Raw genomic sequence first — 57,671 nt, forward strand, 5'->3', positions numbered from 1 at the left:
ATTAACTGTTACAGATGTGACGGCGCCAGTCACTCCAACGGTGAATGAAGTGACAAGTGAAGGCACACAAGTTACGGGAACAGGTGAAGCAGGCTCAACAATTACAGTTAAATTCCCAGATGGAAGTGTATTAACAGGTAAAGTAGATGATCAAGGAAACTATGTGATTGATTTACCAGTAGATAAGCAATTGAATGGTAACGAAGAGTTGGTCATCACATCAACAGATGGTGCGGGCAATGTGTCACCAGAAACAATATTAACGGTTAAAGATACGACAGCACCTGTAGCACCAACGGTGAATGAAGTGACAAGTGAAGGTACGCAAGTTACGGGAACAGGCGAACCAAATTCAACGATTACGGTTAAATTCCCAGATGGAAGTGTGGTAACGGGTACAGTCGATAATCAAGGAAATTATGTGATCGATTTACCATTAGATAAGCCATTGAATGGAAACGAAGAGTTAATTGTTACGGCTACTGACCGATCAGGAAATGTATCGTCAGAAACAAGATTAACAGTTAAAGATGCGACGGCACCTGTAGCCCCAACGGTGAATGAAGTGACAAGTGAAGGCATGAAAGTAACAGGAACAGGCGAACCAGGCTCAACAATCACAGTTAAATTCCCAGATGGAAGTGTATTAACAGATAAAATAGATAATCAAGGAAATTACGTGATCGATTTACCAGCTGATAAGCCATTGAATGGAAACGAAGAGTTAGTTATCACATCAACAGATGGATCAGGAAACGTATCGTCAGAAACGCGATTAACGGTTAAAGATACGACAGCACCTGTATCCCCAACGGTGAATGAGGTTACAAGCGAAGGTACACAAATTACGGGAACAGGTGAAGCAGGTTCAACAATTACAGTTAAATTCCCAGATGGAAGTACAGTAACAGGCACAGTCGATAATCAAGGAAATTACGTGATCTATTTACCATTAGATAAGCAATTGAATGGCAATGAAGATTTGGTTATCACATCAACAGATGGATCAGGTAATGTATCACCAGAAACAAGATTGACTGTTAAAGATACGACAGCACCTGTAGCCCCAACGGTGAATGAGGTGACCAGTGGAGACATGAAAGTAACAGGAACAGGCGAACCAGGCTCCACAATAACAGTGAAGTTCCCAGATGGAAGTACAGTTACAGGTACAGTAGATAATCAAGGAAATTACGTAATAGATTTACCATTAGATAAGCAGTTGAATGGTAACGAAGATTTGGTTATCACATCAACAGATGGATCAGGAAACGTATCTTTAGAAACAAGATTAACTATTAAAAATACAATCACACCAGTAGTGCCAACAGTGAGTGGAGTAACGACTGGATCTACGCAAATTACAGGTCAAGCTAAACCGAATTCGACAATTACAGTTAAGTTCCCGGATGGAACTGTCATAACAGGTAAGGCTGATAATCAAGGCAAATACGTAATTAATATACCTACTAATGTCAATGTAAAACCTGGGGATAAAATACAAGTGTCAGCGATTGATAAGAAAGGCAATACATCTAGAACAACAATTATCGTGAGTAGCAATAGTAATTCAACCTCTAACCAATCGAATGTTCACGATAATACTAGCAATAATTATGATTCAAGCAATAAATTAGGTTTGAATGGTAATAAAGCGAAAGATGGAAAACTATATGGAAATATAAATAGTAGCAACAAACTTTCGAATACTTCAATTAACGATAAAGCTGAAACAGCAGAAGGTTCGAAAGGCGATGTATTACAAATTAAAGATAAGAAAGGTATTATTTCAAATCTGAATAATGACAAAAATAAACTTGGTAACTCAGATAATAAAAAGGTAGATAAATTACCTGACACGGGTGAAAGTGAGAACCAAGCCAATGGATTATTAAGTTCATTATTAGCTATGTTTGGTGCGTTCTTATTAATTGGAAGACGTCGTAAAAATAAAGAAGATCACCAATAAAAATTAATATTATAATGAGAAAGATATTATAGTATTACAAAATCAATAAGACGGAATGCTCTTTAGATAGAGCTTCCGTCTTATTTTTACTATATAACTTATTAATGATATGCCATTTCTAAAAATATAGCTTAGGCGTATAATGGAATAATTACTAAGGAAGGGTGTGGGAAAATGCAAAAAGCTTATCGGCAACTCATATTAGGGATGATTTGTTTGTTTATTGTTATGGCAATTGGTCGTTTTGCATACACACCTATTATGCCATTTATGCAACAAACGGGACATATGGATAATCAGAGCGCAGGATTACTGGCAACTATTAATTACTTAGGTTATTTAATTGGAGCAATTATTCCTATATGGATAGTTGTATTTAGCAAGGTTACAGATTTGAAAGTTTACTTACTGATCAATATAGTTTCAACAATATTGATGGGACTGTTTGATAATTTTACATTGTGGATTATTTTTCGTTTAATTGCAGGTATCACAAGTGGAACCGTTTTTGTCTTAGCCTCAAATGTGGCCCTCGAAGCATTGAGAGCAGCGAACAAGGGTCGTATCTCAGGTATGCTTTATAGTGGTGTGGGTCTAGGCATTTTCACAAGTAGTATATTTATATTTTTATTTACTACAGAAAATAATTGGAAGACAACGTGGGTTTTACTTGGTGTTTTTGCTTTAGTTATGGGAAGTTTTGTAATTTTTGGTATGCGTCAAAATTCAAATATTGAAAATGAAACACAAAACTTAAATGAAAAAGAAGATAAACCAAAAATTAAGTTGAATAAAAAATTTATTTGGGGATTTTCAATAGCGTATTTTTGTGAAGGTGCGGGTTACATAATTACAGGAACATTCTTAGTAGCAATCGTTAAATCTATACCTGAGTTTGCAGATTATGCAGCGTTAAGTTGGATGTTTGTAGGGTTGGGAGCTATTCCATCTACGATTTTATGGTCTATGATGGCTGAAAAATTAGGACACGGTAAAGCAACTAATTTAGCATTTATTTTACAAATTATTGCCGTAATATTGCCTGTCTTTTCAGAAAGCATGACGAGTTTAGTGATAAGTTCTATTTTATTTGGTGCTACGTTTCTTGGTTTAACGACATTGTTTATGTCTAAAGCACAAACGTTAATGTTTCAAAGTAATAGTAAAATAAATTTAGTTGCTTCATTAACTGTTATTTACAGTTTGGGACAAATGATTGCACCAGCACTTTCTGGTGTATTAATTGGTGAATCAGGAAATTATAATGCAGCATTAATTTTTGCGGCGACTATACTTTGCGTTGGACTATTAAGCAGTATGTATAGTTATAGAGTCAGAAATTAAATGATATATTCAAAAGAGAAAACTGGTTTGAAGAAAAAAAGTTAGAAGAGTTATATACACGTGTAGAAGCACTCTATGCAGGCTTTTTAGCAGTCATAATACTTTTGTGTAAATTGACTTTTTGTGGTAATATCGTCATGGATAAAAATTCGAGATAATAATAGATAAGAAGGTTTAAATATATATGAAAGAAAATTTTTGGCGTGAATTACCGCGTCCATTTTTTGTTTTGGCACCAATGGAAGATGTTACAGATGTTGTTTTTCGTCATGTTGTCAGTGAAGCAGGCAGACCTGACGTTTTCTTCACTGAGTTTACAAATACAGAAAGCTTTTGCCACCCGGAAGGTGTACACAGTGTACGCGGACGCTTAACATTTACTGAAGATGAACAGCCTATTGTCGCTCATATTTGGGGAGATAAGCCAGATCACTTCCGTGAAATGAGTATCGGTATGGCAGAAATGGGCTTTAAAGGCATAGATTTAAATATGGGCTGTCCAGTGCCGAACGTTGCAACGAAAGGTAAAGGTTCAGGTCTAATTCAACGTCCTGAAACTGCAGCTGAAATTATTCAGGCAGCTAAAGCAGGAGGCCTGCCAGTAAGTGTTAAAACTCGACTTGGCTATTCTGATATTGATGAGTGGAGAGAATGGCTGACACATGTGTTCGAACAGGATATTGCGAACCTGTCGATTCACCTTCGGACGCGCAAAGAGATGAGTAAAGTAGATGCGCATTGGGAATTAATTGGAGAAATTAAAAAGGTTCGTGATGAAATTGCACCAGAGACATTGTTAACGATTAATGGAGATATACCGGATAGAAAAACAGGCCTTGAACTGGCAGAGAAGTATGGTATTGACGGTGTAATGATTGGACGTGGGATTTTCCAAAACCCGCATGCATTTGAAAAAGAACCGAGAGAACATACGAGTGAAGAGCTTTTAGGGCTGTTAAGACTTCATCTTGACCTATTCGATAAATATACAAAAGAAGAAACGCGTCAGTTTAAACCATTACGCAGATTCTTTAAAGTATACGTACGCGGTATCAAAGGAGCAAGTGAACTGAGACATCAGTTAATGAGCACAAGTACAACAGATGAGGTTCGGACACTCCTTGATGAATTTGAAGCACAAATGACACCTATGGAATAACATTCATAAACTTGGACGAAAATGCTGAAGAAGTATAAAGAAACGGCTTAAAAATCTTGATTTTAAGATTTTTAAGCCGTTTTTTGTTTGATTGTTAATGAAATAATGAATGCAATAAGCATGAAAGCTGTGATCATAAATACAACACCTGGCCATTGTATCAGCCCATAGAAGATACCTGCTAATGTACCACCAATAGATGAACCCATGTAATAAAATAATAAATATAAACTAGATGCTTGCGCTTTATGATGTTCAGCACGACTTGCAACTACACCACTTGCTATCGCGTGACCACTGAAAAATGCATAAACACTGAATGCTAATCCGAGTATTTTAAAAACTAAAAAAGGTAAAAGTGTAATCCAAATACCAACGATTAATAGTAAGATGCTAAATTTTAAGGCGTTTAATGTACCTAATTTAGTACGTAATTTTGCATTTAATATAGAAGATATCATACCAATTAAGAATAATAAATAAACAAAGCTAATAATACTGTCGTGCAATTGATAAGGTTTAGCTGCCAACACAAAGCCAATATAGTTAAAAGCAGCGATGTTACAGCCTAATAATAGAAATCCAATCATGAAAGGTTTTAGTAAACGAATGTTTTTCAAATGTTGACTATAGCTCAATACTAATGCTTTAACAGAAAAACGTTGCTTCTCAAAATGTCGAGATGCTGGTAGTAAGAAAGCAAATAATATTGCTGCGACAACACTAATAATTGCAATGGAGAATAAGCCGACTTGATAACCATAAATACTTGAAATAAATCCAGTGAATATTCTACCAAACGCACCACCAAAGGCATTGCCACTTATATAAATACCCATTGCCTCGGGTAAACTATGCGCAGAAATTTCTTCGCCGATATATGCCATGGCGATAGAGGGTAAGCCTGCTAAACAGATACCTTGTATAAGCCTAACAATTAAGAAGGTATTGAAATCTGTAATAAAGGGTTGCACTAGTGCTAATAATGACACCGAAATTACAGAAAAAATCATAATAGGTTTACGTCCAATTACTTCCGATATTGCACCAAAAACTAACATAGCAAAAGCTAATGTCAAGGTTGCTGCCGACAATGCCAAACTTGCAACGGTTTCACTCACATTAAATGATTGTGTGAAATGGGGGATCAATGGTTGAACGCTATATAGTATTGAAAAAATAGTGAATCCTGAAATGAAAAGCGCAACGATAATTTTAATATATGCTTTTGAACCTCTATTTACATAGCTGTTTTTCAAATCCTCCATTATGTGCCCCCTTCAATCTTAATATATCTATAGTATCATGTAACAAATAATATAAAAAAGGCATTAGTTCTTTTAAAAGGTGTAATGCTATAATTTTTATATCATTGAGAAGTGGTTATGTTTAAAATTTATACCAAGCATATTTTAATATATATTATAGATAGAATTTTCAAAATAATTACAGGTGTCTCAAATCAATTACCAAAAAATTAAAAATCAGTTTCTGCTATTCTCTTAATATAATTTCTTTGCTATTGTTAGCTAAGGAAAAATTTTGGGAGGATTTATTAATTATGAAAAAAATCGTTACAGCAACAATTGCTACATTGTCATTGGGAGCAGTGGGCATAGCACAGTCAGATGCAGAAGCATCAGAGAATAATCAATCAGGTACGCAATATTCAAGTAACCAATCTACAAATGATATCTTTGAATATGGTTATATTGATGAAGATAATAGTGGGAATTATCACCATACATTAGATGGAAACTGGGATCAATCAATGTTTGATCAACAACAATATTATTTCTATTTAATTGATGAAGAAGGGAATTACCATTATTACTATTTCCCTATGAATGATCAAGGCACAAACTCAACAAATACGAATGCAACAAATGCATATAATGATAACAACTATAGTGCTGATAAAAGTCATGAAGCTGTTCAACAGAGTGGCTACGATGTAAATGAAGCACCAGCGCAATCACAAGAAGTACCACAAAGTTCTAATAATGAAGTTTCTGCTCAAACTTCATCACAAGAACAAAGCACAACAACTAACGACAACGCATCTTATACACAAAATAACACATCATCAAACGAAAACTATGAAAGTAGTTATACACGCAATGACGGTAATGGTGTTGAAGATGTGAAACAAAATGCAACGTCAAATAACGTAGAGAACACAACAAATACACCTGCTACAGAATCAACAAACACAAATAGTTCTAATGAAGGACAAGCTACGCAACAAGAAGCGGCACCTTCATCAGAAGCTTCAAACAACAATAACAGCACAAGTTCATCAAATTGGTTAACAAGTAATAGTCAAATGCAACCATATGGTCAATATCATGGTGGCGGCGCACATTACGGTGTCGACTATGCAATGGATGAAAACACGCCAGTATATTCATTAGCAGATGGTACTGTTGTACAAAGTGGTTGGAGTAATTATGGTGGCGGAAACCAAGTTACAATCCAAGAACAAAATAGTGACAACTATCAATGGTATATGCACATGAATTCATTAAACGTTCAAAAAGGTGACCAAGTTAAAGAAGGACAACAAATCGGTGAATCAGGTAGCACTGGTAACTCTACTGCACCACATTTACACTTCCAACGCATGGAAGGCGGAATTGGTAACGGTTATTCAGTAGACCCAACTTCATACGTAAACTCAAAAGCATAAATTAAGATGATAAAATAAAACGTTCTTGAAATTCTGTTATAGAATTCAAGGGCGTTTTTTTATATTAATATGCAGAATTAACAAAGAATATTTGAAATATCTTTGAGACCATATCATACTTGCATTAAATTTAAATTGAAGAGGATGATGGTATGTTTACTGTTTATGGACATAGAGGTTTACCAAGTAAAGCGCCAGAAAATACACTCGCATCTTATAAAGAAGCTGGAAATACGCCTGGATTAAAATGGATTGAGTTAGATGTAGCGATTACCAAAGATGAACAGTTGATTTTAATTCATGATGATTTTTTAGATAGAACAACGAATATGGTAGGAGAAGTGACACAATTAAATTATGACGACATCAAAGATACATCAGCAGGTAGCTGGTTTGGAACAGAATTTGAAGCAGAAAAACTACCTACGTTTGATGAAGTAATTGAATTGGCAAATGCCTATGATATGAACTTGAATATTGAATTGAAGGGCGTTACAGGTCCGAATGGCACAGTACTGTCAGAAAGTATGATTAAACAAGTTGCAGATAAATTAAAAGATTTAGATGTGGAATTAAAAGTATTGATATCAAGCTTTAATTTGGTTTTAGTGAAATTAGCAGAGCAGTTCATGCCAGACTATGAGAGAGCTGTCATATTTAAATCTGCAGCTTTTGGTGATGATTGGAGAACGCTATTAGATTATTGTGGTTCGAAAATAGTGAATATTGAAGATGCTAAATTGACGCAAGCACGTGTTAAAAAAATTAAAAATGCTGGATATGTGTTAAATGTGTGGACAGTAAATAAGCAATTGCGTGCAAACCAATTAGCGAATTGGGGCGTCGATGGCATTTTTACAGACAAAGCAGATGAAATGATTCATTTAGAAAGGTTATAGAATCGTACTTGTGGGGTGGGCAGAGGAAATCAAATTTCGAATTTTGATTTCCTTCCGCCTCTTTTTTATCAATATGATTTAAAATAAGATGTCCTTTGTCTTAATTATACATTAAATAATATTATTATTATAGACTACTTCTTTATTGTTTAGCGGTTTATACTGGTGAATAGCTTAGAGGAAGAAGGAGTGTTGAACAATGGTAGAACAAAAAGAAGTGTTGGATCAAGGACCATTTTTTCATGGGACAAAGGTTGAATTACAAATAGGTGATTTACTACAAACTCAACGTATTTCTAATTATCAAAATCGTAAAATGAACCATATTTATTTTACTGGCGCTTTAGACACAGCTAAGTGGGGCGCCGAACTTGCGGCTGCGTTAGCTGACGAACCGGCACAAGAGCATATTTATATTATTGAACCCATGGGGGCATTTGAAAATGATCCTAATGTCACAGATAAAAAATTTCCTGGCAACCCTACTCGCTCATATCGCTCGACGGAACCTTTGAGAATTGTAGCAAAATTAGCTACATGGGAACGACACTCCAATGATGATATTGAACAAATGTTAAAAGGATTAGAACAATTACGGAAAGATGGATTAGACATTATTGAAGATTAATATACAACTGTAATGAAGATAAAGTAAAGCAGTCCATAATGAATAAAAGTGGGCTGCTTGTTATATAAAAAATTATTCCCAATGAGGTATTATCTGTCATATATTAGTGCTAAAATTTATTTGATAAACAAGATGAATAATATCGGTTTTCAAAGCAATATAAACAGATGTAACGCTTGGAGTTCGATAAAATAGTATAGTTACTATGTATGTAATATTCAAATATAAATAAAAAGGATTAATAAATGATATGTTTCGAAAATTTATAAGTGTAATACCGACTGCTATTTGTGGCTTAGCACTAGGTATTTCAGCGTTAAGTAATCTTTTATACATTATGGAACGAAATGTTTTAGCTACAATATTTTTAATTATTAGCGTTATTGTGGTGGGGTTATTTATACTAAAATGTATAAAATTTCCTAGAATTGTGTTGAAAGAATTATCTGATCGCAATATATGTGCAACTTTTCCTACGATAACCATGACATTTCTGACATTACTTTATATCTTATATCACCAACTCAATATTACCTGGGAAATCATAATTTGGTTGTGGTGGCTCGTTGTAATACTGCAGTTTGTTATTATTGGTTTGTTTATTTATTACCATATTTATTTACATAAAAATGAACACATCGTTCCGAGTACCAGTTGGTTTGTTACATTTGTGGGAATTGGCGTTATTTCAGAAACTGCTGAAGATTTTTCACCATTCTTTGGTGAATTGATTGTGTATATAGCGACGCTATGTTTTTTAATATTGATATGTATCGTACTGTTCAAAAAGACGTGGCGATTATATAACGAAAATCAATTTCCTATGACAATCATCATAGCAGCACCAGCTTCGCTTTGTTTAAATGGTTATTTATTAAGTGTAGAACATACACAACTGTTTTACATTATACCGATGTTGATTATCTCTCAACTCATATTTATATACTCATTAACATTTATACCGAAATTATATAAGTTGAATTTTAGATTTTCATTTTCAGCATTAACCTTTCCTTGGGTGACAACAGCAACATCACTATATAACTTACTTAAAATTGAAACTTTACCTTATAAAGTACAAAATGTGCTGTATTTTGTATCGATATTTGAAGTAATATTTGCAATCGTGACTGTGATTTACGTAATTTTAGGATATGCTTCATTTCTAAAGAAACGTACAATTGAAATAAAATAACCTAAATTAAAGAACAAACCTATCATCTAGTCAGCATAGTGGGAGTGGGTATACGAAATCAAAATTTAATTTCGTATACCCACTCCTTTTTAACTGCACTGAATTGAGTCGTTTTAACTGAAGGATTTGCTCGTTTCAAATAGAGCGTCTAGATGACTTGTAGTTAGTGCTGTATTTTGATTGAGTACTTTAACATCGTTATAAAGTGCTTCAAGCTCTTTAAAAGAACCTTGTGTTTGATTGATGAGTCCAATGTTCATAATTGTTTTTAATGCTATATTGGATAATCCTTTGAAATTTTTCAAAATAACAGACTGTGCTTTTGGTCTTATAGTATGGCCTTTGTGTTCTAATAATTGATGTAGTTCATTAAAAGCAGCTATCGTTTCTTTGGTTAACGTATGCGCGCTAGTATTTTGGTTTTGTTTTAGAATAAATAGCATGTTTAACGGTAATACTAAAGCAGCGTGTGACATCAACCAATCTTCAAAGTTCTGCTCATAAGTTAGTTTGATTTTTGCATTTTTAAATATTGAATTCAGTTTGACTGAAAAAGTAATTTCTCCATACATGTTACCTACTTTGAGTTCTCCAGCATTAAATCTTAAAATATTAGTATGACTTGCTTCTCTTGAACCACCAGTCATTAAAAAGCCGAAAGTGATATGCTTAGGGTGATTACTTTGTTGCGTTAATGTGTTTTGTAGTAATTTAGGGTTCATGTTATTTCCAATGAAAATAACGTTTTCACTTTTGTTTTGAGCTAGTGTTGGTACAACATTGTAAAAATCTGAATACTTCATAGTTACAAAAATAACATCATAAATATCATGTTCTGAAAGTGTACTTATCGTTGTTATAGGTTCATTTGTCGTCTTCCTTTGCAATGAATGCTTAAGTTTTAAACCTTTTTGATTCAACTGCTCTAAAGTTTTTCCACGTGCAAACATTGTAATGTCATTATCTTTGGTATTTAGTGCGTGAGCTAAAAATTGCCCCTGTACACCTGCACCATATATTAAAATTTTCATATCATTATCACTCCAGTTTAATTATTGAACAATTGTTTAATAACTTGAAGTTATCATTAATAAGATTTAAACTCAATGAACAATACAACCTTGTTGATGTTTAATGAACAAATATTAAAAATTGTTGATATTAAAAGGAGTTAAAATGGATAAACGAAAAGAAAAATCCCAAAAACTTATTATTCGTAGCTTTGTTGAACTGATTAGAGAAAAGGACTTTGATAAAATATCAATGAATGATATTGCTCAACGTGCCAATATAAATAGAGGTACCATTTATTTGAATTTTATAGATAAGTACGACATTTTAGACCATGCAATTGATTATATTTTGGGTGCAGCAGTGGATAAATGCAATCTTTATCTTGCAGAATCAGGAGATAATAAAGAAACGTTGCGTGAAGTCATGTACGTGATTGACGATCAGTACGATATTTTGAAAACTTTGGTTAAAAAATCAGATCTTAATATGCTTAAGCAAACATTATCAAAGAAAATGCGCGACACCATAAATAAACAAAACAGTGAAATTACTGCCCAGTTTTTATCCTCTGCTGTAGTAGGCGTTATTATATGGTGGATTGAAGAATCAAAACCATGTGATATAGATACTTTAGTAGGAGAGCTTTCCGGATTATTGGAGCCACATTTAAAGCACTTGTAGAGTTCGACTGAAGTGTTATCAATACATTAATTAGTAACCCCCGCTGATGCGCTAAAAATTATAAAAAAGGAATGTGAATAATGGAAGGTAATAATAATGATTATGAGAATTTGTTATTTTATTTTGCTTACAAAACGTTTATAAATACAGCAGATGAAATTATTGAAGCATATGGCTTAAATAGACAACATCATAGGTTCTTGTTTTTTATCGAAAAAGTACCTGGAATTACAATAAAAGATTTATTGAAAAGTTTAGAGATTTCTAAACAAGGCAGTCATGCAACGTTGAAAAAATTAAAAGATGAGGCATATATTACTGAACAACCCACTGAAGCGGATAAACGTATTAAAGCTTTGTACCCCACAGAAAAAGGAAAAAAATTAGTACAAGAACTTAATAAAACGCAAAATGATTTATTTCAAGATATACAGAAAAAAGTAGGCAATGATTGGTATGCGATAATGGAAGAATTTGCTTCTTATCGTACAGGATTCCAAGAAGTGAAATATTTAAAAGACGAGAATAAGAAAGACTAAATTATAAAAATCACTTTATGTCATTTAAATATTAAACAATTTCTAACTACAAATAATGTAATTAACTTGTTGAATTACTATTATGAAATAAAGAAGAGGATGATTATATGGTTAAGATAGCAATTGCAGGAGCAGGAGCAATGGGTGGTCGTGTTGGAACGCAAATTGCCCAAGCAGGATATGATGTAACTTTAATAGATTATTGGACAGAACACATTACGAATATTCAGCAACATGGCTTGAATATACAAACAGAAAAGGAAACATATCATATTAATATCAAAGCGCAGTTGCCAGAACAAATCGATGAACAATATGATTTGATTATCATTTTAACCAAAGCGATGGATACAGAAGCAATGATTGAGGCGTTGAATGAAGCTAATGCGATTAAAGAAACGACGGCGGTATTAACAATGATGAATGGCTTAGGACATGAAGAACGTTTTGCCAAAATTATACCGAAATCACAAATATTTTTAGCAGTCACGATGTGGACAGCAGGATTAAGAGGCCCTGGACAAATACTGTTAGAAGGTACAGGCACAATAGAACTGCAACGTGCAGACGGTGGCGAAGACTATCGTACAGAAGCGATTAATACAATTTTTAATAATGCAAAATTAAATTCTACGATCAGTGACAACGTCTTTGAATCTATATGGTCAAAAGCTACATTGAACAGTGTATTGAATCCATTATGTACGATTTTAGATAAAACAATAAACCAATTTTCACAATATGAACAAGCACGACAAATGGTTATTCCTATTATTGAAGAAATTGTAGCTGTAGCAAAAGCCCGTGGATTAGAACTCAATTTTGAAAATTTAATTAACAAAATTGAAGCTGCTTATCCAATTGAGTCACAAGGCTTACATTATCCATCGATGCATCAAGATTTATATAAAGGGCGTCTAACAGAAATAGATTATTTAAATGGACAAATTGTTACATACGGTAAAGCCTGTGGTGTGGCGACGCCGAATAATGAAATGCTGACACATATGATTCATCAGTTAGAATTAACATATAAAAAATAGTGAAAAATAAAGTCAACATCATTGACCTTTCATCTTAATTAAGTTAAGTTTGTAGTGTAATAGAGATGGATAAAAAAGGGGAAATGATGAATGAAAAAACGTATAGGACAATATTTAATGGACTGTATTAGTGCTGTTGGCGTTGATAAAGTATTTGGTGTGCCAGGTGACTTTAACCTTACTTTTCTAGATGATATTATTCGTCGTGATGACATAGAGTGGGTTGGTAACACAAATGAATTAAATGCTAGTTATGCGGCTGATGGCTATGCGCGCTTAAAAGGGATGAGTGCAATGGTAACAACATTTGGTGTAGGAGAACTCAGTGCTGTTAACGGTATTGCTGGCGCATATGCTGAACGTGTTCCGGTTATTCAAATTACCGGTGCGCCTACAAGAGCAGTAGAAAATGCAGGGAAATATGTCCATCATTCCTTAGGAGAAGGGAATTTTGATGACTATAGAAAAATGTATGAGCCGATTACAACGACACAAGCGTATCTTACGCCTGAAAATGCCCTAGTAGAAATACCTAGAGTAATTGAAGCAGCACTAACTGAAAAACGTCCAGTGCATATACATTTACCAATTGACGTAGCAAGCGTAGAAATTGAAGTAGACCAACCGTTTGAATTGCCGCAACATCAGGAGATGGATGTTGCTAAGTATGTGAACATGATTAAAGAAAAGTTACAAAGTGCAGATAAACCAGTCATAATTACCGGCCACGAGATTAATAGTTTTGATTTACATGAAAAGCTTGAGCAATTTGTGAATCGAACGCATATTCCTGTAGCACAACTATCACTAGGCAAAGGTGCTTTTAATGAGGAAAACCCATATTACATGGGTATTTATGATGGCTCACTAGCAGAAGAAGATATTAGAAATTACGTGGATCAAAGTGATGCAATTTTAAATATTGGAGCGAAATTAACAGATTCAGCAACTGCAGGATATTCATATCAATTTGATATTGATGATGTCGTAATGATTAATCATCGTCATTTCAAAATGAATGAAACGAAAGATATGGGAGTCGCACTGATCGATTTATTGGATGGCTTAAATACAATTAATTACGTTAATGACGCAACTTTCCCTCAATTTCAACGTCCTGAAGAAAATCAATACGATTTGAATGGAGATCCTTTATCTCAAGCAACTTATTTTAAAATGATGCAAGATTTTATTAAGCAAGATGACGTGATATTAGCTGAACAAGGCACATCATTCTTTGGTGCTTATGATTTAGCGTTATATAGTAACAATACATTTATAGGACAGCCTTTATGGGGTTCAATCGGCTATACACTACCAGCGACACTGGGCACACAAATGGCAAATACACAGCGCAGAAATTTATTGTTAATTGGAGACGGTTCGCTACAATTAACAGTACAAGAAATGTCTTCGATGATCAGAGCGCAAATCAAACCGATTATTTTTGTTATTAATAATGATGGTTATACAGTTGAACGTAAAATTCATGGAGAAAATGAGCCATACAATGATATTAAAATGTGGGATTATAAATTATTACCAACAGTCTTCGGTGGGAAAGATGAAGTCATCGTACACGATGTGACAACAAGTGAGACACTACAAAATACATTCCTCGAAATCGAGGCACAACCAGACATGATGCACCTAGTTGAAGTGAAGATGGCAGTACATGATGCACCACATAAATTAAATGCAATTGGCCAAGCATTTGCCAAACAAAATGGTTAAATTCACATAAAACCTAACAAGAAAGCATTGGACATGATACGGTCCAATGCTTTTTACATATTTTGAGATATTAATTCATTTTTACAAAGCAATCAAGTGATATAAAAAAGACAAACAAAGCTGTTTTATCTGCTCAGTTTGTCAGTATTTTAAATTAATCTTTTTCTATTGCTTTATAATCTACTTGATCATAGTTTGTTTCAAGTTTACGTAACTCGTCACGGGTTTCTTTTTTTAACCCTTCGCCGTAGTCCATCATTTTAACGATATCTTTAAAAGCTGCGTATGGAATCGCGAGTTCATCAATATCGTCGATTGTTACATGTAAATCAATATCCTCTGGACGATCTTCTTGTAATTTTAAGACAAAATCTGGCTCTGTCACAAATGGAGACGACATCCCTACCATATCTGCATGTTGTAAGGCATCGAGCGCACTTTCAGGTGAATTAATACCACCACTAGCAATGACAGGAATTCTACCATCAAGGTAATCATGGACGACAGCATTGACATATTGTCCTGTGTGCTTGCCGTCAGAACGGACTTTATTTTGATAAATTTGACGTCCCCAACTTGCGATTGCTAAATATTGCACATTCGCTGTATCTAATACCCAATCCAGATGTTCGTTGAATTCGTCTATTGTATAACCGACATCACTACCTCGTGTTTCCTCAGGTGTAGCGCGATAGCCTAAAATAAATTGTGGTGGTGCTTCTTTATCAATGACATTTTGTACAGCAGCTAGTATTTCCAACCCGATACGTGCACGATTTTCCAAATTTTGATTTCCATATTGATCTGTTCGTTGGTTAGAAAAAGTAGAGAAAAATGTTTGTATAAGTAAGCGTTGGGCAGCTGAAACTTCTACACCATCAAAACCAGCTTGTATAGCACGAGAAGTTGCCTCGGCATATTGACGCGTTACAGAGGTAATTTTATCTACAGACATAGCTAGAACGTCATGTTGAATAGGGACATTTAAAGACATAGGGCTTGGGCCATAAACTTGGCCATAATTTAAGATGGCTTGATTTGAAAATCGGCCTGCATGTGTCAGTTGTAAAATGGCTTTATTGCCATTTTTTTTCATTGCAGTTGCTAATTTTTTCAAACCAGGTATACAACTGTCATCAGTGATGCTAAAACCATATTCAAATAATTGACCATAAGGTTCAATATAGGCTGCACCTGTTACTTGTAGGGGCGCAGCGTGTGCCCGACGTTGTGCATAAAGTAGGTCTTGCTCGGTAATATGACCGTCTTGTGTTGAGGAATTCGTAGTCATAGGTGATAGCACAAAACGGTTATTGAAGACGACGCCATTGGGTAATGTTAATGGTTCGAATAATGCTTGATAATGAGTTTTCATAACTATAACCTCTATCTTCGTTGTAATATGTAATTTCAAATTAACACTAATAGGATATAGTGGTCAATTAAATAAAAATTATGGTGATTTTTTCAAGCAAAATGTAACAAAAATTTTCTATATCAGTTATCCTAGAGAGTGAGGGTAATTTAAAATGGGGACATGTTTTGCAGTAACGTGTGCAAAGCTTTGTACATGGAATTTAGCATAACGGAGTTACGATATACACTCAAGTGAAAGTGCTTACATGATAAGCCCAAATAAAGTATATAAGGTCAGTACCGGTGGAGGTGGTCACACACGTGGTTCAATTGAATATTTTAGACTATGCTGTGATAGATGAAGGCAAGTCAGCACAAGATGCCTTACAAGACACAGTACGCTTAGCACAATTAGCAGACAATCTTGGTTATAAGCGCTTTTGGATGACGGAACATCATAATGTACCAGCATTTGCATGTAGCAGCCCAGAATTATTGATGATGCAATTACTGGCAAAGACGAAGCAAATTCGACTCGGTTCAGGTGGAGTAATGTTACCGCATTACAGCCCGTTTAAAGTGGCAGAAAACTTTCGATTATTAGAAGCATTTTACCCTGGCCGTGTAGACTTAGGTATCGGTAATAATTCTGGTACACCCAGTGTAAAACAAGCTATGAATGAAACGAAAACACATTTCTTAGACTACGAGCAGTCTATTACGGATGTGCGACACTATCTAACGGAGCATGAACCAGAGCAACGTTTTAAACAAGTATTCGCACAACCTCGTGTGACGACGATGCCTCAAATGTGGCTGTTAAGTACGAGTGTATCATCAGCACAAATGGCAGGACGTCAAGGCATAGGCTACACACTAGGGACTTTTTTATTACCTAATGAAAAAGCAATTAAAAAAGCTGAAAGTAGTGTGCAAGCTTATAGAGAAGCCTTTAAACCTACGGCATTAAATATGAAGCCTACTGTTATGCTCACTACATTTGTTGCAGTTGCTGATACCGCATCAGAAGCCGAAGCACTGGCACAAGCGTTAGACGTATGGTTATTAGGTAAACAACAATTTGCCGAATTTGAGCACCTGCCTTCTATCGAAACTGCAAGATTGTATCAACGTTCTGAAAGAGATGAACGTTTGATTACTCAAAGCCGTGCTCGTATAATTGTAGGTACAAAAGAAAGTGCAAAAAAACAAATAGACACAATGATTCAAACATTTAATGCTGACGAAGTGATGGTTGTACCTTTGATCCCAGACATAGCGCAACGCTGTCGTACAATCGAATTACTCGCGCAAATATATTTATAACAAGTTGGAGAAAGGAAGATATTTTATGAAAAAATTAGCAAATTATTTATGGGTAGAAAAAGTTGGAGAACAGTATGTATACAGTATGACACCTGAATTACAAGATGATGTAGGAACAGTAGGTTATGTTGAATTTATGGGTGGAGACGATATTAAAGTCGACGACGAAATCGTTAGTATTGAAGCTTCTAAAACAGTATTAGACGTTCAATCACCATTAGCAGGTAAAATTGTTGCACGTAATACAAAAGCTGAAGATGAACCAACGCTTTTAAATTCTGAAAAAGCTGAAGAAAATTGGTTGGTTAAATTAGAAAATGTTGACGAAGCAGCATTTAATGCACTTCCTGAGGCATAAATTATGCAACAAACAGAACGTTTAGCGTATTTGATTGAGTATTTGTGGCAAGAGACACATGACGGTGCCATTGCAGACTTACCTGATACGGAAGCAGAACGTTTCGAAATGTTTCGAGGGTTAGTAAATGTAAGGCCAGCAACACCGATTGCAGCAGATTTTATTGAGATGCAAGATGCATTTTTAAAAAATTACAATGCGCAACAAGTTACGTCGCTAACATCATTAACCCCATATCTCAATAACGATATATATTTATGGCAAGGTGATATCACGCAGCTTGAGGTAGACGCCATTGTAAATGCGGCTAACAGTAAGCTGTTAGGCTGTTTTGAGCCGAATCATAACTGTATCGATAATATCATCCATACTAAAGCAGGCGTCCAGTTACGTTTAGCTTGTGCAGATTTAATAGATAAACAAGGTAGACGTGAAGGTGTTGGTAAAGCAAAAATTACCCCTGGTTATAACTTGCCTGCTCAATATGTCATTCATACAGTGGGACCACAAATTCGTAAGACACCGGTGTCACAAATGAACCGTGATTTACTTGCGCGCTCGTATCGAAGTTGTCTCGAACTTGCGGATCAGCAAAACTTATCAAGTATTGCTTTTTGTTGTATTTCAACAGGCGTATTTGGTTTCCCTCAAGATGAGGCAACACAGATAGCAATTTCGACTGTAATGCATTATAAACAAGAACATCATTCTGATATAAGTGTGATTTTTAATGTATTTACAGATAAAGATGCTGCATTGTATAAGGAAGGACTGAAACATTATGACTGAATCAACTTGGGATGTCTTAACTACAAATTATGATCGACAATCCGATATATTAGCAGATGCTTTAAATGAAGCGGAAGCAGTTGTAGTTGGGATAGGCGCGGGTATGTCAGCATCAGACGGGTTTACGTATATAGGTGAACGTTTCACACAAAATTTCCCGGATTTTATTAAAAAATACGGTTTCTTTGATATGTTACAAGCAAGTCTTCATACATTCGAAAGTTGGCAGGAGTATTGGGCATTTCAAAGTCGATTTGTTGCGCTGAATTATTTAGACCAACCTGTAGGCGCATCTTATACTGCGCTTAATCAAATTTTAAGTCATAAAGATTATCATATCATCACGACGAATGCAGATAATGCATTTGCAGTGGCAGATTTTGATTTGGATAAAGTTTTTCATATTCAAGGAGAGTACATCTTGTGGCAATGTAGTCAACATTGTCATGCGCAGACTTATCGTGATGATGCTGCAATACGTCAAATGATTGCAGAACAAGAGCATATGGAAGTGCCACGAGAACTCTTGCCGCATTGCCCTAAATGTGATGCGCCGATGGAAATTAATAAGCGAAAAGCACAGGTTGGTATGGTAGAGGATGCAGATTTTCATGCGCAGTTATCTCGCTACAATCAGTTCCTTGAGGCACATAAAGAAGATAAAGTATTATATCTAGAAATAGGTATCGGTTATACGACACCACAATATGTGAAACAACCTTTCCAACGCATGACACGACATAATCCAAATGCCTTATTTATGACAATGAATAAGAAAGCATATCGTATTCCAGAGAATATTCGAGATAGAACAATACATCTAACTGAAGATATTTCAACACTCATGATAGAAGCCAACAAAAAATTAACTATATAGGAGAACAATATGTATTTAATTGAACCTATTCGCAATGGCGAATATATAACAGATGGTGCAGTTGCATTAGCGATGCAAATTCACGTTAGCCAAAATATATTTTTAAATGAGGATATCTTATTTCCGTATATCTGTGATCCAAAAGTGGAGATAGGTCGTTTTCAAAATACTGCGGTAGAAATTAACCAAGATTATTTAGACGAACATGGTATTCAAGTCGTTCGTCGTGATACAGGTGGTGGCGCAGTTTATGTAGACAGTGGTGCAGTGAATATGTGTTGTATTTTAGAAAAAGACGATACAATTTATGGTAATTTCAAACGCTTTTACGAACCAGGTATACAGGCTTTACATCAACTGGGTGCAACAGAAGTTGTGCAAAGTGGACGTAATGATTTAGCCATTCACGATAAAAAAGTATCTGGGGCGGCAATGACTTTGATTAAGGGACGTATCTATGGTGGCTATTCTTTATTATTGGATGTAGATTATGAACCTATGGTTAAAGTATTGAAGCCGAATCGTAAAAAGATAGAATCCAAAGGTATTAAATCTGTAAGATCACGTGTAGGCAATATTCGTGAATATTTGGCACCAGAATATCAAAATGTAACGATCCATGAATTTAAAGATTTGATGGTTAAAGAGATTTTAGGCATTGATGATACGAATGACGCAAAGCGTTATGAATTAACTGATGCAGATTGGGAAGCCGTTGATGAAATGCTAGCCTCAAAATATAAAAATTGGGAATGGAATTTTGGTGGTTCCCCACGCTATGAATATAATAGAGACGCGAGATTAGCGGCAGGCACGATTGATGTCTCTCTTTCTGTAGAAAAAGGACGTATTTCAGCATGTCGTATTTATGGAGATTTCTTTGGGCAAGGCGACATTAAAGACGTTGAAGAACAACTCAAAGACGTACGTGTAGTCAAAGAGGATTTATTAAAGGCTTTAAGTGAAATAGACATTACATATTATTTCGGTAAAGCCACTGCAGAAGAATTAGTAGATGTAATATTAAGTTAATGATAATTGATTATCAAGGCTGGGACATAAATACATGTCTCAGCTTTAATTATTATATACAAGTTGGTCATCACGCCATTTCATGATTTTACAAATGAATATATTAAAAAGGAAAAGCAGTTTATTATGTTTTCTTTGATTTGAAAAATAGCTTAAGGGTAAAAGATGGAGAGATTCGAAATACAATTAGCTTTTACTTAAGGAGGTTGTAGCATGGATAAGCAACATATTAAAGAAGCGCTAGATAAGCATTCAGAAATAATTATCGAAACTATAGAACATGACCGCATTACTGTAAAGAAAATTGAAGATAACGACGATGCACAGTATTTACATGTATTGGAGCCTAAAGACCAAAAAGTAGAAATTGCTAAAATTACAGATCTCCAAGAAAATAACTTTAATCAATTATAATCAATATGTATAAAAGATATAATGCACCCCGCATCCTAATTAAAAGAATGCGGGGTGCATTAGTTTAGCTAATTAATTTAAATTTAGAGTACGTTTGCTGCACGTTGATCTGTAACAATGAGTAGTACATTACCTTGATCCATAAGTTCTTCATAATCTTGCGCATCACTTTCAGAAACGCCAAGAATTTGTAACTTATCTCTTAGTTGATCACCTTGTTTTGGTTCTTTTTCGCCAACATCGGAACGATTGTAATCAATGCCAGAGACTTCTGTATTTTTCACGATACGTTCTGTATGATCGGCATCATGAGATAGAACATAAATGTCTTTTGCATTAATTTTTTGATCTTTCAATGTGTTGATATTAATTTCAATATCTTCGTCATTTGAATAAGCTTTAACAATTGGTGTCATATACATACTCCTTTAATAATTGAATTATTTTATAATGCCACTATTTGTTTTTTCATTTTCATCGACCGTTTTAAGACGTTCATAACGATCATGTGCGATATAAAATTTAGTGTGTTTAAGAGAAAAGTCATATAGTTCTTCTCTTTTAATACCTTCAGGCATTTCAAATTCTGTTACGACTTTTTCTTCACTTTGATTTTCTACTTGTACGACTTGTTCAGGTTCAACATCTAATGTTTCTTTAGGATAAACCAAAGCAATTGTTGTTTTACTTTCTTTAACATCTTCTAAATTTTCTATTTGAAAAGCTTCGTTAATATAGTTTTCTACTCTTTTTTCGCGTTTACGTTTTCTTTTATTAACTGCAGCTTCCTTTTTATAATTTTTTCGGAAAATGAAATAGATAATTAAAACGATTACTATAAATATTAAAAAATAAAATATGGACACAAAAATGCCTCCTTTATTTAAAGAATATAAAAAATGATTTTATGTTATACCTTTATACTAATTGTATACCACTAGTGAGATTTTCAAAACAAAATACGAATTGTATCAAGGCTGTAGTTTTTGAATTGCATGATGAATTCAAATATAATGGTATATTGAATGGATTTTAAAATAGCTATCAATAATTTGATATTGCACCAAGTGATAATACATCATCATTTAGATTAAGTGAGAAGGAGAGACAAACATGAAATTAGGTATCGTAGGGGCGGGCAAGATTGTCAAAGAAGCATTACCAGTGATGGAAGAAATTTCAGACATTGAGTTTCATAGCATTGTTTCAACAGGAAGAAATCCAGAAAATGTAGAAAGTTTACAAAAACAATTTAATATTGAAGCAATTTTTACAGACTATAATCAGTTTCTTCAAGATGAAGATATGGATACGATTTATTTAGCTGTACCAAATCATCTGCACTTTGATTATGCACGCAAAGCAATTGAGCAACAGAAGCATGTAATATGTGAAAAACCATTTACTTTAACTAAAGAAGAATTAACAACATTAAAAGCATTGGCTAAAGCGCATAATGTTATTATTATCGAAGCTATTACTAACCTTTATTTGAGTAATTATGATGTATTGAAACAATCTGTGAGTGAAATAGGTACTTGTAAAATAGCCCAATTTAATTATTCACAGTACTCTTCAAGATATGATAATTTCAAAAAAGGCATCATTCAACCTGCTTTCGATCCTGAGAAGGGTGGAGGTGCACTCATGGATATCAATGTATACAATATCCATTTAGCAGTTGGGCTCTTCGGTATGCCTAAAGGTGTTGCTTATTTTGCTAACGTTAAAAACGATATTGATACATCTGGTATCTTAAATCTTGATTATGATGAAATGAAAGTTGTTTGTATTGGTGCAAAAGACTCTAGTTCTGACAATCAGTCGTACATACAAGGTGAAAATGCAACAATTCATATTAAAGGTCCAACAAATGAACTAAAAGCGTTTGATCTAACATTTAACCAAGGTGGTACGAAATCATATCAAGTTAATCAACAAAAACATCGTATGTACGAAGAATTTGTGAAGATGGTTCAGATTATTAATGATAAAAATTTCGATTTAGCAGAAGAAAAATTAGAACATAGTATTCAAGTTATTGAAGTACTTGAACTTGCATTAGATAGTGCAAATATTAAAGTAGGTCCTTCTCTAAAATAATTTAAGCAATAAAAAATCCAGTACTTCACTTAAGTGTGAGTGCTGGATTTTATGCTGTCTGTTGAGTTTTTGATGTTGGAGCAGTCTTTTGTGCATGCTTTCCGCGGGCACAGCCTCAGCCTGTAGTCTTCGGCGCGTGCTTTCCCCGCTGGAGTCAGCCCAAATCACTGCTTTGATTTAACAGCAAAATAACATGAATTATGTCTTCAATTACTAATAATTGAAGACTATAGTTAGTAATTGAATGCATGTTTGATTTTACGTGGTGTCCGTATAATTTTGGAGCAGTCTTTTGTGCACGCTTTCCGTGGGCACAGCCTCAGCCTGTAGTCTTTGGCTCGTGCTAGGTTATTTTATTCGTCTATTTTAATGTGGTTATAAACTTCATGCTGTATTTCATTGTAAACAGTTGAGAAAGACTTGCCAGATTGAATTGCTGCATTTTTTACATCTTCAAATTCTGGTTTCGCTTTGATAATTTTATTATGCATCATGCCTATTTTCACTAATATAGCACCATACTTTGTGTGAATTGTTTGAAACTGGCGATGGAGAATTTTGCGATTGACTGCATAACTTCTTACACCTAAAGAGGTTGTATTTTTAAGTATATAGTCTTCAAAGTATTGTGCGTCGTCAATTTTACTAATCACTGTAAGTTGTGTGGCGGGCCTACTTTTCTTCATCGTAATTGGAGTAAAGTAAGCATCTAACGCACCGTCATCCAGTACTTGTTCTATAAAGAAACCAAGCATCTCTGGTGTCATATCATCAATCTGGCACACTATCACTTGGACTTGTGTCGGCGTGTTTTCTTTTACTGTATATTGAATTGTTCGTAAAACATTGGGAAAATCGAAATCTTTTGTGCCACAACCATAACCGATTTGCTCCATGGTTACTGCAGGTAAAGGGCCGATTTCCGAAACCAATGCTTTAATAAAACCAGCGCCAGTCGGTGTTGTCAATTCACTGTTAACATCAAATGAAGCAAGCGGGATGCCTTTGAGTATTTCAGCAGTAGCTGGGGCAGGCACTGGATAGACACCGTGTGCGATATTGATTTTCCCGTTACCAGTTGGAATAGGCGAGGCATAGAGTTCATCTATAGCTAAATCTTCTAGTGCAAGACATCCGCCAATAATATCAATGATAGAGTCCATAGCACCAACTTCATGAAAGTGAACATCTTCAACAGACATACCGTGAATTTTAGCTTCTGCGTGTGCAATCACGTCAAATACCCTGAGGCTTCGATCCTTTACTCTGCTTGGCAAGCTACTCTCTTTGATCATCTTAAAGATATCTGATGCTTTTCTATGATGGTGCGCTTCTTCGAAATCAATGTTAAGTGACATGGCTTGAATGCCTTGTTTGTTTTGAGTTGAGAAGTCGAGTTTGAAATGATTGAGCGGTAATGTTTTTAATTGTGATTCAATAAAGGTGACATCCGCACCTAAATCTACAAGTGAAGACAATAACATATCTCCAGCAATACCAGCGTGACAATCAAGATAAATCGCTTTGGACATAATGTTTCACTCCGTTCTAAGCATTTTCGATCATTTTTATAATCATTGCGGCATTATAGCCACCGCCAAATCCATTATCAATGTTGAGCACACTCGTACCAGGTGCACAAGAATTAACCATAGATAATAGCGTGGTAACGCCATCTAAATTGGCGCCGTAACCAACGCTCGTAGGTATTGAAAAGACTGGGTGATCAACTAAACCGGCAACAACACTAGATAGCGCGCCCTCCATACCAGCGATAACTACGGACACCTTACTTTGACGAATTGTTTCGATATGTGCAAAAAGACGATGGATGCCTGAAACACCTACGTCATAAAAACGTTGTACTGAAATACCCATAACTTCAGCTGTAATAGCCGCTTCTTCGGCTACTGGCAGATCAGACGTACCGGCGCAAATAATCGCTGCAAAATGTTCCGTTTTATTAATTTTATTAACAGGTGTACAAACGATACGTGCTGTCTCATGGTATTCAAGTTGTGGATATTTAGCGATGATATCATCTGCTTTAATTTGATCAATTCTAGTAATTAAAATGACTTCATCATGCTTTATTAATGTGTGTACGATTTCGTCTAATTGCGTTACAGTTTTTCCTTCCCCAAATATAACTTCTGGAAAGCCTTGTCGTTTTGTTCTGTGTAAATCAATTTTTGCAAAACCTAATTCATCATAATGACTCAATTTATCTTTTGCTTCTGTAATGGAAAGCGCATTCTCTTTTACCGCTAGAAGTAATGACTCTATTGGGTCTTGGTTTTCAGTCATAGTTATGCCACCTTTATTTTGTTAAATCTCATCTTGTGTATTGATGACTTCATTCATGCTGCCTGTACGATAGCCCTCTAAATCAATAGTTACATAATCAAAACCAAGTTCTTTCAAGCGAAGTGTGATTTGATTTTTATATTGAAGCACTGCAGGGATAGCTGTGTCGTCTACTTCTATTCTTGCGATATTATTATGATAGCGTACTCTGACATGATTAATGTTTAAGCTTAAAATGAATTTTTCAGCTTCATTTACTTTGTTAACCTTTGTGAAATTTAAAGGTTCACCATAAGGAATTCGAGATGCCAAGCTACATAATGCAGGCTTATTCCATACAGGTAGATCATTGGATTTACTTAGTTCTCTAATTTCAGATTTATACAATTCAACTTCTTGTAGCACACTTCTAACACCGAATTCAGTTCTTGCTTTGAGCCCAGGTCTGAAGTCATCTAAATCATCCATAATCATGCCATCGAGAACATAGTCGAAATTGTAGTTTACTCTTAAGTCTTCAAGTTTTGAATATAATAAGCGTTTACTGTAATACCAACTGCTTGGTGTGTTTTCAACTATATTTGGATCTTTTAATTCTTCAATTTCAGTTTCTATCACATTGGCATTTAGTGATTCACCTAAACGAAGGGCTTGGTCAAATTCTTCATTTCTAAATAATTCGGATTTTACAATAACTGCTTTTACATTGTCAGTGCCGAGTACATCGATAGCTTTCTTTAATACAAAGCTACTATCTACACCTCCTGAAAAAGCGACGATTACACGATTCATATTTTTTAATACACGTTCTAATTGTTGTTCTTTAGTTAATACTTCAGTTAACATAATGATTCCTCCTAAATTATGATTCTACGTATGGGATAGTAAGTGGTCCGAGTGGCATAACACCTATCGTCATATCTTTTCCATATTTATCTTCTAATGCTTTAAGTGTCTCATTAATATTATGCACCGGATGCAACATGGCATCTTTGGTTTGTTGGTCACTGAGTTTAGAATATAAATAAACATCAGCGAAAGTTTGAATCACAGCCTGTTTTTGTACTTGCCATTGGTCAAGCATCGCGAAGTTAGGGTCACTGATCATGTCGACAAGCCCTTGAGGGGAGTCAGCCATTTTTAGTATCTCTGCATAATTGCCATGATTAGGGTAGCCATCGCTACATTCAGATAACATAATAATGCTGCCACCTTCTTTAACTACTTTATGTGCTGCACTCATGCCTTTAACTGTTTGATATAAGTTTTGATCTAAAGGGTAGCCTGAGTTAGAAGCAATCACGACATCAAAACGCTCATCACACTTGAACATCGCATGTGCTTTTGCATATTCACATCCTTTATCATGTGCTTCGTATAATTCACCGGCGAATACTTCGGTAATCGCTTTTTCTTTATTCAACGTGACGTTGAGCATAAAGTCTGGTTTACACATTGCATTGATTTCCCGGGTCATATTTTGCACAGGATTATCTTGCATATTGCCCCAAGTTGAACGTATATCGCCAATCATTTTAGCATTATGAAATGTCATAATTGTTTCTATGCCAGCAATGCCAGGCATAATCCCTTTAGGACCACCAGAGAAGCCAGCGAAGAAGTGAGGCTCGATAAAACCGGTGACAATTTTAAAGTCAGATTCAACATAATATTTGTTCAGGTAGACATCACAACCATATTGACTATGGCCAACTTTTTTAAGTGTATCCTTATCATTACAATGATTATGAACAATTTTCACTTTGCTTACTATGTCTTCACCAAGCATTTGTACAAGTTCTTCTCGTGTTTGGTCGCGATGTGTACCTGTACCATTGATAATTACAAAATTTTCTAAAGGCACGTGGGCTAATGTTTCTATTAGTAATGGTACAAGAATGTGATTAGGTGTTGGTCGTGTGATGTCACTAATAACAATAGATACAGTTTGGTCAGAACTCACCATGTCTTGCAATGGTTCGGAGCCAATTGGATTATTTAATGCTGTGCGTATCGCAGTTACATGGTCTTCAAGTGGCTCAATGTTTTTGGGTTCAATTAGTACACTTTGTTTCGGCAAGTCAACTTCAACGTTTGATTTGCCGTATAAAATCGTAGTTTTCAAAGTTAGTCCTCCTTCTTATTTAAAGCGCTTTCATAATCGGCCGTATTTGTGGCTTGTTTTATCTTAGAAAATGCTTTGTGATTGGTTTTGAAATGTTCTTGGGTGCCATCAATGCCTTTGCGCTTCTGGTATTTATCTACCATGATAACAGCAATTGGACATAAAATCGCCGTAGTAATAGCAGAAACTGAAATTTGAGCTGTCGCGATAGGTGCTACTTTTTCTATCATAGCAAATTCTCTTTGACTCAAATTACCACTAGCTAAAGCAGTTGAGGCAGCTGCGACAACCGCAGCAGGTGTGGAAACGGCGTTACCTGCAGTAGAAGATTCTGAAATAGGGCCTATGACACTTTTTTCTTTAAAGAGTTTGAAAGCAATGACGCCAGTCACAGTAGTACAGACAAATGTAAGCAATGCTAATGTGAGGCCACCAGATAATACTGAGAAATTAAAGAATTCGGCTAAATTCATTCCTGCTCCTAATGAAAAGGCGAAGAAGGGAATGAGTAATGATTCTCCCGGTCGTAAAAATTCTGCGATTTTAGGATCTAAGTTACCTAAAAGCATGCCTATTGCGAGTGGTAATAACACAGAAACGAAAGAAATGACTGGAAAATTTGTACCGATAAAGCCTAAAGAAATTAATGTAAGTAAAGGGCCATCATTGATAGCTAATATAGATAAACCACCAATATCAGAGCGGTTGCCATAGGCACTTGTTAGAGCAGCATACATACCGCTGTTACTATTGGTCATTGCTGCAATAATTGCGATTGTAGATAAACCAAATAACCCTGTCCATGGATCGAAAATAGCTCCAAGTAAAAGACCAACGCCTAAACCTGAAAAATATTTCGTTGATGTTAATATCATACCTTTTTTCAATGCTTTGCCACCAATTTTTAAGTTCATTTGGCTTCCCACACAAAAGATAAATAGTGCAATTAACACGAGTGCGCTATCTTTAAATAAATCCTGAGAAAATCCCCCAATTTGCAACATCTCATAATGTCCTTCTTCAGTCTTTGGAGCGCCTAAAAATTTTAAACCATTCGTAATAAAATTCAAATGTAATTGATCAATCGTGTTGATTGCAGCGCCTAATAATAACGGAACAACCATCAAGCCACCAGGTACTTTTTCAATCGTATCTTTAATTCTCATAACGAAACATCCCCTTAATTATGCTAGTGGTTATGGAAAAATGTTCTTATGATGTTCTTCGTTGTTTTTTTTATTAATTTTTCCGAATTTGCTATTGTTTCTGCTAGTGACAAAGGACCATCGGTTAAACTAAAAGCACTTACTACACCTACCTCATCAAATTGTTCTATGTCAATTTCAACAGAACCTCCAATAAAGATGACAGGGACATCAAATTGTTTCGCACATTTTGCGATGCCCATAGGTGTCTTACCATAAAAAGTTTGGAAATCAATTTTGCCTTCTCCAGTAATAACTAAATCTGCATTTGGTAAAAGCTGTTCTAATTGCGTATGTTTTATTACTACTTGAATACCATCTTCAAAATGACTAGGTAAAAATGCTTTAAAGGCGCCACCTAGTCCGCCAGCTGCACCAGCTCCTGGCAAATCATGAAGGCTAATATGCGTACTACCTTCTACAAGATTTGCCCAATGCGTGAGATTGGCATCAAGTTGTTTAATATTATCTTCTGTGGCACCTTTTTGTTTACCAAAAACATGTGAAGCGCCATCAGGACCTATTAAAGGATTTTGAACATCCGTCGCAATAATAAATTCACACTGTTTAATTCTAGCGTCAAAATGGGTTAAGTCTATTTGCTTAATATGTTGCAACGCACCTCCTCCAAAGGCGATAGCTTCGCCATTTTCATCTAATAATTTGACGCCTAATGCTTGCAACATACCAGCACCAGCATCATTTGTCGCAGAGCCGCCAATAGCTAAAATGAATTTTTTGTAACCTCTATTTAAGGCATTATAAATTAATTCACCTGTACCATAAGTCGTTGTTGTCATTGCATTTAAAGTATCGTCAGTTAAGTGTCTTAGTCCAGAAGCTTCCGCCATTTCAATCACGCATGTGTCATCATCGAGTACACCGTATTGCGCAGTTACATGATTTCCAAGAGGACCTGTTACTGAAACGGTATGAAAGCTTCCGTTAGTGGCATTCACTAGTGCTTCCATCGTACCTTCACCGCCATCACCAACGGGTAAAGCGTGTATGTCAGCTTGTGGATATGCTTCTGTAATGCTGTCTGCCATATATTTTGAGACTTGGGTTGCTGTCATACTCCCTTTAAATGAATCTGGTGCTAAAATGATTTTCACTTGAGGTTCCTCCTTTGTAAACGCTTTCTTTTGATTGTTATTTCATTGTATCGATTTTATTTTATTGAAAATAGAGTTAAACTATACAAATATAAAGCTATAATTTTGTATAAAAATGATAAGTGGTGAAATTATGAATATACTTACAGAAGAAATGGCAACATTAATTGTAGAAGAAACAGCTAAAAGAACACAGAGTAATATTAATATCATGAATTTTAACGGGGAAATCATAGCCTCATTTGATAAAAAACGTGTAGGGACAATTCATGAAGGCGCACGTAAAGTATTAGAACGAGAAGAGACAGTCATATTATCAAAGGAAGATAGTGCGACATTAGAAGGAACACAACCAGGCGTGAATTTACCGATTATTTTTCAAGATAACATCGTTGGTGTGATTGGTATAACAGGTGATCCTGAAAAACTTACACATGTATCGGATTTAGTGAAAATGTCTACGGAATTATTGCTATATCAAAATTATTTTACATATGAATTAGAAGGAAATATACGTAGTCAGGAGTTATTTATTGAAGAATTGCTGAAAAGTGAACCGTCTAAATCTTTTATTCAACATTTGGGCAATCAGCTTAATACGCATTTATTAACATTTGGCAAATGCATTATCATCAATATTGAAAAACAAATATTTTCTAGGAACAGCATCGTGCGTACATTAGCAAGTAAGATTGACCCTAGTTCTTTTGTCATTGCGTTTACAAATCATAACCGTATCGTAATTCTTGCTACTGATGAAGAACAGTGCGCATTAGATGTGAAAATAAATCGAATTCACCAAATGTTTAAAAGCTTACAATTGGAAGTGCATATGACCTCAAGCCTTATATTTACAAATTTAAACGATTTTAAAAAAGCGTATGAAGAATGTGAACTCGTATTTATGTTAAATGAGCAATCAGCACCACTCGTATCTTTTGAAGAAGTAGAAGAAAAAACGCTGTTATATCAAATAGACAGCGAAATTAGAGAAAGATTCAAAAAAAGAATATTAGGGGATTTAGATGAGCAAAGTATTGCAACATTGAAAATATTTTTTAACAACAATTTGAATATTTCTCAAACAGCAAAGCACTTATATATTCATAGAAATACGCTGTTATATAGATTAGAAAAATGTAAAACAGTTACAGGCTTGAACCCTAAAAAGTATTCTGAGGCATTGAAATTGCAAATTGCGATGTGGTGTTAAAGCGAGAATAGATAGGTGTGATTTGAAAAACAAATGATTATAAAATTTAGAATTTTGATATTTGTCATGATTGAATTTTCAAATTGTAACGGGTATAAAATATTAGAACTTCAATTTTTAGAAAATTATTAAAAACTACTTTACAAATTACACGAACGACAATATAATAAAATTAAGTTATTGCTAAATAATTCTATAAAATAAATAACGAAAATCTTTATAGATGCAAAACGTTTTGTTTTCAGTTTGAAATTTTGTTTGGAAATGGTGCCATTATTGAGTTGTTAAGTAATAACTCACATCAATGTGTCATTGGTGTATTTCGAGATGAAGGAGCGTGAACAAGATGTAAGCGAAATAAAAGTTATTGTTTAGAAAAGTATTTGCAAAGCACGAAGTTATAAAATAAGTATTACACTACAGAGGAAGTAGCACCTTATTTTCAACTTAAAAGTTGAGCATATTCAAAACTAATAATTTCCACCTTTGTTACTCGCGACATAATTCAATTGCAAGTATACCTCTTTATCACTTTATCAAATGATTATATATTAAATATTCACCTACTTTAAAGCAGACCTTTGTTCTGTAACATGTCATTTTGAATGATTGTAAATGCCACAAGTTATAAATGTTATATTGTTTATATAGCACAAATCTATCTATTTAACTCACTTAATCTTTTAACATTTATCAATGAATAGAACCAGTTTATATCAAATGAAAATATTAAATAGATTAACTGTGCGTTTTATGATTGATAGAAATATAACATTTCATTGATGGTGATATGAAAACTACCTATGAAGCGGGTACCTTATATTGTAGCATCATAGTTGCATAGTAAATTAAATGATATCTTACATTCAAATATGACGATAAACTGGTGAACATAAGAAGCTCCAAGCAATGCATTAATAATGATTGCTTGGGCTTTTTTTATGTTTTAAGCAGCTAGCATGCGTTTAGATTGGATGAATTTGTAATAAAGAAAAAATAAATATATTTTCCAAATTTTCAAATATTATAGTTGTTTTTTGGGTTTTAATATGACATACTCAATAACAATTAGTATAACGTATTTAAAAATAGGGGTGATTTAGTATGACAAAATATATTTATGCATTTGACGAAGGTCAAAAATCAATGAAAGATTTACTAGGTGGCAAAGGGGCCAATTTAGCTGAAATGAAACGCTTAGGGCTACCTGTTCCAGATGGTTTCACACTTACAACTGAAGCTTGTATTGAATACTTGAAACATGGTTCTAAAGTGCCTGAAGCATTATCAGAACAATTAAATAGTCAATTGGAAGCATTTTCTCAACGTACAGAAAAATCATTTTCATCTGAGGAGCAATTATTACTTGTTTCAGTACGTAGTGGAGCAAAAATATCTATGCCCGGTATGATGGATACAATTTTAAACTTAGGGCTAAATGATGATAATGTGAAAAAATTGGCAGCGAAAACAAATGATGCTCGTTTTGCTTATGACTGTTATCGTAGATTGTTACAAATGTTTGGTGAGGTTGTATATGGCATACCAATGAATGCATTTGATACATATTTTAATGCTTATAAAACGCAACATGATTATCAAAATGATGCTGATATTCCAGCAGAAGGGTTACAAGAAATTTGTGAACATTTTAAAGGTGTATATTTAGATGAAGTATACAAACCATTTCCACAAGCACCATTTGATCAACTAACAGAAGCAATTGAAGCAGTGTTCAAATCGTGGGATAACGACCGTGCTCGAGTTTATCGTGAATTAAATGAAATTCCACATGATATAGGTACTGCAGTTAATATTCAAGAAATGGTATTTGGCAATAGTGGCGAACGCAGTGGAACAGGTGTTGCGTTTACACGTAATCCTGTCACTGGAGAAGCGAAATTATTTGGAGAATATTTATTAAATGCACAAGGTGAAGATGTAGTAGCCGGTATACGTACACCTAAAGATATTGAATCGTTAAAAGATCAAATGCCACATGTACATCAACAATTTGTAGATGTATCGCAACGCTTAGAGACACATTATAAAGATATGCAAGATATAGAATTCACGATTGAGAATGAACAACTCTATATTTTACAAACGCGTAATGGTAAACGTACAGCAAATGCAGCAATTCACATTGCAGTAGATTTAGTTGAAGAAGGTGTAATTACAAAAGAAGAAGCTGTGATGAATGTCGAAGTAAAATCGATTGATCAATTATTGCATCCAAATTTTGATAAAACAGCACTCGAACACGCTTCAGTTATTTCTAAATTAGGATTGCCAGCCAGTCCGGGTGCAGCGAGTGGAAAAATTGTCTTTTCAGCAGAAACAGCTAAAATGCAATTTGAACAAGGTGAAAGGGTTATTTTAATGCGCCCTGAAACCTCCCCTGAAGACATTGAAGGTATGGTCGCAAGTGAAGCAATTGTAACGACGCATGGCGGAATGACTTCTCATGCAGCAGTTGTTGCACGTGGTATGGGTAAATGTTGTGTTACAGGTTGCTCAGATTTAGAAATTAATGTTGTCGATAAAGTTGTAAATTATCCTGGTGGCACATTGCATGAAGGCGATATGATATCTGTTGATGGCGCTCAAGGAGATATCTATGTCGGAGAAGTTGAAACAATGAAAGCAGAAAGAAGCGAGGCTTTCGAACAGTTTATGGAATGGTCTGATGGTGTAGCAAGATTAGATGTACGTATGAATGCGGAAACACCTCAAGATATTCAAGCTGGCTATCAATTTGGGTCAAAAGGCATTGGGCTTGTACGTACAGAGCATATGTTCTTTGGACCTGAACGTCTCGTTGAAATGCGCCGTTTCATTCTGTCAGATACACAAGATAAACGTATCGCAGCTTTAAATGAAATTAAACAATATCAAACAGCAGATTTTGAAGAAATATTAAAACTATCTGGAGAACGTCCGACAATTATTCGTTTGTTGGATCCACCACTACATGAATTTTTACCAAAATCAACGGAAGAAAAATCATCTGTTGCTGGGCAATTAAATGTATCAGTAAAAACATTAGAACAATATATAGAAAATTTAAACGAAGTGAATCCAATGCTCGGTCATAGAGGTTGTCGTTTAGCTATTACTTATCCTGAACTCTATGTGATGCAAGTAGAAGCGATTATGGAAAGTGCATTAAGATTAAAAGCACAAGGTATTGATTGCCAACCAGAAATCATGATACCGCTTGTTTCAACAGTTGCAGAATTTACGACATTAAAGACACAAATTACTGAACGTATTGAAGCATTACAGCAAGAAGCGGGAGAATCTGTAAATTACCTCATAGGTACAATGATTGAAACACCGCGTGCTTGTCTAATTGCAGGAGACTTAGCAAAAGAATGTGATTTCTTTAGCTTTGGTACGAATGATTTAACACAGTTAACATTTGGTTTTTCACGTGATGATGCTGGGAAATTTATTGGTGCATATTCTGAACAAGGCATCTTAGATATTGATCCTTTCCAAACATTAGATGTAGAAGGGGTAGGACAATTAGTTAAAGTAGCAACTGAACAAGCGAAAGCTGCAAATCCAACACTTAAGATTGGAGTGTGTGGTGAACTTGGCGGTGACCATAAATCAATACAATACTTTAATAATTTAGATATCGATTATGTCTCATGCTCTCCATATAGAGTACCAGGCGCATTGCTTTCTACTGCACAAAGTGAAGTTGAAGGTGGTCGATTACGTGTTTAATGATACACAGACACCACAACTCACTTTGTTCGTGGTATCAGATTCAATTGGTGAAACTGCACAACGCATGATTCATGCCACGTTAACTCAGTTTCCAGAAGTATCACAAATAGAGATTAAGAAGTTTCCATTTATTAAAAGTGAAACAGAATTAATCAATGTTTTGAAACGAGCAAAAGAACGTGGGGCAGTCGTCGTTACGACGTTAGTGAACCCAGAATTTAATATAGTAGGTCAAAAGTATGCACAAAATGAACAAATACCTTATGTCGACTATATGTCAGATTTAATAGGGATTATTCAGCAACTTACGAATTGTTCACCTAGTCATGAAAGTGGCGCTTTACGCAAACTGGATGAAAACTATTTTAAAAGAATTGAAGCGATGGAATACTCAGTGAAATACGATGATGGTAAACATTTTACTGATATCGGCGAAGCAGATGCGCTCATCGTTGGGGTTTCTCGAACATCAAAGACACCTTTGAGCATGTATTTAGCGAATAAAGGTTATAAAGTAGCGAATATTCCTTTAGTGCCAGAAGTTGATATACCAGATGAAGTCTTTAAATATAAGAAGTTGAAAGTATTTGGTCTAACTGCTAGTCCTAATTACATTTTGAATATTCGTAATGAACGTGTAAAAGTTTTAGGATTACATGGACCTACAAATTACAATAGTATTGAACGTATCAGACAAGAACTCGTATATGCGGAAGAAATTTTTGAAAAATTAAACGCGACGGTGATTAATACAGAATATAAATCTATTGAAGAATCTGCATTTTATATTGAAAAATTCTTGTAAAACTAAATTTCAAACGACATGAAAAAACTAAAGAACCACGTGCTCAATTATGAGTACGTGGTTCTTTAGTTTTATTTATCCATATAAGCACGTGTAACCTTTCTACGACCAAGGGTATAAACAAATAAACCAGCTATAATGCCACATCCAATAGAAATGAATAGGTTAATCAGCATATCGGATTTCTCAGGAACACCACTATGTATAATAAAGGGTAGAATATATTGATTAAAGTTTGCAATCAAGAACATCGTAACAGCAAAAATATAACTCCCATTACGCACTTTCTTCATTTCTTTTGTCCATGCTTTCTCTGAATAAGTATCTACTTCATCTATTTTTTTGTTTCTAATAACAATAATCATAATTAGAGATAATATCATAATTAAAGCAAAACCTAACATGCCTAAGATAGGTATGCGGTGTAAGTAAAAGTCTATCCATATATCTGCTATAGAAATAATCATGATGCCCCAAAATAGCCACATGAAATATTTGGCATATTCATTAAGTAATTGTTGTCTTTCATATTCATCAGTAAATCTGAAGTTAGGAATTAAACGAAGTAACTTGTTATTTTCCATCATACGTCTCCTTTTGATCAATAAGTTTTACACGTGAATCTTTAGCAATCGTGAATACTGCAATAACTATTACGGGGAAAAATGTGTTTAAGTCAGTTAGACGTTCCATATTTAATGCATTTCCTGCAAGCATTGGAGCAATGACTGAGTTAACGAGTAATATATAAGTGATTGCTACAATAAGAAATATAATTCTCTTGTTACGTGAATTTTTTAATGTTTGATGATACGTTTCTTTGTCAATTACTTCTATTGAAATAGCATCTGCTGCAAAATGACTCATAGACATCCTGCATGCCAATATAATTATAAATATGATACCGGCTATACTAAAAGGTGAAATAAATGAACGCTCAATATCAAAAAATATAGATAAGTAAAGTAAAGCTAAGAATATGTATAGTGAAATAATTGAAAGTTTGGCAAGCAATTTGTCAATTTCATGTCTTTGATATTCATCAGGATCGTTCATTGTTCCTGCAAAGCTTTGATAGAGGTTTTTATCTTTGTTATTCATTATTATCATCCTCCCAAAATAAGTCGTTTAAGGTGACACCTAACGCTTTAGCAATCTTTATACATAAATTAAGCGAGGGATTATATTTATCGTTTTCAATCATATTAATGGTTTGACGTGATACTTCTACTGAACGTGCAAGTGTGAGTTGTGAAATATCTTTAGCAGTACGAAAGCTTTTAACTTTATTCATAATAGATTTACTACCCTTCTTTAGTGTCAAATATATATTACATGTACAATATATCTGACATAAAAGTGTGTGTCAAATATACACGACACTTCAAGTTATTTATAATTATGAAATCTTTATGATGAAACGCCTAAGGAATCAACACGAGTCTAAAATAATTTGAATACAAAATGAGCCATTAGATTTCTGCTAGGAGACTAATGGCTTATAATATTATGATGATTAAATTGAATGGTTTATTGATAATGAATCGTTGCGGTAAATACAACAGGTTCATCAGTTAGATTAAAGTAACAATGAGGCACGTCACTATTGAAGCGGAAGGCTTGATTACTATTGATTGTATACATTGTTGTATCGACTTCTATTTTTAACTGGCCTTTGTTAACAATAATATATTCTTCAGACTCAGTATGGTGAGGTTCAGAAAGCATCTTGCCTCCTGCTTGTATCTCCATTTTAAACATTTCAAATTTTTTATTATCGTCGTAAGGAAAATAAGGATAAATCGCTATTTGTTCATCGATGATAGGGATGATATCTGATTCATCAATAAAGTCAACGCTATCATTATTCATCGCGGTTAATTGAGACAACGATAAATGTAATCCATTCGCGATTTTCCATAACGTTGTAATCGTTGGATTAGAAGTGCCTTTTTCAATTTGGCTCAGCATGTTTTTACTCACACCAGTTGCAGTTGCAACTTTATCTAAACTGAGGTTGTGTCTTTTTCGGTAGTCAGATAAATTTCTGGCTACTATATTCTGAATATTATACAAGTGAATCCTCCTATTTACAATATAACGTACATATCGTACCATATATTGTGTTGTTTTAAAATAAAGTGAGCAAGGCGGTACAATATGGAAAAGTATAGAACCACAAAACCATTTAATTGGTTATTATTTATAGGAATCTTATTGGTAGGGGCTAACTTAAGAGCGCCGATCACATCTATTGGTGTTGCGTTACCTGACATTAAGATGGATTTAGCGATGTCTAATAGTGCGGTCAGTGTCATAACAGTGGTGCCATTATTGGCATTCTCTGTGATTTCATTATTTGCTGCTCGAACAAGTAATAAAATGGGATTAGAAAAAACAATTTTCTTAGCACTTTGTTTAATCTTTATTGGTGTCCTTGTCAGATCAATTACGGACATGTCATGGTTATATATAGGAACAGTGCTGATAGGTGTTGGTATCGGGTTTGGTAATGTACTGGCACCAGCAATGATTAAGGCAAAATTCCCACTACATATCGGCATTATGACAGGTTATTATACCGTTGTGATGAATGTGTTTGGTGGCTTATCCTCATATGGAACAGCGCCTTTAGTAAAGGCATTTAACTATAATATCGCTATCAGTGTTATAGGAATCATCACACTGATAACAATCATTATATGGTCATTCCAATTAAAAGGAACACAAGAAACTGCAACTGCTTTACCTCGGAAAAGTGTAAATGTGTGGAAATCTCCATTAGCATGGCAAATTACGATACTCATGGGAGGACAATCACTTATATTTTATTCATTGATTAATTGGCTGCCAGCTTATTTATCTCATAGTGGCATGTCTATTAATGAGGCAGGCGCATATTTATCTATAATGCAGATAGCCATTATTCCATTTACTTTCATTACACCTATATTTGCAACTAAAATGAAATCGCAATTCTTATTAACCTTTATTACAGGGATATGTTTTATTGTGGGTGTGACAATTATGCTAGTTGTGCCACATCTAGCAATTATTTCTACTATTTTAATTGGCGTTGCGGGCGGTCTCGCGTTTGGCTTAGTGAATACATTCTTTAGTTTAAGAACGGAACATATTCAAACCTCAGCAAAGCTTTCAGGGATGGCTCAGGCAGTAGGCTATCTTGTGGCAGCAATAGGTCCGTTATTATTTGGTATCTTGCATGATATGACTGGTAAATGGACTGCTTCTCTAAGTATTTTATTAATTACTGCGATTGTTATAACATTGTTCGGCTCACAAGCGGGACGTAATCGTACTATTGAACAATCAAGCACAACCAAAAATAAATAGTTCGAAAATAAGAGGTCATATATTTCATAAATTAAATGAAATATATTTTAAATGGTAAAAATACTCATAATAGAATATAATTGAAATGATTATATCTATTATGAGTATTCTTTGTTGAACGTTATTATTTATGACATTCAATTTATATGAGAATAAAATGAAAAGTTTAATGCAACAATTAATTTTTAAATAACAATTTTTATAAAAGTGAAGTAGTGGGGTGATTTTATGCAATTGATGTTTGATACAGGTATAAGCCCGATATATAGAATCGTGTTAGCTTTCTTTTTTCTAATTAATATTGTGTTAGCTTTCCTTATTGTATTTTTAGATAGGGATAGAAGAGATGCGACCTCAACTTGGGCATGGTTATTCTTATTATTCGTTATGCCGATTTTAGGTTTTATTGTGTATATATTCTTCGGACGTGCAGTTAGAAAAAAGCGTGAACGAGGGTTTGAGCATAATCAAATTGAAGATGGTCTGAAAAGATTACGGTCACAACTTCAAGATGATACTAACAAAATTAGTGATTCAAAAAATCCTATTGTAAGAAAACATGCTGATCTTGCTAACACGTTATTAACTAAAGAACAATCTTTTTTAAGTAATAACAATAATATCGATATTTACACAGATGGCCATGATTTATATGACCAAATGAAACAAGATTTGCGTAATGCTAAACGTTATATTCATATGGAATATTACGTTTTGAAATTAGACGGCTTAGGTACTGAAATTATTGAAATACTAGAAGAAAAAGCCGCAGAAGGCCTAGAGGTCAAACTACTTTATGATGCTGTGGGATCTAAATCGGTACATAATTCTAATTTTAAAAAATTCCAGTCAGAGGGCGGACAAGTCGAAGCATTTTTCAAATCTAAAGTTCCTTTTATAAACTTTAGAGTAAATAACCGAAATCACCGTAAAATTGTAATTATTGATGGCCAGACAGGTTATGTAGGTGGTTTCAACATAGGTGACGAATATTTAGGCTTAAACAAGAAGTTTGGCTATTGGAGAGATACGCACTTAAGAGTGAGAGGCGACGGTGTCGATGCACTGCAATTGAGCTTTATACATGATTGGAACTCGCAAGCTAAACGTGAACAGTTAGAATATAATAAAAGGTATTTCCCGAACAATGCCTATCAAGGTGGCAACGTGTCTATGCAACTGGCTGCCAGTGCACCGAGCGATAATTGGCATCAAATTGAATTTGGCTATATGAAGATGATTATGAATGCTAAAAAATCTATCTATATGCACAGTCCTTATTTTATACCGGACAAAGGTTTTATTAATGCCTTACGTATTGCTGCGAAATCAGGTGTCGATGTTCGTTTGATTATACCGTGTAAACCAGATCATATATTTGTATATTGGGCAACAATCACAAGCGTGTCACAACTTATTAAAGACGGTGTAAAAGTGTACACATATGAAAATGGGTTTATCCATTCTAAAATGATCATGATTGATGACGAAGTATCAAGCGTGGGCACTGCAAATATGGACGTCCGCAGCTTTGAATTAAACTTTGAAATTAATGCATTTATGTATGACACACAAATCGCAGAACAATTAAAAGCAGCATTCTTCGAAGATCTTAAAATTTCAAAAGAACTCACAGAAGAACGTTACGAACAGCGTTCACATTGGATTAAGTTTAAGCAGTCTATTGCTAAATTAGCATCTCCAATTTTATAAGATTTGATTCTAAAGTTTGATAATTCCTTACGTAAAATCAATACCAACAGCGGTAGTTAACCTAATGGTGGCTACCGTTGTTTTTTAAATGAAAATAGAAAAAATGATTTCATTAGTGTAGTAGACTGAATCACGTGTATAATAAACGAATTATAATATAGCGAAGAGGTGTAATTATGCAACGGGACACAGAACAATATATCTATAGACAGTTATATAACCGCTTAAAAGATGATATACTCGCATTCAAATATGAAAGTCATGAAAAAATCCCTTCAAAAAGAGATATGGCAAAGCATCTTAATGTGAGTGTGAACAGTGTGAAATCAGCCTACGAGCAGTTATTAGCTGAAGGTTACATTTATACAAAGGAACGAAAAGGTTATTTTATAGAACCGTTAGATAAATTAATTATAGACCCTGACGCTCAGATTTCATTAGATGGTCACGAGCAAACAACTCGAACTACATTTGATTACTCTTTTTCCCATATGAGTACAGATATATCAGAATTTCCAGTGGATACATGGGCAAAGTTAACAAAGCGTGTATTCCAAGATTATGATTATTATTTGTCGACCATTCCACATGTTAAAGGTCCAATAGAACTTAGACAATCTATTGCGAAACTCGTGTCATATCAAAGAGGAATCCAATGTCATCCTGAACAAATCGTTATAGGATCAGGAACGAATACTTTATTGATGCAGTTAATTCAATTATTGGAAAAAAACGTAACGATTGCTGTAGAAAATCCTGGTTATTCCCGTTTTAGAACATTACTTAATCAAACCAATACATCAACCACCGCAATAGAATTAGATCATAAAGGTATATCTATAGATCAACTCAAACAAACGCAACCTAATGCTGTTATCGTAACACCATCTCATCAGTTCCCTATGGGTACTATTATGCCTGTCTCAAGACGAATCGATTTATTAAACTGGGCAAGCCAAACGCATAGTTATGTTATAGAAGATGACTACGATAGTGAGTTTAAGTATGAAACAGACAATATACCGTCATTGTTTAGTTTTGACAAAAATGACAGTGTGATTTACTTGGGCACTTTTTCCAAAACATTAATGCCAGGTTTACGTATGAGTTATATGATTTTACCATCAAAATTGATTAAGCAGTTTGAATTACAAAATGACAATATGATACCAGACTTTTCTATGTTGAATGCATTAACACTCAATTTAATGATTAAAGAAGGTCATTACGAAAAATATATTAAAAAAATGCATCAACTATATGGAAAAAGAAGATCTCTATTAATCGAACATTTAGAAAATGTTTTTAAAGATGATATTCAAATAAAAGATACACGTGCAGGTTTACACTTCATCATAGAAGTAACTTCTCCTTATACATATACAGAAATTGAAACACGTGCAAAAGCAAAAAAATTAGAACTCTATACCATAAAACGCTTTTCCGTAAAAACATTTCAAAAGAATGAGGCGATTAAAATATTAATAATTGGTTTCTCGAAAATTGAACAATCACAGATACCTGAAGCTGTAAATCGTTTGAAACAAGTTCTTTCTAACTAAACTGGTACCATTAATTTGTTCAAACTGGGTCTTTACATAAGACCAATAATGACTTAAATTTTTAGACAACCATAAATCTTTTTTAATAAGCATGAGGAGGTTTTTTTATGTCAGATCAATTTGAGTATTTTAAAGAAAAAAGAGAAAAGTATGTAGCGCGCGGTGTGAGTAACGGAAATTTGCATGTTGCAGATAAAGCACAAGGCGCAACAATTACTGATGTAGAGGGTCGAACATTTATTGATTTTGCTGGTGCTATTGGTACACTTAATGTCGGTCATACGCATCCAGAAATTACTAAACATTTAAAAGAAAAGCTAGATAAATTCATACATCCTGGCTTTAATGTCATGATGTATGAAAGTTACCTTAACCTAGCACAGAAATTAACAGAGATTACGCCAGGTGAATTTGCTAAAAAAGCTATTTTACTAAACTCTGGTGCTGAAGCAGTAGAAAATGCAGTGAAAATTGCTCGGAAATATACAGGAAGACAAGCAGTTGTATCATTTGTACGTGGTTTTCACGGTCGTACAAATTTAACAATGTCTATGACAAGTAAAGTGAAACCTTATAAATATGGATTCGGTCCATTTGCGCCTGAAGTTTATCAAGCACCTTATCCTAATATTTCTGAAAAATCTGAAGAATTGACGGAAGATGCGTATGTAGATCAAGTGATTCATAAATTACATGACTTCTTCATTGAAACTGTAGATCCAAGTGATGTTGCATGTATTGTCATGGAACCCGTACAAGGTGAAGGTGGATTTATTATTCCTGATCAAAAGTTTGTTGATATAGTAAAACAAATTTGTGAAGACAATGGTATCGTTTTTGTTGTAGATGAAATACAAACGGGTTTTGCAAGAACAGGTAAAACCTTTGCAATTGAACATTTTGGTATTGAACCAGACTTAATCACAGTTTCTAAATCACTTGCTGCTGGATTTCCTTTAAGTGGCGTAGTAGGTAAAGTAGAAATTATTGATAGTGCAGCGCCAGGAGAATTAGGGGGCACGTATGCAGGTAATCCATTAGCTTGTGAAGCTGCGTTAAAAGTAATAGATATTATAGAGCAAGAGCAATTAAATGATAAAGCAGAACAGCTTGGACACAACATTGAAGTATATTTGGAAGAACTCAGTCAGTCACACAAGCAGATCGCACAGATTCGTCGACTAGGGGCTATGGTCGCTTTTGAAGTTGTAGATGCTGAAACAGGTTTACCTGATAAAGCACTAACAGGTAAAATTACACAAATCGCAAATGACAAAGGCTTATTGTTATTATCTGCAGGAATTAAAGGCAATGTAATACGCTTCTTACCGCCATTGGTAATAACTGATGCAGAACTTAACCAAGGCTTAAACATTTTAACGCATGTATTTGATGAAGTGACTTCAAATTATAGTGTCTCTTAATGAATGAAGTTCATTTTCAAAATATTAAAGGGTATAAGTTAATGATAGACATGGAGTATAAAACGTTTTTTATAAGGAGTGAATGATATGGAACAGTTAGAAGTATATAATCCAGCAACGAATGAAGTAGTTGAACGTTTAGATTACACGACGCATGAGGAGATTGATGCGCAGATAGGCCGCGCTCATCAAGCCTTTCAAGAATGGAAAAATGTAGATGCACATGAACGTGCTGCTAAATTAAACCAATGGGCTACACTTATAGATGAACACCAAGATGAACTTGCACGTCTGATCACACTTGAGGGTGGTAAACCTTTGGCTGAAGCTCAAGGGGAAGTAGCTTATGCAAATTCTTATGTGAAATGGTATGCGGAAGAAGCGAAACGTGTCTATGGGCGTACAATTCCAGCTCATACACCTTCAAAGAAAATGGTTATAGATAAATTTCCAGTTGGTGTGGTTGGAGCAATTACACCTTGGAATTTTCCGGCAGCAATGATTACGCGTAAAATGGCACCAGCTTTAGCAGCAGGATGTACAATTATTTGTAAACCAGCAGTGAAGACACCATTAACTACAATCAAATTAGTAGAACTTGCACATGAAGCGGGTATTCCGAAAGATGCGATATCTTATATTATTGCATCAGGTAAAGATGCTGGTGATATATTTACTGGGCATGACCAAATTAATAAAATAACGTTTACTGGATCGACAGCTGTTGGTAAAACATTAATTGAACAATCAGCACAAACAGTTAAAAATGTAACAATGGAACTTGGAGGTCTTGCACCGTTTATTGTACATAATGATGCAGATATTGAAGCAGCCGTTGATGGGACGATTGCTTCTAAGTTCAGAAATGCTGGACAAACATGTATATGTGCAAACCGTATCTTTGTACATAAAGGTATAGCGGAACAATATACAGCAAGACTAACTGAAAAAGTACATGCACTCACAGTAGGTGATGGTTTAGAGGAGAAAGTTAAAATAGGTCCACTAATAGATCACAATGCTGTCGAGAAAGTGTTAACACATATTACGGATGCACAAGACAAAGGTGGTAAGTTATCTCGTAGTTTAGAAGAAATCCAAGCATTAGGTGGTAATTTCTTAAAACCAGTAGTAATTTCTAATGTAGATTTGAACATGAAAGTGATGCATGAAGAAACATTTGGACCTGTGGCACCAATCATGACGTATGAAGATTTAGATGAAGTGATAGACATTGCAAATGATACTGAATTTGGGTTGGCTTCATATTTCTTCACAAATAATTATCGTACTGGATTGAAACTATTTAATGAATTAGAGTACGGCGTCATTGGATGGAACGACGGTGGTCCTTCTGCAGCACATGCACCTTTTGGTGGTTTGAAAGAAAGTGGCTATGGTCGAGAAGGCGGCACAGAAGGAATTGAACCATATTTAGAAACTAAATATCTATCAATAGAAACTTAGCAGATGAGTTTGATTTTCAACAATTACAATATGAAATGATTTAAAAGTAAACAAAGTGCGGAAATAAAGTGATTGCAAGGTTGGAATTATCGTAATTAATTAGATGTTATTTCAGCCTTGATATATCACTTTTTGAAATTTGATGAATGATATGGGGTATGTTCAATGAAATCAGAATTTAATAAATCTATGAGTATTGTTGATGTCTTGTTTCTTGCTATCGGCGCCATGCTTGGATGGGGATGGGTCGTATTATCAGGAGAATGGGTTTCAACAGCAGGTTTTGTAGGAAGTATTATTGCATTTTTAATAGGTGGATTTTTAGTTATCGTGATAGGACTTACATATGCAGAGTTAGCTGCAGCAATTCCTGAAACAGGGGGAGGATTTGTTTTTGTGAAAAAAGCATTTTCTCCGGGAATTGCTTTTATATCCGGCTGGTCGGTACTTTTTGGCTATGTCTCTGTAATAACATTCGAAGCGGTTGCTTTGCCAACTGTGATAGATTATGTGATTCCGTTTCAGCATCAAGGGTTATTGTGGAATATCGCAGGATGGGATGTTTATCTAACATGGGTACTCATCGGTTCTGTAGGAAGTATCATCTTAACGTCACTTAATTACTTCGGCGTTAAGCCAGCAGCGATTATGCAAACAGTATTTACAATATTTATCGTTGGAGTAGGGTTGCTACTTGTGTTTGGTGCAGGGTTTAATGGTAACTTTAATAATTTACAACCATTTGAAAATGGTGTTGGTGGTACAATGTCTGTCTTAATGATGATTCCCTTCTTGTTTGTGGGATTTGACGTCATACCGCAAATAGCTGAAGAAGTAAAAGCACCGGCTAAAAAAATTGGTGGTATTTTAATTTTTTCTATTATTGCGTCAGTCATATTTTATTTATTAATTGTTTTTGGCGTATCCACAGGATTATCTCCACAAGCATTGACGACAAGTAGCTTAGCAACAGCTGATGCGATGGTCAATTTATTCGGTCATAGTGGTTTCGGTATCTTACTCGTGCTTGGTGGGGTAGCTGGTATAATTACGAGTTGGAATGCTTTCATTATTGGTGGTAGTAGAATCTTATATGCTATGGCAAAAAATAAGATGATTCCTCAATGGTTTGCTTTTATTCATCCGAAGTTTAAAACACCTACACACGGTATTTTATTCTTAGGTGTACTTGCATTTGTTGCACCATTATTAGGTAGACCAGCACTTCAGTGGATTGTTAATGCAGGTGGCATAGGTGTTATATTAGGTTATTTACTCGTGGCTATTTCATTCCTTAAGTTACGAAAAACACAGCCAGAGTTAGAACGCCCTTATCGTATTAAGAATGGTAAAGCAGTCGGCATAATTGCAATTGTATTAAGTGTGTTATTCTTAATCATATACCTTCCTGGCATGCCATCATCATTGGCTTGGCCATCAGAATGGTTGATTGTCTTAGTTTGGTATTTCATTGCATTTGTGCTCTATTTTACGCAAAAGAAAAATGTTGTGAGTAGTGAGCAAGTACCAGTACAAGAAGATAGGTAATATTATTTTAATATATGATAAATACAAATAAGCAGCCCAAATTTTATATTTGGACTGCTTATTTGTGCACGCTTTTCCCGTAAGATTTGGACAAAACCACTGCTATTTAAAAATTAACTAGCGATATGGATAAGTTGATCCCCAGGTTTAATCCATTGCTTATTGAAACATAGTTTATAAAGTGAAAAACTGATTGCTGCAGGTAATAGGATGTGGAATACAAGGATTAACAACCAGACTTGCAGCGAACCGCCCATCGTATTGATTGTCATAATTTGTCCGATGAATCCACTTGTTCCCATACCTGCACCAGCAGCATTATTCGTCATAGGGAACAATGTTGTCATGATAGGCGCAACAATTGCACTCGCAAGCGTTGGCGGTAAGAGTATCATAGGGTGCTTAATAATATTTGGAACTTGTAACATGCTTGTACCAATCCCCATAGATAATATACCTCCCCATCCATTGTCTTTAAAGCCATTGACTGCAAACCCAACCATTTGAGCTGCGCAACCAATCGTCGCTGCGCCAGCAGCTAAACCACTTAAATCAAGCATAAGCGCAAGTGCAGCACTAGAAATGGGTGCTGTTAAAGCTAAACCAAAGATGACTGCTACGAGAATCCCCATTATAAATGGTTGTTGGTCAGTAGCAGCGTTGATGATTTTGCCCAAGCCTGTCATAAATTGATTGAGCGCTGGACCAAAACTTTTCGCAATGAAACCCCCAATAATAATTGTTAGTAAGGGTGTTACAATAATATCGATTTTTGTTTTGCCTGCATATAATCTACTCAGTTCAACTACGATTAAAGTAGCAATATATGCCCCCACAGGACCACCTTCAAAAGTGGTATAGCCCAATGTTCCTACAATAACACATGAAAAAATAACGAGTGGTTTTGCACCTAATCCATATGCAATTGCAACACCTATCGCCGCACCTGTCACAGACATGGCGACCTTACCAATTTCAGTTAAAAATGATAGATCTAATTGAGGCAGTAATGTTTGACTACCTATTGTATCCAAAATTAACCCGATAATTAATGACCCAAATAATCCTAAAGCCATAAAACTGAGTGCTTCTATGACCCACCTATGTAAATAATTCTTCATTTTAGTCCCCTTAATCTTTAAATAAAGTTATTTTATAAATTAAATTTAGTATATAGATATTTTTCAATGATGGCTAGTATATTTTAAGAATTAGTTTATAGTCAATATATCTTAAAATTAAATAAATGAGATTATAAAAATTCAATTAGGTTATATAGTATAAATACAGGATGTATCAACGGTAAGGGGGATTAGAATGTCGAAAATATATACGATAGGTCACGCGAATCACTCAGAACAACAATTTATAGATATGCTTCAACAATTTAATATAGAGGTCATTGTGGATATACGTGCATTTAGAGGCAGTAAACGCAATCCTCAATTTAATGAAGACAATATAAGACAATGGCTTACTGAAGCAAATATTGAATATCAATATAATACGTTGTTAGGTGGTAGAAGAAAAGCCTCTGAAAGTGTAGGTAGAACAATAAATGAAGCTTGGAATAATGAATCTTTCCATAATTATGCTGATTACACTTTGACAGCGGATTTTCAAGAAGGAATCAAAGCATTAGAAGTATTAGGACATTCAAAACGTGTAGCTTACATGTGTTCTGAACCACATCCAGCGCGATGTCACAGATTAATTGTGAGTAATTGGCTAGCTGCTCACGAATGGTCTGTACATCATATTATGCTTGATAACCAACAACAAATTATTCAGCAACAACACGAATTAGGACAATGGGGTGCTTTGCCTATTATAGAAGATGATGGATATATTGTTTATCCTGAAATTGAAAAAGGTAATTAGGATGTTATTGCTTATTACATACCATAGGCACTTCTTGAACTTATAATCTCAAATCACCTCACATTTTAGTAAGAGTATGACATAAAAAAGCAGTTCTCTACATTTTGAGTAGAAAACTGCTTTTATTAGTTCACTGAGGTATTCAAATCTCAAGCGCTTTGCTTTTCCTGGGAAATAAATAATGTGTAGGAATTATTTATTTAGGCTTTATTGACTGAAGCGTCATAAATAGATTCGATTGTTTCACCTAAGATTTTATCAAATTCTTCATCTGATTGGTTTACATTTAAATCATTAATAAGTGCACGAGAGAAGCTAGCAATTAAATCTTTGTTTTGTTTAAGGACTTCATTTGCATGTTCTCTACTGTATCCGCCTGATAGTGCAACAACACGTACAACATTAGCATGGTCAATAAGTGTTTGATATTGGTTAGCTTTTGTAGGGATAGATAATTTTAACATTACAAGTTGATCGTCGTTTAATTTGTTTAGTTCTTCTAAGATTGAGTCAGTTAAATATGCTTCAATTTCTTCTTTGTTTTCAGCATTAATATTAACTTCTGGTTCAATGATTGGAACTAATCCAGCAGAGATAATTTGTTTAGCAACATCAAATTGTTGTTTTACAACTAAATCAATACCATCTTTGTTAAGTTCTAAAATATTAGAACGCATTTTTGTACCAAAAATTTTGTGTTCGTTGGCACGACTTAATAAAGCATCTAAATCTGGCATAGGTTTCATTAATTGAACGCCATCTTTTTGTTCGTCTAAGCCTTTATCAACTTTTAAGAAGGGAACAACGCCTTTATCAGCTAAGTAATCTCCAGTATGTTTACCGTCTACTTCGCGATCCATCGTTTGTTCGAAAAGAATTGCACCAATAATTTTATCAGCGCTGAATGAAGGTGATGATACAATACGTGTACGCATGTCATGAACGAGTTTGAACATTTCATCTTCGCTATCGTATTGATCTTCAGTAACGCCGTAATCTTTAAGCGCTTTTGGTGTACTACCACCACTTTGATCTAATGCAGCAATGAAACCTTTACCATTTTTCACTTTATCAAATTGTTCTTTATTCATTCTTACCACTCCTTTTACTGTATTCTCTTTTAGTATGATAAAAATTGAAGCATAACGCAAGTTCAAGGCACTTAAGATATTAAAATATAATAAATATTCTATCTAATATAAAAAAATGTACATTAAACTAGGGCATAGGTTTAGTGACTGATATTAAAAATATAGGTGTTGGATTATAAAAAGCATCTTGTTCTTTATATATTCGAGTATATACGCCAGTATCAAGATGAATGGCCTCATATCCTAGTTGTTTTAAGATATTCATGTCATATTGTGGTCTTGATTGGTGGTTAATGGGGATGCTTTGTTTGATGGCTTCGCTTTCCTGCAACATTTCATCTCCCAGTGTATTATGTGCGTGATCCGTTGAGATATCTCCGTAATTAATAAAGGAATCTTTGCCATAGTTCCCATCTATATTAATAAGATGACCATTTGGTTTTAACACACGTAACCACTCTTTGTAAGTAGCTTGTGTGTGGGGCAATAACCATGTCACATTTCGAGCGATAACGACATCAAAAGTTTCATTTTCATAATTTAGGTGTTCTGCATCCATGACTTTAAATTGTATACTTTGATTTAATTGTTGTGCATTCTGTTTTGCAGATTGAATCATATCAGGAGCAAGATCAATACCTGAAACTTCAGCACCTTGTTGCGCACATAGGATTGCTAGAAAACCAGCACCTGTACCTATGTCTAAGACTTTTAAACCATCTTTTAATGGAATAATTGATTCTATTTCTTTCAGCCAAGCTTTTGCATGACTACTTTCTAATTCTGCCTGTTTATCTTTACTAAAAGACTCGGCACGCTTATCCCAATAATTTACAATTTGTTTTTTATCCATTTTTAAAACCTCTTTATTCAATACTTTAGTATTCCTTCTATATTATAGAATACTTTTCACTAAAAGTAAGATAATTCAAAAATATATTGAAATTGATTATCATTATCACTAAAATGGTTTATAAATAGGGAAATATGCATAAATATAAACTTCTAATGGTATTGGAGGTAATTAATCAAGTTTTGAGGGTGTATATAGCTCTAGGTCTTACAAACTAAACGACTTAGTTTAGAAAAATGGATATGAACAGGAGATCAGCAATGAATAGAAAATATAGTATCCTAGCTGGGATTGTATTGTCAGCTACATTACTTACTGCATGCAGTTCAAACAGTACAACGAGTAATTCAGAAGATAAAGAATTAACGAAAGAGGAAAAGCTTGTTACGGATCAAACCAATCGTGAAGTGAAGGTTGAAAAAGATCCAGATAGTATTGTAGTAGGCGGCATACTGCCTTATTTCTCTGCTTGGTTTGTAGGGACGAATTCTACTAAAGAAATTAAGGGATTACATCCTAATGCCTATAATGCTGCAGAAAATTCAATGCTAGCTAAAATATCACCTGATGTTAAAAAAGCATCTACTGAATTTGTGAAAAATGGTGATATAAATATAGAAGAATTATCTAAAATCAATCCAGATGTCTACTTTGAACTTGCATCTGAAGAGAAAACCTTAGATAAAGTTGCAGAAAGTGGTATACCTACAATTGGTCTTGAAACTGTAAATGATGAAGATGACGATCCATTGACTACATTTAATAGCTGGTTGGAAGTAACTTCAGACATCAAAGGTGGTAAAACAAGTGAGAGAACTGATAAGTTTATGCAAGAGGGCGAAAAATCTCAAAAAATGATTGATGAAAGCTTGAAAGACACAAAAAAATCAGAGAAACCCAAAGTTTTATTTCTACATCAGCACACAGATAATTCTATCGTTGTAGCTGGATCAAATTTCCATAGTGAAAAATGGATTAAAGCAACGGGTGGCATTGATGTAGTTGGAGAAGATGGCGTAGAGGGACAAAAAGAAGTTAATATGGAACAAATTTATAAATGGAATCCGGATAAAATTTACATTACGAATTTCACTGAAACACAACCAGAAGATTTAATTGAAAATAAAACAGATGGCCAAGATTGGAGCCAAGTGAAAGCAGTGAAAGATAAAGAGGTCTATAAAGTACCGTTAGGTATTTATCGTTGGTTCCCACCAAATGGCGATGCCCCATTAATGTTGAAATGGATGGCACAACATAACCATCCAGATAAATTTAAATATAATATGAAAGATGAAATTAAAACATATTATCAAAAATTTTATGATTATGAATTATCGGACAAAGATGTAGAATCAATCTTACATCCATCATCTGATGCTGCAAAATATTAATATTCGATAACAGTAAATGCAATATAAGATGGCAAAAGCAAAATTATAAAAATAGATTATGAGTGTCGACAAAATCTCTGACTTTGTTGGCACTTTTTTGTGCACACTTACCTCTCCTTTTTTAGTTTTAAACGCCATTAATTTAAACTCGAAGTTAGTTTAATCTGAAGCAATTTCAAGGCATTTATATTTATAATTATTTTATGCTTTTTAGTAATATTAACAAAAAGCAAGAAATGTAAAAATTAAACGAAATATTTTTTAAAAAACACCGAATACATAAAGAAAATAAAAAAATAAAACAGAATATATATTCATCTTTATTGTATAAAAATACAGTTAGTTAAGTTTGTAAGATTCATTAATTTCGTTAAGTTTAAACTTAACACTGTGATTGTAGCGATTTCCGTATTCAAATTAATTGTTGTTTTTATATAATTATTCATCTTTTACAAATAACTCATTTGAATGCAATTTGCATTATTATTTAAAATTCGTTAGGCTCATGTTTGTGAATAATTAAATAGTTCTTGCTAATTCATTAAATTTATTAGCGGTAATTTTACATACAAATCTACTATGAGGGGTGTTCAACAATTGAAAAAGAATAAAGTAATGGATTGGACGACCTTTATAGGGTCTTCCGTAATTTTATTAATTGCAGTAATTCCTATGATGGTTTTTCCAAAGGCCAGTCAAGATATTATTACGAAAATGAATGAAGCTGTTGTAAGTACAATTGGTTCAGTATACTTATTTATTGGCTTAGCAATTTTAATATTTGTTTTGTACATTGCATTTGGAAAATATGGAAATGTGACATTAGGTAAAGCTACAGATAAACCTGAATTCAATAATTTTAGTTGGGCAGCAATGCTGTTCTGTGCTGGTATTGCTTCAGATATTTTATATTGGGGCGTTATTGAATGGGCTTTTTACTATCAAGATCCGCCACACGGTGGTGAAGGAATGACGGATAGTGCTTTAAACTACGCTACAATGTATGGCATGTTCCACTGGGGTCCTATCGCATGGGCAACATTTGTATTGCCAGCATTATGTATTGGTTATCTTATATTCGTGAAGAAAAAACCAGTCTTTAAAATCAGCCAAACGTTGAGACCTATTTTAAAAAGCCAAACAGATGGCTTTATTGGACAAGTTACCGATATTATATTTATCTTCGGTTTACTTGGAGGCGCTGCAACATCACTCGCACTTGGCGTACCGATGATTACAGCAGGTATAGAAAGATTGACCGGTTTAGACGGAGATAGTATGGTCATGCGTGGTGCGATTCTATTTATCATAACTGCACTTTTTGCATACAGTTCTTATTCTGGATTGAAAAAAGGCATAAAAGTGTTAAGTGATTGGAACGTTATTCTGTCATTTGTTTTACTTGGTTTTGTGCTGATTGTTGGCCCAACTGTGTTTATTATGGAAACAACTATAACAGGTATGGGTAATATGGTGAAAAACTTCTTCCAAATGGCGACATGGATAGAACCATTCGGAGGTATCGGTGGACGTAAGGAAACGAACTTCCCACAAGATTGGACAATATTCTATTGGTCATGGTGGATTGTATATGCACCGTTTATTGGATTGTTTATTGCACGAATTTCTAAGGGACGAACTATGAAAGAAGTCGTTCTAGGTACGATAATATACGGTACTTTAGGCTGTATGTTATTCTTTGGTATTTTCGGTAACTATGCAGTTTATTTACAATTAACTGGAGCGTTTGATGTTGTTCAGAATTTAAACACGCATGGTACAGAAGCAACTATAATTGAAGTGTTGCATCAATTACCATTCCCTAACTTAGTTATTATTTTATTCTTACTTTCTGCGGTACTGTTCTTAGCAACGACTTTTGATTCTGGGTCTTATATTTTAGCAGCAGCATCTCAGAAAAAAGTGGTTGGAGAACCTTTGAAAGCAAACCGTTTATATTGGGCATTCGCTTTATGTTTATTACCATTTGCATTAATGCTTGTTGGTGGTGAGCGATCATTGGAAGTGTTGAAAACAGCTTCCTTACTTGCTAGTGTGCCAGTACTCATTGTCTTCGTCATGATGATGATCTCGTTCTTACGGACATTAAATGAGGATCGACTCAAACTTGAGCGCCGTGCGGATAAATATAAAGAAGTAGAACGACGCTCACTGAGAATTACACAGGTGAGAGAAAAGAAAAATGACGACAACTTATAGATAAAAATATATAAAAAGCAGTGGAGCATCTATGACGATAGATTGCTTCACTGTTTTTTTGTAGTGAAAGATGGAAGTGGATTGTGACGTATCTGAAATTTTAAATGCGTATTTTTGCAACGCTTTTTCACTAAATGTATTGAAATCAATGAGAAAAGTGTATCTGGAAATGAAAAAAATGACAGCTAGATATCTAAAGTGAAATCTAACTGCCATTTTTCGATTGTACAATTACTCTGAAATAATGAAATAAGTGTTATTTCTTATTTTCTGGAATAGGGAAGTATTTAAATATTTCGCCACTTTCGATTGTTTGGCCCAAATTATCTAACCAATCATAGTAAGGCAATGTATCAATTAATTGTGCTTTGACTTCGCTAGCTTCTGTCTTTGTAGCTGCATCAGCATTTTTGTCATTGATGACCTTATCAAGGATAGCTACTGAATCATGAACAGCCTCAGAGTTAATTACAATTTCTCTTTTCCATTTGCGGGTAAAGAAGTTACTAAAGAAATTGAAAAAGTCTTTTTCAGCAATGAAATGTTGTTTTCTACTGCCACGTGTAAACTGTTGTTTGACAAGATCGAATTCTTGGAGTCTTTTAACTCCAGCGCTCATACTAGGTTTGCTCATTTGTAGTTGTTCACGCATTTCATCTAACGTCATGCTGTCTTCAAAGAGCATAGTACCAAATAAATTACCCACACTTCTGTTAATCCCGTATAGGTCCATCGTTTCACCAATTGCGTTGATGACGATATCTTTAGCTTCATCCAATTGCTTATCAGGGTTGTTTGAATGTACCACGATGTACACCTCCGATAAATTTTTATACAAATTCAAGCTATTGATGATTAAGGAATTCAAAATAACTATATTTTTATAATTATACAAATCCATAACCAGCTTATAACTAAACTCGTTTGACACCCTTTCGATTACTATGCTAACATAAAGCTTGTAAAATTCGTTAAATAAAAATTTAACAAACTTAACGGAGGTAATTTTCATGGAACTTTTAAATCAATTATCTCGTCGTCAATATATTGATGGTGAGTGGGTAAATAGCTCGAACGAAGAAACAAGAAAAATTATTAATCCATATAACCAAGAAGTCATTTTTGAAGTCGCAGAAGGTACTTCAGAAGATAGTGAACGTGCCATTTTAGCTGCAAGAAATGCATTTGAAGGCAGTGAATGGTCTCAAGAAACAAGTGAATCTAGAGGTAAAAAAGTAGGCGCAATTGCTGACTTAATCGTAGAACACCGTGAAGAATTAGCAAGACTTGAGACATTGGATACAGGTAAAACATTAGAAGAATCATATGCGGACATGGACGACATTGCGAATGTATTTCATTATTTTGCTGGTTTAGCAGATAAAGATGGCGGCGAAATGATAGATTCACCAATTCCTAATACTGAAAGTAAAGTGATAAAAGAACCAGTAGGTGTTGTCACACAAATCACACCATGGAACTACCCTTTACTACAAGCTTCATGGAAGATTGCTCCGGCATTAGTTACAGGCTGTACGCTAGTTATGAAGCCAAGTGAAATCACACCGCTAACAACAATTCGTGTATTTGAATTGATGGAGGAAGTTGGCTTCCCTAAAGGTGTTATTAACTTAGTCTTAGGTAAAGGTTCTGAAGTAGGAGAGCCGTTATCATCTCATAAAGAAGTAGACCTAGTATCTTTTACAGGTGGCATTCAAACAGGGAAACATATTATGAAACAAGCTGCTAACCACGTAACGAATGTTGCATTAGAGCTTGGTGGTAAAAATCCTAATATTATTTTTGATGATGCTGATTTTGATCTTGCAGTCGATCAAGCTTTGAATGGTGGTTTTTTCCATGCAGGCCAAGTGTGTTCTGCAGGCGCAAGAATCTTAGTACACAACGATATCAAAGATAAATTCGAAACAGCTTTAGTTGAAAGAATTAAAAATATTAAATTAGGTGATGGATTTAATCCAGAAACTGAAATGGGTCCAGTTATCTCAGCTGAACACAGAGAAAAAATAGAAAAATATATGGAAGTTGCAAAATCAGAAAACGCAACGATTGCTATTGGTGGTAAAAAACCAGAACGTGAAGACTTACAAGATGGCTTCTTCTTTGAACCAACTGTCATTACAGATTGTGATACTTCAATGCGTATTGTACAAGAAGAAGTATTTGGTCCAGTTGTAACGATTGAAGGCTTTTCAACAGAAGCAGAAGCAATCGAACTAGCAAATGATTCAATTTATGGTTTAGCAGGTGGCGTATTCACTTCAGATATCGGTAAAGCTGAACGTGTTGTTAATAAATTGAAGATGGGTACAGTTTGGATTAATGACTTCCACCCATACTTTGCACAAGCACCATGGGGTGGTTACAAACAATCAGGTATTGGTAGAGAACTTGGTAAAGAAGGCTTAGCAGAATATCAAGTTGAGAAACATATTCTACGTAATACGAACCCAGAGCCAGTAAATTGGTTTGGTAAACAATAGGTAATTTACACACAAATATAAAATATTAATAATTAAAAATTTAGGAGGTTTTATCAAAAATGAAAAAATCATATGATTATATCATTATTGGTGGTGGGAGTGCCGGTTCGGTACTTGGTGGCCGTTTAAGTGAAGATGCTTCTAATGAAGTACTTGTATTAGAAGCTGGACGTAGTGACTATTCATGGGATTTATTAATCCAAATGCCAGCAGCATTAATGTATCCAGCAGGAAATAAACTATATGACTGGATTTATGAAACAAATGCAGAACCACATATGGATGGCCGTAAAGTTGGACATGCGCGTGGTAAAGTATTAGGTGGTTCAAGTTCAATTAACGGTATGATTTATCAACGTGGTAACCCATTAGACTATGAAAAATGGGCGCAACCAGAAGGCATGGAATCATGGGACTATGCCCATTGTTTACCATACTTTAAACGTTTGGAAACAACATTCGGTTCTACTAAAGATGATCAGTATCGTGGTCACCACGGTCCAATTAAATTAAGACGTGGACCTGCTAAAAACCCGTTATTCCAAGCATTTTTCAATGCTGGTGTTGACGCAGGTTATAATAAAACACCAGACGTTAATGGTTTCCGTCAAGAAGGCTTTGGACCTTTTGATAGTCAAGTGCATAATGGTAGACGTGTATCAGCGTCAAGAGCTTACTTGCATCCAGCTATGAAACGTAAAAACTTAGACGTACAAACGCGTGCATTTGTAACTAAATTAAATTTTGAAGGTAATAAAGTAACTGGTGTAACATTCAAGAAGAATGGTAAAGAACATACAGTGAATGCGAAAGAAGTTATTTTATCAGGTGGCGCAATTAACTCTCCACAATTATTACAATTATCTGGTATTGGTGATTCAGAACACCTACGTTCAGTTGGTGTTGAACCTCGTTTACATTTACCAGGCGTAGGAGAAAACTTTGAAGACCATTTAGAAGTATACGTACAACATGCATGTAAACAACCAGTTTCAATGCA

51 protein-coding genes (1 of these 51 running past the window's edge) are annotated in these 57,671 nt (G+C 34.6%); 32 read left to right on the forward strand and 19 right to left on the reverse strand.

Annotation, left to right across the window (positions count from 1 at the left end):
* The 3 genes from AST02_RS05955 to AST02_RS05965 all read left to right on the forward strand — a co-directional run.
* Nucleotides 1–1,969 (forward strand): Ig-like domain-containing protein (locus AST02_RS05955; protein WP_141714587.1); only part of this gene is annotated, 1,969 nt, incomplete at its 5' end.
* 174 nt (nucleotides 1,970–2,143) lie between these two features.
* On the forward strand, nucleotides 2,144–3,313 hold the full coding sequence (locus AST02_RS05960) for a YbfB/YjiJ family MFS transporter (protein WP_069816491.1): 1,170 nt from the start codon (nucleotides 2,144–2,146) through the stop codon (nucleotides 3,311–3,313).
* A 184-nt stretch (nucleotides 3,314–3,497) separates the two neighbouring features.
* Nucleotides 3,498–4,472: a tRNA dihydrouridine synthase gene (locus AST02_RS05965; RefSeq protein WP_069816493.1), complete on the forward strand. Its 975-nt coding sequence runs from the start codon at nucleotides 3,498–3,500 to the stop codon at nucleotides 4,470–4,472.
* Nucleotides 4,473–4,543: 71 nt separating this feature from the next.
* On the opposite strand, the gene AST02_RS05970 is transcribed toward AST02_RS05965, so the two are convergent.
* Nucleotides 4,544–5,740 (reverse strand): MFS transporter, encoded by a 1,197-nt coding sequence (locus AST02_RS05970; protein ID WP_069816495.1) that lies wholly within the window; start codon nucleotides 5,738–5,740, stop codon nucleotides 4,544–4,546.
* Between the two features lie 293 nt (nucleotides 5,741–6,033).
* On the opposite strand from AST02_RS05970, the gene AST02_RS05975 reads away from it, so the two are divergent.
* The 4 genes from AST02_RS05975 to AST02_RS05990 all read left to right on the forward strand — a co-directional run bounded on the left by AST02_RS05975 (nucleotide 6,034) and on the right by AST02_RS05990 (nucleotide 9,883).
* Nucleotides 6,034–7,161 (forward strand): M23 family metallopeptidase, encoded by a 1,128-nt coding sequence (locus AST02_RS05975; RefSeq protein ID WP_069816497.1) that lies wholly within the window; start codon nucleotides 6,034–6,036, stop codon nucleotides 7,159–7,161.
* Nucleotides 7,162–7,313: 152 nt separating this feature from the next.
* Nucleotides 7,314–8,060, forward strand: a complete 747-nt coding sequence (locus AST02_RS05980; RefSeq protein ID WP_069816498.1) for a glycerophosphodiester phosphodiesterase family protein — start codon at nucleotides 7,314–7,316, stop codon at nucleotides 8,058–8,060.
* Between the two features lie 199 nt (nucleotides 8,061–8,259).
* On the forward strand, nucleotides 8,260–8,688 hold the full coding sequence (gene arr, locus AST02_RS05985) for an NAD(+)--rifampin ADP-ribosyltransferase (RefSeq protein WP_069816500.1): 429 nt from the start codon (nucleotides 8,260–8,262) through the stop codon (nucleotides 8,686–8,688).
* Nucleotides 8,689–8,938: 250 nt separating this feature from the next.
* The gene (locus AST02_RS05990) at nucleotides 8,939–9,883 is read left to right on the forward strand and encodes a TDT family transporter (RefSeq protein ID WP_069816502.1); all 945 of its coding nucleotides are present in this window, start codon (nucleotides 8,939–8,941) and stop codon (nucleotides 9,881–9,883) included.
* Nucleotides 9,884–9,996: 113 nt separating this feature from the next.
* Here AST02_RS05990 and AST02_RS05995 read toward each other — a convergent pair whose 3' ends face one another.
* Nucleotides 9,997–10,914: a ketopantoate reductase family protein gene (locus AST02_RS05995; protein ID WP_069816504.1), complete on the reverse strand. Its 918-nt coding sequence runs from the start codon at nucleotides 10,912–10,914 to the stop codon at nucleotides 9,997–9,999.
* Nucleotides 10,915–11,059: 145 nt separating this feature from the next.
* Between AST02_RS05995 and AST02_RS06000 the strand changes: the two genes are divergently transcribed.
* The 4 genes from AST02_RS06000 to AST02_RS06015 all read left to right on the forward strand — a co-directional run bounded on the left by AST02_RS06000 (nucleotide 11,060) and on the right by AST02_RS06015 (nucleotide 14,894).
* Nucleotides 11,060–11,578: a TetR/AcrR family transcriptional regulator gene (locus tag AST02_RS06000; RefSeq protein WP_069816506.1), complete on the forward strand. Its 519-nt coding sequence runs from the start codon at nucleotides 11,060–11,062 to the stop codon at nucleotides 11,576–11,578.
* 80 nt (nucleotides 11,579–11,658) lie between these two features.
* A complete protein-coding gene (locus tag AST02_RS06005) occupies nucleotides 11,659–12,117 on the forward strand; it encodes a MarR family winged helix-turn-helix transcriptional regulator (RefSeq protein WP_069816508.1) in 459 nt (152 codons plus the stop codon).
* Nucleotides 12,118–12,224: 107 nt separating this feature from the next.
* Nucleotides 12,225–13,160 carry a ketopantoate reductase family protein gene (locus AST02_RS06010; RefSeq protein WP_069816510.1) on the forward strand — a complete coding sequence of 312 codons (936 nt, stop codon included), beginning with the start codon at nucleotides 12,225–12,227 and terminating at the stop codon, nucleotides 13,158–13,160.
* A 90-nt stretch (nucleotides 13,161–13,250) separates the two neighbouring features.
* Nucleotides 13,251–14,894, forward strand: a complete 1,644-nt coding sequence (locus AST02_RS06015) for an alpha-keto acid decarboxylase family protein (RefSeq protein ID WP_069816511.1) — start codon at nucleotides 13,251–13,253, stop codon at nucleotides 14,892–14,894.
* A gap of 154 nt (nucleotides 14,895–15,048) precedes the next feature.
* Here the strand turns inward: AST02_RS06015 and AST02_RS06020 are convergent, their stop codons facing one another.
* Nucleotides 15,049–16,269, reverse strand: a complete 1,221-nt coding sequence (locus tag AST02_RS06020; protein ID WP_069816513.1) for an NADH-dependent flavin oxidoreductase — start codon at nucleotides 16,267–16,269, stop codon at nucleotides 15,049–15,051.
* A gap of 302 nt (nucleotides 16,270–16,571) precedes the next feature.
* Between AST02_RS06020 and AST02_RS06025 the strand changes: the two genes are divergently transcribed.
* The 6 genes from AST02_RS06025 to AST02_RS06050 all read left to right on the forward strand — a co-directional run bounded on the left by AST02_RS06025 (nucleotide 16,572) and on the right by AST02_RS06050 (nucleotide 21,046).
* On the forward strand, nucleotides 16,572–17,576 hold the full coding sequence (locus AST02_RS06025) for an LLM class flavin-dependent oxidoreductase (RefSeq protein ID WP_069816515.1): 1,005 nt from the start codon (nucleotides 16,572–16,574) through the stop codon (nucleotides 17,574–17,576).
* Between the two features lie 25 nt (nucleotides 17,577–17,601).
* A complete protein-coding gene (locus AST02_RS06030) occupies nucleotides 17,602–17,934 on the forward strand; it encodes a glycine cleavage system protein H (RefSeq protein WP_002506490.1) in 333 nt (110 codons plus the stop codon).
* A 3-nt stretch (nucleotides 17,935–17,937) separates the two neighbouring features.
* On the forward strand, nucleotides 17,938–18,723 hold the full coding sequence (locus AST02_RS06035) for a protein-ADP-ribose hydrolase (protein WP_069816517.1): 786 nt from the start codon (nucleotides 17,938–17,940) through the stop codon (nucleotides 18,721–18,723).
* Nucleotides 18,716–19,600 (forward strand): SIR2 family NAD-dependent protein deacylase, encoded by an 885-nt coding sequence (locus AST02_RS06040; protein ID WP_069816520.1) that lies wholly within the window; start codon nucleotides 18,716–18,718, stop codon nucleotides 19,598–19,600. The genes AST02_RS06035 and AST02_RS06040 overlap by 8 nt, the downstream gene beginning before the upstream one ends.
* A gap of 9 nt (nucleotides 19,601–19,609) precedes the next feature.
* Nucleotides 19,610–20,632 carry a lipoate--protein ligase gene (locus tag AST02_RS06045; protein WP_069816522.1) on the forward strand — a complete coding sequence of 341 codons (1,023 nt, stop codon included), beginning with the start codon at nucleotides 19,610–19,612 and terminating at the stop codon, nucleotides 20,630–20,632.
* A gap of 213 nt (nucleotides 20,633–20,845) precedes the next feature.
* Nucleotides 20,846–21,046, forward strand: coding sequence for a hypothetical protein (locus AST02_RS06050; RefSeq protein WP_069816524.1), 201 nt, complete (start codon nucleotides 20,846–20,848; stop codon nucleotides 21,044–21,046).
* 83 nt (nucleotides 21,047–21,129) lie between these two features.
* Here the strand turns inward: AST02_RS06050 and AST02_RS06055 are convergent, their stop codons facing one another.
* Complete coding sequence (locus AST02_RS06055; protein WP_069816526.1) at nucleotides 21,130–21,462, reverse strand: general stress protein; 333 nt, start codon at nucleotides 21,460–21,462, stop codon at nucleotides 21,130–21,132.
* A 24-nt stretch (nucleotides 21,463–21,486) separates the two neighbouring features.
* Complete coding sequence (locus tag AST02_RS06060; RefSeq protein ID WP_069816528.1) at nucleotides 21,487–21,912, reverse strand: hypothetical protein; 426 nt, start codon at nucleotides 21,910–21,912, stop codon at nucleotides 21,487–21,489.
* Between the two features lie 247 nt (nucleotides 21,913–22,159).
* On the opposite strand from AST02_RS06060, the gene AST02_RS06065 reads away from it, so the two are divergent.
* Nucleotides 22,160–23,149, forward strand: coding sequence for a Gfo/Idh/MocA family protein (locus AST02_RS06065; RefSeq protein WP_069816530.1), 990 nt, complete (start codon nucleotides 22,160–22,162; stop codon nucleotides 23,147–23,149).
* Between the two features lie 353 nt (nucleotides 23,150–23,502).
* On the opposite strand, the gene larC is transcribed toward AST02_RS06065, so the two are convergent.
* The 6 genes from larC to AST02_RS06095 are packed head-to-tail and all read right to left on the reverse strand — an operon-like array spanning nucleotide 23,503 to nucleotide 29,901.
* A complete protein-coding gene (gene larC, locus AST02_RS06070) occupies nucleotides 23,503–24,681 on the reverse strand; it encodes a nickel pincer cofactor biosynthesis protein LarC (RefSeq protein WP_069816532.1) in 1,179 nt (392 codons plus the stop codon).
* Nucleotides 24,682–24,697: 16 nt separating this feature from the next.
* Complete coding sequence (gene larB / locus AST02_RS06075; RefSeq protein ID WP_069816534.1) at nucleotides 24,698–25,456, reverse strand: nickel pincer cofactor biosynthesis protein LarB; 759 nt, start codon at nucleotides 25,454–25,456, stop codon at nucleotides 24,698–24,700.
* 21 nt (nucleotides 25,457–25,477) lie between these two features.
* A complete protein-coding gene (gene larE / locus AST02_RS06080; protein WP_069816535.1) occupies nucleotides 25,478–26,302 on the reverse strand; it encodes an ATP-dependent sacrificial sulfur transferase LarE in 825 nt (274 codons plus the stop codon).
* Nucleotides 26,303–26,318: 16 nt separating this feature from the next.
* Nucleotides 26,319–27,581 carry a nickel-dependent lactate racemase gene (larA, locus tag AST02_RS06085; protein ID WP_069816537.1) on the reverse strand — a complete coding sequence of 421 codons (1,263 nt, stop codon included), beginning with the start codon at nucleotides 27,579–27,581 and terminating at the stop codon, nucleotides 26,319–26,321.
* Between the two features lie 2 nt (nucleotides 27,582–27,583).
* On the reverse strand, nucleotides 27,584–28,747 hold the full coding sequence (locus AST02_RS06090; protein ID WP_069816539.1) for a 2-keto-3-deoxygluconate permease: 1,164 nt from the start codon (nucleotides 28,745–28,747) through the stop codon (nucleotides 27,584–27,586).
* 23 nt (nucleotides 28,748–28,770) lie between these two features.
* On the reverse strand, nucleotides 28,771–29,901 hold the full coding sequence (locus tag AST02_RS06095; RefSeq protein WP_069816541.1) for a glycerate kinase: 1,131 nt from the start codon (nucleotides 29,899–29,901) through the stop codon (nucleotides 28,771–28,773).
* A 133-nt stretch (nucleotides 29,902–30,034) separates the two neighbouring features.
* Between AST02_RS06095 and AST02_RS06100 the strand changes: the two genes are divergently transcribed.
* The 3 genes from AST02_RS06100 (at nucleotide 30,035) to AST02_RS06110 (ending at nucleotide 35,660) form a co-directional block, all read left to right on the forward strand.
* Complete coding sequence (locus AST02_RS06100; protein ID WP_069816543.1) at nucleotides 30,035–31,114, forward strand: CdaR family transcriptional regulator; 1,080 nt, start codon at nucleotides 30,035–30,037, stop codon at nucleotides 31,112–31,114.
* 1,104 nt (nucleotides 31,115–32,218) lie between these two features.
* A complete protein-coding gene (gene ppdK, locus AST02_RS06105; protein WP_069816545.1) occupies nucleotides 32,219–34,852 on the forward strand; it encodes a pyruvate, phosphate dikinase in 2,634 nt (877 codons plus the stop codon).
* Nucleotides 34,845–35,660, forward strand: coding sequence for a pyruvate, water dikinase regulatory protein (locus AST02_RS06110; RefSeq protein WP_069816547.1), 816 nt, complete (start codon nucleotides 34,845–34,847; stop codon nucleotides 35,658–35,660). Before ppdK ends, AST02_RS06110 begins: the two co-directional genes overlap by 8 nt.
* 71 nt (nucleotides 35,661–35,731) lie before the next feature.
* Here the strand turns inward: AST02_RS06110 and AST02_RS06115 are convergent, their stop codons facing one another.
* From AST02_RS06115 to AST02_RS06130, 4 genes are all read right to left on the reverse strand, one after another.
* Nucleotides 35,732–36,244, reverse strand: coding sequence for a hypothetical protein (locus AST02_RS06115; RefSeq protein WP_069816550.1), 513 nt, complete (start codon nucleotides 36,242–36,244; stop codon nucleotides 35,732–35,734).
* Complete coding sequence (locus AST02_RS06120) at nucleotides 36,234–36,761, reverse strand: hypothetical protein (protein WP_069816556.1); 528 nt, start codon at nucleotides 36,759–36,761, stop codon at nucleotides 36,234–36,236. The genes AST02_RS06115 and AST02_RS06120 overlap by 11 nt, the downstream gene beginning before the upstream one ends.
* The gene (locus AST02_RS06125; RefSeq protein WP_069816558.1) at nucleotides 36,754–36,954 is read right to left on the reverse strand and encodes a helix-turn-helix transcriptional regulator; all 201 of its coding nucleotides are present in this window, start codon (nucleotides 36,952–36,954) and stop codon (nucleotides 36,754–36,756) included. Before AST02_RS06125 ends, AST02_RS06120 begins: the two co-directional genes overlap by 8 nt.
* Before the next feature lie 236 nt (nucleotides 36,955–37,190).
* Nucleotides 37,191–37,736, reverse strand: coding sequence for a helix-turn-helix domain-containing protein (locus tag AST02_RS06130; protein WP_069816560.1), 546 nt, complete (start codon nucleotides 37,734–37,736; stop codon nucleotides 37,191–37,193).
* 84 nt (nucleotides 37,737–37,820) lie between these two features.
* Between AST02_RS06130 and AST02_RS06135 the strand changes: the two genes are divergently transcribed.
* From AST02_RS06135 to AST02_RS06160, 6 genes are all read left to right on the forward strand, one after another.
* The gene (locus AST02_RS06135) at nucleotides 37,821–39,014 is read left to right on the forward strand and encodes a CynX/NimT family MFS transporter (RefSeq protein ID WP_069816562.1); all 1,194 of its coding nucleotides are present in this window, start codon (nucleotides 37,821–37,823) and stop codon (nucleotides 39,012–39,014) included.
* A 228-nt stretch (nucleotides 39,015–39,242) separates the two neighbouring features.
* Nucleotides 39,243–40,727, forward strand: a complete 1,485-nt coding sequence (cls, locus tag AST02_RS06140) for a cardiolipin synthase (RefSeq protein ID WP_069816564.1) — start codon at nucleotides 39,243–39,245, stop codon at nucleotides 40,725–40,727.
* Between the two features lie 176 nt (nucleotides 40,728–40,903).
* A complete protein-coding gene (gene gabR / locus AST02_RS06145) occupies nucleotides 40,904–42,289 on the forward strand; it encodes a MocR-like transcriptional regulator GabR (protein WP_069816566.1) in 1,386 nt (461 codons plus the stop codon).
* Nucleotides 42,290–42,396: 107 nt separating this feature from the next.
* Nucleotides 42,397–43,713: a 4-aminobutyrate--2-oxoglutarate transaminase gene (gene gabT / locus AST02_RS06150; RefSeq protein ID WP_069816567.1), complete on the forward strand. Its 1,317-nt coding sequence runs from the start codon at nucleotides 42,397–42,399 to the stop codon at nucleotides 43,711–43,713.
* Nucleotides 43,714–43,800: 87 nt separating this feature from the next.
* Nucleotides 43,801–45,180: an NAD-dependent succinate-semialdehyde dehydrogenase gene (locus tag AST02_RS06155; RefSeq protein WP_069816569.1), complete on the forward strand. Its 1,380-nt coding sequence runs from the start codon at nucleotides 43,801–43,803 to the stop codon at nucleotides 45,178–45,180.
* 165 nt (nucleotides 45,181–45,345) lie between these two features.
* Entirely contained in the window at nucleotides 45,346–46,728 is a 1,383-nt protein-coding gene (locus tag AST02_RS06160) for an APC family permease (protein ID WP_069816571.1), read from the forward strand.
* Nucleotides 46,729–46,841: 113 nt separating this feature from the next.
* Here the strand turns inward: AST02_RS06160 and AST02_RS06165 are convergent, their stop codons facing one another.
* On the reverse strand, nucleotides 46,842–47,849 hold the full coding sequence (locus tag AST02_RS06165; protein WP_069816573.1) for a PTS transporter subunit IIC: 1,008 nt from the start codon (nucleotides 47,847–47,849) through the stop codon (nucleotides 46,842–46,844).
* A 196-nt stretch (nucleotides 47,850–48,045) separates the two neighbouring features.
* Between AST02_RS06165 and AST02_RS06170 the strand changes: the two genes are divergently transcribed.
* Nucleotides 48,046–48,609: a DUF488 domain-containing protein gene (locus AST02_RS06170; RefSeq protein WP_069816575.1), complete on the forward strand. Its 564-nt coding sequence runs from the start codon at nucleotides 48,046–48,048 to the stop codon at nucleotides 48,607–48,609.
* A gap of 200 nt (nucleotides 48,610–48,809) precedes the next feature.
* Here the strand turns inward: AST02_RS06170 and AST02_RS06175 are convergent, their stop codons facing one another.
* Both AST02_RS06175 and AST02_RS06180 read right to left on the reverse strand, forming a co-directional pair.
* The gene (locus tag AST02_RS06175) at nucleotides 48,810–49,700 is read right to left on the reverse strand and encodes a fructose bisphosphate aldolase (RefSeq protein ID WP_069816577.1); all 891 of its coding nucleotides are present in this window, start codon (nucleotides 49,698–49,700) and stop codon (nucleotides 48,810–48,812) included.
* Nucleotides 49,701–49,827: 127 nt separating this feature from the next.
* A complete protein-coding gene (locus AST02_RS06180) occupies nucleotides 49,828–50,553 on the reverse strand; it encodes a class I SAM-dependent methyltransferase (protein ID WP_069816579.1) in 726 nt (241 codons plus the stop codon).
* A 260-nt stretch (nucleotides 50,554–50,813) separates the two neighbouring features.
* Here AST02_RS06180 and AST02_RS06185 point away from each other — a divergent pair, with 260 nt between their 5' ends.
* Together AST02_RS06185 and AST02_RS06190 are read left to right on the forward strand one after the other, a co-directional pair.
* Nucleotides 50,814–51,947 (forward strand): ABC transporter substrate-binding protein, encoded by a 1,134-nt coding sequence (locus tag AST02_RS06185; RefSeq protein ID WP_069816581.1) that lies wholly within the window; start codon nucleotides 50,814–50,816, stop codon nucleotides 51,945–51,947.
* Between the two features lie 597 nt (nucleotides 51,948–52,544).
* On the forward strand, nucleotides 52,545–54,167 hold the full coding sequence (locus AST02_RS06190) for a BCCT family transporter (protein ID WP_069816582.1): 1,623 nt from the start codon (nucleotides 52,545–52,547) through the stop codon (nucleotides 54,165–54,167).
* Between the two features lie 256 nt (nucleotides 54,168–54,423).
* On the opposite strand, the gene cudC is transcribed toward AST02_RS06190, so the two are convergent.
* Complete coding sequence (cudC, locus tag AST02_RS06195) at nucleotides 54,424–54,975, reverse strand: choline uptake/conversion transcriptional regulator CudC (RefSeq protein WP_069816583.1); 552 nt, start codon at nucleotides 54,973–54,975, stop codon at nucleotides 54,424–54,426.
* A 202-nt stretch (nucleotides 54,976–55,177) separates the two neighbouring features.
* Here cudC and betB point away from each other — a divergent pair, with 202 nt between their 5' ends.
* Both betB and betA read left to right on the forward strand, forming a co-directional pair.
* A complete protein-coding gene (gene betB / locus AST02_RS06200; protein WP_069816584.1) occupies nucleotides 55,178–56,671 on the forward strand; it encodes a betaine-aldehyde dehydrogenase in 1,494 nt (497 codons plus the stop codon).
* A 59-nt stretch (nucleotides 56,672–56,730) separates the two neighbouring features.
* A protein-coding gene (gene betA / locus AST02_RS06205) for a choline dehydrogenase (protein WP_069816587.1) crosses the window boundary here: on the forward strand, nucleotides 56,731–57,671 show its 5' portion. It continues 742 nt past the right edge of the window; the window shows 941 of its 1,683 coding nt (coding positions 1–941); it begins with the start codon at nucleotides 56,731–56,733; its stop codon lies beyond the right edge, outside the window.

Source organism: Staphylococcus equorum, assembly GCF_001747895.1.
In the GTDB taxonomy this organism is placed as follows: domain Bacteria; phylum Bacillota; class Bacilli; order Staphylococcales; family Staphylococcaceae; genus Staphylococcus; species Staphylococcus equorum_A.

Bases quoted from the DNA above. Each gene is read 5' to 3' on its own strand.
- cls (WP_069816564.1), top strand. From the start codon at position 39,243: ATGCAATTGATGTTTGATACAGGTATAAGCCCGATATATAGAATCGTG.
- betB (WP_069816584.1), top strand. From the start codon at position 55,178: ATGGAACTTTTAAATCAATTATCTCGTCGTCAATATATTGATGGTGAG.
- ppdK (WP_069816545.1), top strand. From the start codon at position 32,219: ATGACAAAATATATTTATGCATTTGACGAAGGTCAAAAATCAATGAAA.
- larC (WP_069816532.1), bottom strand. From the start codon at position 24,681: ATGTCCAAAGCGATTTATCTTGATTGTCACGCTGGTATTGCTGGAGAT.
- AST02_RS06015 (WP_069816511.1), top strand. From the start codon at position 13,251: ATGAAAAAACGTATAGGACAATATTTAATGGACTGTATTAGTGCTGTT.
- AST02_RS06045 (WP_069816522.1), top strand. From the start codon at position 19,610: ATGTATTTAATTGAACCTATTCGCAATGGCGAATATATAACAGATGGT.
- AST02_RS05975 (WP_069816497.1), top strand. From the start codon at position 6,034: ATGAAAAAAATCGTTACAGCAACAATTGCTACATTGTCATTGGGAGCA.
- AST02_RS06010 (WP_069816510.1), top strand. From the start codon at position 12,225: ATGGTTAAGATAGCAATTGCAGGAGCAGGAGCAATGGGTGGTCGTGTT.
- AST02_RS06100 (WP_069816543.1), top strand. From the start codon at position 30,035: ATGAATATACTTACAGAAGAAATGGCAACATTAATTGTAGAAGAAACA.
- AST02_RS06120 (WP_069816556.1), bottom strand. From the start codon at position 36,761: ATGAATAACAAAGATAAAAACCTCTATCAAAGCTTTGCAGGAACAATG.
- AST02_RS05980 (WP_069816498.1), top strand. From the start codon at position 7,314: ATGTTTACTGTTTATGGACATAGAGGTTTACCAAGTAAAGCGCCAGAA.
- AST02_RS06035 (WP_069816517.1), top strand. From the start codon at position 17,938: ATGCAACAAACAGAACGTTTAGCGTATTTGATTGAGTATTTGTGGCAA.
- arr (WP_069816500.1), top strand. From the start codon at position 8,260: ATGGTAGAACAAAAAGAAGTGTTGGATCAAGGACCATTTTTTCATGGG.
- AST02_RS06165 (WP_069816573.1), bottom strand. From the start codon at position 47,849: ATGAAGAATTATTTACATAGGTGGGTCATAGAAGCACTCAGTTTTATG.
- AST02_RS06000 (WP_069816506.1), top strand. From the start codon at position 11,060: ATGGATAAACGAAAAGAAAAATCCCAAAAACTTATTATTCGTAGCTTT.
- AST02_RS06005 (WP_069816508.1), top strand. From the start codon at position 11,659: ATGGAAGGTAATAATAATGATTATGAGAATTTGTTATTTTATTTTGCT.
- larE (WP_069816535.1), bottom strand. From the start codon at position 26,302: ATGTTAACTGAAGTATTAACTAAAGAACAACAATTAGAACGTGTATTA.
- AST02_RS06050 (WP_069816524.1), top strand. From the start codon at position 20,846: ATGGATAAGCAACATATTAAAGAAGCGCTAGATAAGCATTCAGAAATA.
- AST02_RS05970 (WP_069816495.1), bottom strand. From the start codon at position 5,740: ATGGAGGATTTGAAAAACAGCTATGTAAATAGAGGTTCAAAAGCATAT.
- AST02_RS06185 (WP_069816581.1), top strand. From the start codon at position 50,814: ATGAATAGAAAATATAGTATCCTAGCTGGGATTGTATTGTCAGCTACA.
- AST02_RS06170 (WP_069816575.1), top strand. From the start codon at position 48,046: ATGTCGAAAATATATACGATAGGTCACGCGAATCACTCAGAACAACAA.
- AST02_RS06125 (WP_069816558.1), bottom strand. From the start codon at position 36,954: ATGAATAAAGTTAAAAGCTTTCGTACTGCTAAAGATATTTCACAACTC.
- AST02_RS06160 (WP_069816571.1), top strand. From the start codon at position 45,346: ATGAAATCAGAATTTAATAAATCTATGAGTATTGTTGATGTCTTGTTT.
- AST02_RS06065 (WP_069816530.1), top strand. From the start codon at position 22,160: ATGAAATTAGGTATCGTAGGGGCGGGCAAGATTGTCAAAGAAGCATTA.
- AST02_RS06055 (WP_069816526.1), bottom strand. From the start codon at position 21,462: ATGACACCAATTGTTAAAGCTTATTCAAATGACGAAGATATTGAAATT.
- AST02_RS06090 (WP_069816539.1), bottom strand. From the start codon at position 28,747: ATGAGAATTAAAGATACGATTGAAAAAGTACCTGGTGGCTTGATGGTT.
- AST02_RS06155 (WP_069816569.1), top strand. From the start codon at position 43,801: ATGGAACAGTTAGAAGTATATAATCCAGCAACGAATGAAGTAGTTGAA.
- AST02_RS06180 (WP_069816579.1), bottom strand. From the start codon at position 50,553: ATGGATAAAAAACAAATTGTAAATTATTGGGATAAGCGTGCCGAGTCT.
- AST02_RS06020 (WP_069816513.1), bottom strand. From the start codon at position 16,269: ATGAAAACTCATTATCAAGCATTATTCGAACCATTAACATTACCCAAT.
- AST02_RS05965 (WP_069816493.1), top strand. From the start codon at position 3,498: ATGAAAGAAAATTTTTGGCGTGAATTACCGCGTCCATTTTTTGTTTTG.
- larB (WP_069816534.1), bottom strand. From the start codon at position 25,456: ATGACTGAAAACCAAGACCCAATAGAGTCATTACTTCTAGCGGTAAAA.
- gabT (WP_069816567.1), top strand. From the start codon at position 42,397: ATGTCAGATCAATTTGAGTATTTTAAAGAAAAAAGAGAAAAGTATGTA.
- AST02_RS06030 (WP_002506490.1), top strand. From the start codon at position 17,602: ATGAAAAAATTAGCAAATTATTTATGGGTAGAAAAAGTTGGAGAACAG.
- AST02_RS06135 (WP_069816562.1), top strand. From the start codon at position 37,821: ATGGAAAAGTATAGAACCACAAAACCATTTAATTGGTTATTATTTATA.
- AST02_RS06115 (WP_069816550.1), bottom strand. From the start codon at position 36,244: ATGGAAAATAACAAGTTACTTCGTTTAATTCCTAACTTCAGATTTACT.
- AST02_RS06040 (WP_069816520.1), top strand. From the start codon at position 18,716: ATGACTGAATCAACTTGGGATGTCTTAACTACAAATTATGATCGACAA.
- gabR (WP_069816566.1), top strand. From the start codon at position 40,904: ATGCAACGGGACACAGAACAATATATCTATAGACAGTTATATAACCGC.
- AST02_RS05995 (WP_069816504.1), bottom strand. From the start codon at position 10,914: ATGAAAATTTTAATATATGGTGCAGGTGTACAGGGGCAATTTTTAGCT.
- AST02_RS06175 (WP_069816577.1), bottom strand. From the start codon at position 49,700: ATGAATAAAGAACAATTTGATAAAGTGAAAAATGGTAAAGGTTTCATT.
- AST02_RS05960 (WP_069816491.1), top strand. From the start codon at position 2,144: ATGCAAAAAGCTTATCGGCAACTCATATTAGGGATGATTTGTTTGTTT.
- AST02_RS05990 (WP_069816502.1), top strand. From the start codon at position 8,939: ATGTTTCGAAAATTTATAAGTGTAATACCGACTGCTATTTGTGGCTTA.